This window comes from Staphylococcus sp. 8AQ, from assembly GCF_902506595.1.
Taxonomy (GTDB): Bacteria; Bacillota; Bacilli; order Staphylococcales; family Staphylococcaceae; genus Staphylococcus; species Staphylococcus pasteuri.
In genome coordinates, this window is sequence record NZ_LR733871.1 from 1,384,119 (window position 1) to 1,441,789 (window position 57,671).

Consider the following 57,671-nt stretch of genomic DNA (forward strand, 5'->3'; position numbering starts at 1 on the left):
ATTCAGCTTTTGTACCGAATTCTTCTTGACCATAAGGACGTAAAGAAATGTTAGCATCACAACGTAATGAACCTTCTTCCATTTTACAGTCAGATACGCCAGTATATTGAATGATAGAACGTAATTTTTCTAAATAAGCATATGCCTCTTGTGGAGAACGAATATCTGGTTCAGACACAATTTCAATTAATGGTGTACCTTGACGGTTTAAATCAACTAATGAGTAACCATCTTTATGTGTTGATTTACCAGCATCTTCTTCCATGTGTAAACGAGTAATACCAATACGTTTCGTTTTTCCGTCTACTTCGATATCAATGTACCCATTTTCACCAATTGGTTCATCAAATTGAGAAATTTGATATGCTTTTGGATTATCTGGGTAGAAATAGTTTTTACGGTCAAATTTAGAATTAGTTGCGATATCCATATTTAAAGCCATTGACGCACGCATTGCCCAATCTACTGCTCTTCTATTTACAACAGGTAATACACCAGGGTATGCAAGGTCAATTACATTAGTATTTGAGTTAGGTTCTGCTCCAAAATGCGCTGGTGATGGAGAGAACATTTTTGAGTCTGTTTTTAGCTCAACGTGAACTTCAAGTCCGATAACTGTTTCAAAATGCATTATTTCCACTCCTTATAATTTTTCATAAGCGTCATGTAAGTTGAATTGTGTTTCATATTGGTATGCAACACGATATAACGTCTTTTCATCGAACGGTTTACCTATAAATTGTAATCCAATTGGGCGTCCGTTTGATTGTCCACAAGGAACAGAAATACCTGGTAAACCTGCTAAGTTAACTGGTGTTGTTAATAAGTCATTAGCATACATTGTCAATGGATCGTCAATTTCGTCACCTAAATCAAATGCAGTTGTTGGTGCTGTTGGTCCTACTACAACATCATAATTTTCGAACACTTTATCAAAATCATTTTTAATTAAAGTTCTAACTTTTTGTGATTTTTTATAATAAGCGTCATAATAACCTGAACTTAATGCAAATGTACCTAAGAAGATACGGCGTTTCACTTCATCACCGAAACCTTCTGATCTAGACATTTTGTATAATTCTTCAAGTGATTGTGCTTCTTTTGAATGATAACCATAACGAATACCATCAAAGCGAGCTAAGTTAGCTGATGCTTCTGAAGATGCAATTACATAATATGATGGTATACCATATTTAGTATTTGGTAATGATACTTCTTCTACTTCAGCACCTAGTGATTTTAATGTTTCTACAGCATTTTTAACTGATTTTTTAACATCTTCACTAACACCTTCACCTAAATATTCTTTAGGTAAAGCTACTTTTAAGCCTTTAATATCTTTACCAATTTCAGAAGTGAAGTCTACATCATCAACTGGTGCACTAGTAGAGTCATTAGCATCTATTCCAGAAATTGCTTCTAAAACTAAAGCATTATCTTTAACATTACGTGTTAATGGTCCAATTTGGTCCAATGAAGATGCGAATGCAACTAGCCCAAAACGTGATACACGACCATAAGTTGGTTTCATACCTACGATTCCACAGTATGAAGCTGGTTGACGAATAGAACCACCAGTATCTGAACCTAAACTAAATGGCACTAATCCTGCTGCTACAGCTGCTGCTGAACCACCAGAAGATCCACCAGGTACAGCTGAGTGATCAAATGGATTTACAGTTTTCTTGAAATAAGATGTTTCTGTTGAACCACCCATCGCGAATTCATCCATATTTAATTTACCAATTAATACAGCATTTTCATTATGCAATTTGTTCATAACTGTAGATTCATAAATTGGTACAAAACCTTCTAACATTTTGCTTGCACAAGTAGTTTCTAAATCTTTTGTGATGATATTATCTTTAATTCCCATTGGGATACCAAATAACTTACCTTCCATTTGGTCTTTCTCTTGTAATTCATCTAATTCTTGTGCTTTTTTCATTGCGTTTTCTTTATCTAAAGCTAAGAAAGATTTAATTGTTGGATCTGTTTCTTCAATTGCATCATAAATATCACTAACTATTTGTGATGGCTTAATTTCTTTATTTTTAATTAAAGTTAATAAATTCTCAACAGACTCATAGCGAATACTCATCTTAAGCGTCCTCCTCATTCATGATGGCTGGAACTTTAAATTGTCCATTTTCAGTTTCTTTTGCATTTTTTAATGCTAATTCTTGAGGAATGCCCTCGATAGCTTTATCTTCACGTAATACATTTTGTAAATCTAATACATGATATGTTGGTTCTACACCTTCTGTATCAGCACTATCATTTTGTTTAGCAAAATCTAAAATACTTTCTAATGTATTGGCCATTTCATCCGTTTCTTCAGGAGAAATTTGAAGTCTGGCTAAATTAGCTATATGTTCAACTTCTTCACGTGTTACTTTAGTCATTAAATAAAAGCCTCCTTATTACTCATTCATCACTAAATTGTATCAAATATTCATTTAAAAATCTAAGTATTTATTGAGTGATGGCAATTTAAATAACTCATTTCATATCTTAGGTTGATATTTATTCAAATATTGGAGTGAAATAAACTCGAACCACATCGATTGTTAATTGTGTTTTTGTTACTTATTTATAAATAAAAGCATATTTATTGAAAAAATATCACTAAGTATATCTTTGGATACATTATTATGCATAATTAATAAACAATAAACAACACACATTTATTAAAGTATCCTCTTTACATAAAGCACTTAAAGTTGATTAAAAACAAAATTTTATTTTTTCACTTTTCTAAACTTTTAACTATAATGTATAATATTACATGTGACACAAATAAATACTTATATAAGGGAGTGTTTAAAATGCTATATTTGGGGACAGCACTTAATCAGCAAGTGAATGCAAATTGGCAAACCTATATTATGATTGCCATTTACTTCATTATTTTACTTATTATTGGGTTTTATGGTTACAAACAAGCTACTGGTAATTTAAGCGAGTTTATGTTGGGCGGTCGTAGTATAGGACCTTATATCACTGCATTATCTGCAGGAGCTTCTGATATGAGCGGTTGGATGATTATGGGGTTACCGGGGTCGGTATATAGCACTGGTTTATCTGCGATGTGGATAACAATTGGATTAACACTTGGCGCCTATATCAATTATTGGGTCGTTGCACCTAGGTTAAGAGTTTATACAGAAATAGCGGGAGATGCTATCACCCTTCCAGATTTCTTTAAAAACAGATTAAATGACCAACAAAATATCATTAAAATTATTTCAGGTTTAATTATTGTTATATTTTTTACGTTATATACGCACTCTGGATTTGTTTCAGGTGGAAAGTTATTTGAAAGTGCGTTCGGCTTAAATTATCATTATGGATTAATACTTGTAGCTATTATAGTAATTTTCTACACTTTCTTTGGAGGATACTTAGCCGTATCAATTACAGATTTTTTTCAGGGTGTTATTATGCTAATCGCCATGGTTATGGTACCAATTGTTGCGATGATGCAGTTAAATGGTTTAGATACTTTTAGTAGAGTTGCTGAAATGAAACCTACTAATATGGATATTTTTAAAGGGACAACAGTAATTGGAATTATTTCCTTATTTTCATGGGGCTTAGGCTATTTTGGACAACCTCATATTATCGTACGTTTTATGTCTATTAAATCACATAAATTATTACCTAAAGCAAGACGTCTAGGTATTAGTTGGATGGTTATCGGACTTTTAGGAGCAGTAGGCGTTGGATTAACAGGTATTGCATTTATATCAGAAAGAAATATAAAAATGGAAGATCCAGAAACGTTATTTATTATTATGAGTCAAATTTTATTCCACCCACTTGTTGGCGGATTTTTACTTGCTGCAATTTTAGCAGCCATTATGAGTACTATTTCTTCACAATTATTAGTTACTTCAAGTTCTTTAACCGAAGATTTTTATAAACTTATTCGCGGTGAAGAAAAAGCAGCTACTCATCAAAAAGAGTTTGTAATGGTTGGTAGATTATCAGTATTAATTGTTGCCATTATTGCAATTGTCATTGCGTGGTACCCAAATGACACTATTCTTAATTTAGTTGGTAATGCATGGGCTGGCTTTGGTGCATCATTTAGCCCGTTAGTATTATTTTCATTATATTGGAAAGATTTAACTAGAGCTGGTGCAATTAGTGGAATGATTAGCGGAGCATTGGTAGTTATTATTTGGATTGCTTGGATTAAACCTCTAGCTTCTATCAATGAATTATTAGGTATGTATGAAATCATTCCTGGATTTATAGTAAGTGTCATCGTTACTTATGTCGTAAGTAAATTAACAGCTAAACCAGGTGACTTTGTAAATAACGATTTAGCTAAAGTGAAACAAATTGTTAAAGAAAAATAGAAACTAATATATTAGGGTCCGAGAACTTTATATCTCGGACCCTAATTTTTAGTTAAATTTAATTATGGTAAATGTGTACTTCTGGTTCTTTATCGTCTTTATTTTTACTAATCAATGCGCGCGGATTATTACCATCTTTAATTCTAATTTCATATTCATCTATATTATCAAAATATTTCTTAGCCTGTTCTGTAACATATTGAGTAATACCAATTGTCTCAGCTTGACCGTAATAATCTATTGGTAAGTCAACTGTTAATTGTTTTGCTTTTTTATCAACAAATTTTACTTTACCTACTGCTTGAGTAAAGTTAGAAAAGTAAGATTGTAAATTATCATTAAATTGTTTGAAATTATTATTTAATGATTCATCATAGTCAGCCGCTGTTGAAGATGGTAATAGAGCAGTTTTTTCATTGATTGATTTCCAATCATTGATTTTAGTTTGACCATCATCTGCAGTCGCACCTGCTATAAATTCTCCAGGTGTGATAGATTCCTGACTACTTTGTTTATATATAGCGAAGTGAATTGGAATATCTTTTAAATCACTGTTTTCTCTTAATCTTGATAACATTTCACTTGCCATTGCCTTACCTTGCTTTTCTATTTCTTTGTCATCTAATTTTTTACTATAGGTTTCACCGTCTTTTTCCTTTTGGTAATAATATTTGCTATTCATTGCTAAACCAATCGTCATACCTTTAATGTTCTTACCTTTTGAATCGCTATTACCATAGAAATCTTGTTCTAAAATATTGGATAAATATGCTGGTGACTTTTCTGCTATTTTAGTTGGATCTGTTTCCCCTTGGTGAGAAGGATTAAGCCCTAAGTTTTCATTAGCTTTTTTCTTTTTCTTTTCCTTCTCACTCATGTTATCTATTTCTTTTTTAGTATATTTAGGATCCAAATATGCATTAATCGTTTTTTTATCTAAAAATTGTCCATCTTGATATAAGTATTTATCTGTTGGAAAGACTTCTTTACTTAGTTCTAATAGTCCAGATTCGAAACCTTCACTATTATAACTATTTGCCATATTATCTTGTAAAAGGCCACGTGACTGACTTTCTTTAAAAGGCAAAATAGTACGATAATCATCGCCTTGAACATTTTTATCCGTAGCTACTTGTTTCACTTGTGATGAATGACTATCTTTTGATTGATTTGTGTCTTGATCTGACTTTTTGTCTTTATCATTACTGCATGCGGTTAGAATAAAAATTGTCGAGATAAGTAAAATTATTGTTCTCTTCATCGACGTACCTCACTCATTATTGATTTCCTTTTGTTTTGTCGCAAATTCATCTTCAGTCCAAATTTCTGTTCCAAATTTTTCAGCTTTAGTTAGTTTAGAACCTGCATCAGCACCAGCAATAAGTAAATCTGTACTTTTGGTTACACTATTAGTTACTTTGGCACCTTGCATTTGTAACCATTGTGATGCTTCATTACGTGTCATTTGTTCTAATTTACCTGTTAATACAATCGTTTTACCACTAAATTCTGGATGCCCTTCAATTTCTGTTGTTTTGACACCTTTGTATGTCATATTAACATTTTTATCTTTTAGTTTTTGAATTAATGCACGAATATCTTCATTATCTAAATAGGTAACAACAGATTGAGCTAACTTATCGCCTATATCATGGATGCCTACCAGTTCTTCCTCTGTTACTTCAATTAGTCGATCCATTGTTTCATGTTTCTCGGCTAATACTCTGCTTGCTTTAACCCCAAGATGTCTAATACCTAAACCAAATAATAAATGTTCTAGAGATTGTGATTTTGCTTTATGAATTGCTTCAAGTAAATTTTCAACTTTTTTACTTCCCATGCGATCCAGTGGTAATAAATCGTCTTCAGTTAAATAGAATATATCAGCAACATCTTTAATTAAATTATTTTCATAAAGTTGTTGAATAATCTTAGTTCCTAATCCGTCTATATTCATTGCTTGGCGAGATACAAAATGAATTAGTCCTTCGATGAGTTGTGCCTGGCATTTAGGATTAATACATCTTAAAGCTACTTCCCCTTCTATCCTTACAAGTTCATGATTACAACTTGGACAATGTATTGGCATATGATAAGTTTTGGCATCATCAGGTCGACGATCTAAAATACTTTTTACAACCTCTGGAATAATATCGCCAGCCTTTTTGATGACTACGCTATCTCCAATTCTTATATCTCTTTCATGAATTAAATCTTCATTATGTAATGAAGCTCTTGAAACTGTAGTTCCCGCTACTCTTACTGGTTCAAGTATCGCGGTTGGTGTTACAACGCCCGTTCGACCTATACTTAACTCAATGTCCAATAGTTCAGTTACAACTTCTTCAGCAGGAAATTTATATGCAATAGCCCAACGTGGAGATTTTTGAGTGAATCCCATCTCGTCTTGTTGTTCTAAGTCATTCACTTTAATGACAATGCCATCTATATCATAAGATAATTTTTCTCGCTGAGCTGTCCATTTTTCAATATATTTCAGAACGCCATCTATATCAGATACTCTTTCACGTTCATGATTAGTTTTAAAACCTAATTGATCTAATTCATCTAAGGCGCCACTTTGAGTTGTCGCTTCAAAATCAGTAAAGTCATTAATGCTGTATAAGAAAACACTTAATTTTCTTTTAGCTGCTAATTTAGAATCTAATTGTCTTAATGAACCTGCTGCTGCATTTCGAGGATTAGCAAAAGGTTGTTCACCGTTGTTTTCCTTTTCTTCATTTAAATTCATAAATGATTGTCTTGGCATATATGCTTCTCCACGCACCTCAAAATTTAAGGGTTCTTTAATTTTTAATGGAATAGCATGTATCGTTCTTAAGTTTTCAGTAATATCTTCTCCAGTTGTACCATCTCCACGAGTTAAACCTTGTACAAAACGGCCATTTTGATATTTTAATGATACAGCTAAACCATCAATTTTAAGTTCACACATATATTCTACTTTACCTATATTATCACGTATACGTTGATCAAATTTTCTTAAATCTTCTTCATTAAAAGCATTCCCTAAACTTAGCATTGGTGTATCATGATTTACCTTTTCAAATGTAGATTGGGCTTCCCCTCCTACTCTTACTGTAGGTGAATCTGGCGTTTTATATTCAGGGTGTTCTTCTTCTATATGAATAAGTTCATGTAATAATTTATCGTATTCACTATCAGGAACTGATGGATTATCTTGAACGTAATATTCGTAACTATATTGATTTAATAAATCATGTAATTCATTCACACGATTTTGCATATCATTCATCCACTAGTCCTCCTTTTTTTCAATTGGTGCAAATTGAGCTAGTAATCGCTTAGGTCCTTCTGATTTAAATATAATATCTAATTCTACAGAACCATTTTTTTCATTAACGTTACTAACCATACCTTCTCCCCATGCTTTATGAGTAACTTTATCTCCTACTTTCCAGTCAGAAGAAGTTACTTGTTTTTTAGATGAAGTTGTTCTCTTACTAAAGCCGCGTTTTTGAGTTGGTTTCGCCATAGGTTGAATTGTTTGTCGTTTACTACCAGAATGACTTTCCATTAAATCTTCAGGAATTTCTTTTAAAAATCGAGATGGCATATTGGATTGAGAACGTCCAAACAACATACGTGTTGTTGCGTTAGTAATGTATAGTGTTTCCTCAGCTCGTGTTATCGCTACATAACAAATTCTTCGCTCTTCTTCCATTTCATGGTCGTCATCACTTTTAATTGCTCTAATATGTGGGAAAAGCGATTCTTCCATTCCCATAATAAATACAATCGGAAACTCTAACCCTTTAGCAGAGTGCATTGTCATCAATGTAACTCCTGACTCTGTATCCGCTTCATCAATGTCAGCAACAAGTGATAAATCTGTTAAAAAGTTGATTAATGATTGTTCTTCAAGTGGTGTATTTTCTTCATAATCTTTAGGCACTGACATAAATTCATCTAGGTTTTCTAAACGACTACGTGATTCTAGAGTTTGTTCTCTATCAAGCATATCTCTATAACCTGACTTAACTAAAACTTCTTCCACTATTTCACTTATTTCAAGAAATTCTTGCTCTTTAATTAAATTTTGAATCATTTCATAAAAAGAAATACATTCTTGAGTAACTTTTTTAGATAGTCCTATAAAATCAACTTCACCTAAAGCATCGAACATACTTATATTGTTTTGAACTGCATAGGTTTGTATTTTTTCAACTGATGATGGACCTACACCACGTTTTGGGACATTAATAATACGTTGTAAACTAATATCATCATTACTATTGGCAATAACTCTTAAGTAACTTAATAAATCTTTAATTTCTTTACGATCATAGAATTTTTGGCCGCCAACCATTGTATAAGGTATATTAGATTTCATAAATGTTTCTTCTAATACACGTGATTGCGCGTTCGTTCTATATAATATAGCCATATCACTATATTTCTTTCCATTACGCTGATGTTTCATAATTTCTTTTACTACGTATTCAGCTTCATCACGTTCTGTTGTTGCTTCGTAATAATTTATTTTGTCTCCGCCTGTATTAGCAGTCCACAATCCTTTTGGTTTTCTTTCTGTATTGTTTTTAATGACTTCATTGGCAGCATTTAAAATTGTTTTAGTTGAACGATAATTTTGTTCTAAGAAAATCGTTTTGGCATTAGGATAATCTTCTTCGAATGATAAAATGTTTTGAATATCTGCACCACGCCAACCATATATAGATTGGTCTGAATCACCAACGACACATAAATTTTTAAATTTATTGGCTAATAATTTGATTAATGTGTATTGTGCTTTATTGGTATCTTGGTACTCATCAACATGAATATATTGGAATTTATTTTGATAATACTCTAAAGCTTCAGGTACTCTTTCAAACAAATTAATAGTAGTCATAATTAAATCATCAAAATCTAATGCTTCATTTCTTGATAATTGTCGTTGATATCCTTTATAAACTGTAGCTACCATTTGTGAATGATAGTCATTTGCTTCATTTTGGGCATCTTCTGGTGTTTTTAATTCGTTTTTCAAATTACTAATAGCGCCTATAAACATACGTGGTTCAAAACGTTTGCTATCAATATTTTCATTTTTCAATACATCTTTGATAACAGATTTTTGGTCTGTTGGGTCAATAATAGTGAAATTACGTTCTATTCCTATACGATCAGCATCACGACGTAAGATTCGAACGCACATTGAGTGGAATGTAGACATCCAAATGACTTGAGCTTCTTCACCAACCAATTGTTCAACTCTTGCTTTCATTTCTTTAGCTGCTTTATTAGTAAATGTAATTGCCAAAATATTATAAGGTGATACATCTTTCTCGTCTAATAAATATGCGATTCTATGTGTTAGTACTCGTGTTTTACCAGATCCTGCACCTGCCATAATTAATAGTGGGCCTTCTGTAGTTCTGACAGCTTCACTTTGCTCTGTATTCATATTTTTTACTAATGAATTCATTTACTAGACTCCTTTACCTTAACTGTTTTTAATGCTTTTTTTATATCTTTATAAATAATATCTCCAACAACTATAGTATCGGCATACTCAGCCATCTCTTTGGCTTGAGATAAAGTAGTGATACCACCACCATAAAATAGCTGTGTTGTCGTTAGCGTATCTTTAACTGATTTCACTGTGTCTACTTCCCCATATTTTCCACTATTTTCTAAGTACATAATGGGAAAACGATATAATTCATTAGCCATTAACGCATATGCATCTATATCATTTATATCTAATTGTGTATTAGCATTTGTTCGTTGTGCAACTTTGCTATCTTCATTCATTACAAGATAACCCTCAAATATTACCTCATCAAAATCAATGACATGTCCATATTCTTTCAAAGCTTCGAGGAGCATTCCATTATGGTATTTGACATTATTACTATTCAATACTGTTGGAATAAAATAAAAATCAAAACCTGGCATAACACTCTCTATATTTGAAACTTCTAAAACAAGTGGTAATGGGTAACGTCTAACTCTACTCATTAATTGAATGACATTATCTTCTGTCACATTATCTGTGCCCCCTAAGATAATAGCATCAGTGTTAGACATACATATTGCATCTAAATCATTGTCAGAAATAGTCTTTGCGGGGTCTAATTTAAATACATGGCGCCATTGTTTAATGTTATACATTACATGAAACTCCTTTTTTTAACATACCTTAAATTATATCATTTTTAACTTTTTAGTTCTAAACAGATATCGTGAAAATGTACAACTTATTTCTAAAATTTTTAAGAATTGATAAAAAAGGAAACGATCGTCAACATATTATCGTCGTTAAACTTTAATGTTGCGATCGTTTCATCTTATATTATTCTTTTGTATCGATATTTAATCGATTTAAAATCATCGTGTAAGCATCATTACCCCATTGTAAAGAACGTTTTACACGAGATATTGTTGCCGTCGATGCGCCAGATTCTTGTTCTATAGTTGCATATGTGTATCCTTGTTTAATCATTTTAGCTACTTGAAGTCGTTGAGAAAGTGATTGAATTTCATTCACTGTACATAAATCATCGAAAAACTGATAGCATTCTTCTCTATTTTCTAATGTAAGAATTGCATCAAACAATTCATTTAATGCATCCCCGCGTAATTTTTCAATTTGCATCGTAACAGCTCCTATATGCATATTCTTTTATCATTTTAACTTACTAATAAGTTAAAGTGTAGTAGTTTTATGATAAAAAGTATAGGATTTTAAGTTAATCACTTATTATTCTAAGCCAGCTCTTTTGAAAATAGTATCTACTTGATTTAAATGATGTTTAGGGTTAAAGCATTCATCTAGGTCTTCTTTAGATAATATATCTGTGATTTTGCTATCTTGTTCAATAAGTTCTCTAAATGGTGTTTTAGTTTCCCAAGATTTCATCGCTTTAGGTTGAACTGTATCATAAGCTTCTTCACGTACCATACCTTTATTTATAAGTGAAAGTAGTACACGTTGAGAATAAATTAAACCAAATGTTTTATCAATATTCGCTTGCATATTTTCTTCGTACACAGTCAAACGATCAACAATGTTAGTAAATCTATTTAATGCATAGTCTAAAGCAATTGTTACATCAGGTAACATGATTCGTTCAGCTGATGAATGTGAAATATCACGTTCATGCCATAATGGAACGTTCTCATATGCAGTAGTGATATAACCACGTATAACACGAGAAATACCAGTAATATTTTCAGAACCGATAGGATTACGTTTATGTGGCATTGCTGATGACCCTTTTTGTCCTTTAGCAAATGCTTCTTCTACTTCACGAGTTTCAGTTTTTTGTAAGTTTCTGATTTCAACTGCAAATTTTTCTAAAGAAGTAGCTATCAGTGCCAATGTTGCAATATAGTAAGCATGGCGATCACGTTGTAATGTTTGTGTTGAAACTGGTGCTGCACCTAAACCTAAATGTTTACATACATAGCTTTCAATTTCAGGTGGAATATTAGCAAATGTACCAACAGCACCACTCATTTTTCCTACTTCAATTTCTTCTCTAACTTCTTTAAAACGTTTTAAATTACGTTGCATTTCTGTATACCATAATGCCATTTTTACACCAAATGTAGTAGGCTCAGCATGTACCCCATGTGTTCTTCCCATCATTAAAGTGTATTTATAATTTTTTGCTTTGTCTTCTAAAACTTTAATAAATCTTTCTAAATCTTTTTCAATAATATCGTTTGCTTGTTTAATGACATAGCTTAATGCTGTATCAACTACATCTGTAGAAGTTAATCCATAATGAACCCATTTTCTTTCGTCGCCTAATGTTTCTGAAACTTGTCTAGTAAATGCTACAACATCATGTCTTGTTTCTTGTTCAATTTCTTTTGCACGTTCAACATCTACTTTGGCATTTTGACGTATTTTTTTAACATCTTCTTTAGGAATATATCCTAACTCGCTCCATGCTTCTGATGCTAAAATTTCAACTTCAAGCCATGCTTCATAGCGGTTTTGGTCTGTCCAAATAGACGACATTTCTTCTCTAGAATAACGTTCAATCATTGTTTAAGCTCCTATCATATGTGTATTTATAATTTTATTTCTAAAAACTGTACATTAAAAACGAATTTCCGTTTATAGTTCGTCTTTTATCTTTCGCTTTTTATTTTAACAGAATCAACCTTATTTGTGTAATTCTAATATACTTATAATCATATTTTATTTCATCTTCAAAGTGAACACAATTATCAATATTAAAAACCACTCAAATCATTAGATTAGAGTGGTTTTCTTAAATATTATTCTGTTATTTTTTTACCGATAAAAATAATATCTTGTTTTAGTACTTCAAGACTACCGTCTTTATTTTCTTTATAAATGGGTTTCTCAATTCGTCTTGTTGGCATATACCCTTCATCTTTCATTCGTTTCAGACAATCTGCAATGGTTTCGTTGTCATTAACTTTGAACTTCATGTTCAACAACACTTTCTAATTCTTCTGGTTCGTATGCTTTAAGTTTACGCTTACGCACTCCTTTAACCCAGAATCCACCATGAATATTTCTTGGTTCATAAGCAATAATAAATGCTTTAGGATCTAAGTTTTTAATAGTATCCATTAATTTTAATTCATATTTTCTTGGCGTTAATACTTGCATCACCAAACGACTTCCATCCCGGCCAAATGCTTCATAGTGGGTAACACCATAACCTAAATTACGAAGTTCATTTGGTAAGTCTAACTCGTATTCAGAAGATGTTGCATTGACAACTGTATATCCAAGCGCAAGTTTTTCTTCAATTTTCATACCAACAATGATACCTATTGAAAAACCAAATGCATAAGCTACAATATTTTGAATTTGATCTAAACTAGACATTACTAATCCTAGACCTACGACGTAAATTAAAACTTCAACGAAACTTACAATCGCAGCTACATAACGGTACCCTTTTAAAGTTAATATTGTTCTCATTGTTAAACATGTAACGTAGCATACATTAATAACAAAGATTGCAAACACCATTAACCAGGGATTTTGAGCAATCGCTGACATAATATTCCCCTTTTCTTACTTGAAATCCAAATTATTTTAACAGTCATTTTAATCTTTGTCACGTCAAAGTTAAAATTCATTCTATTAAATTAATATCAATGTTTTATTTTCATTTTATGTGAATTAACAAAATTGAACCGTAAACATATACCAACATGCTCATGTATATTTACGATTCAATGTATCGATTTTCAATTTAGTTTTTAGGCCAAGTATAACGAGTGTATGCGAGTTCTCGTTTATGAGCGTTTTTAATATAATGATTTTCAATTTTCTCTTTTGCTTGGCTTGAAACTTCTTTACCTTCTAAATAATCATCAATCTCATTATATGTTACTCCCAATGCTTCCTCGTCAGGTAATTGAGGTTTATCTTCTTCTAAATCTGCAGTTGGAATTTTTTCATATAAATGTGCAGGTGCATCTAAATATTTTAGTAACGCTCGTCCTTGTCGTTTATCTAGACCGAATAATGGAGCTATATCAGCTGCCCCATCACCATATTTCGTATAAAAACCTGTAATATTTTCAGCTGAATGATCAGTGCCAACAACTATTCCAGATTGATTTGAGGCAATAGAAAATTGTACTTTCATTCGTTCGCGTGCTTTTTCATTTCCTTTTTGGAAATCTGTTAAAGTGATCCCCGCTTCTTGTAATGATTTAACGCTCATATCTACAGCGGGTTTAATATTAACTGTGATCGTTTGATCAGGATTAATAAATTTTAATGCATCTTCAACTTCGTCTGCATCTGATTGAACACCATATGGAAGTTTAACTGCTATAAATTGACACGCTCTACCTTCTTCACGTAATTCATTTACAGCTAATTGTACTAGTTTACCTGCTAATGTTGAATCTTGTCCTCCAGAAATACCCAATACTAATGATTTGATAAAATCATGTGATTGTACATATTTTTTTATAAAATGTTTAATTTCTTGCACTTCTGTTTCAACATCAATTTGAGGTTTTACTTTCATTTCTTTTACTACAATGTCTTGTAAATTACTCATGATCTTCCTCCATTTCTTTTACGTGTTCTGCTACTTCAAAGATGCGTTTATGTTTATTTTCCCAACAAGCTGTACTTAAATCAACCGGATATTCTTGTGGATTTAAGTAACGTTTATTTTCATCCCAAAATGTTTTAAGTCCTTCATTTAAGTAACTTTGAGCTTCTTGTACGCTTGGCAATTCGTATACGAGTTGTCCATTTTCAAAAATAGAATGATGTAAATCAATGGCTTCAAAATCTTTGATAAATTTCATTTTAAATGTGTGAACAGGATGGAATAATTTTAATGGTTTTTCTTTTCTAGGGTCTTCACCATGTAACGTTATATAATCTCCTTCTGCTTTACCTGTCTTTTTATTTATAATTCTATAAACATTTTTCTTACCTGGTGTAGTTACTTTTTCAGGATTGTTAGATAATTTAATACGATCACTATATGTGCCGTCACTATTTTCTATAGCAACTAATTTATACACTGCACCTAAAGCAGGTTGATCAAATCCGGTAATTAATTTAGTTCCAACGCCCCATGAGTCTACTTTTGCGCCTTGAGCTTTTAAACTTGTAATTGTTTCTTCGTCTAAATCATTAGAAGCAATAATTTTAGCATCTTTAAATCCAGCTTCATCTAACATTCGACGCGCTTCTTTTGAAAGGTATGCAATATCACCTGAATCTAATCGAATACCTATGAAATTAATTTTGTCTCCTAATTCTTTAGCTACTTTGATTGCTGTAGGTACACCAGATTTTAGTGTATGGAATGTATCTACTAAAAAGACACAATCTTTATGTCGTTCAGCATATTTTTTAAAAGCAATGTATTCATCGCCATAAGTTTGTACTAAAGCATGCGCATGTGTTCCTGAAACAGGAATACCGAATAGTTTTCCTGCTCTTACGTTACTTGTTGAATCAAAACCACCTATGTATGCTGCTCTAGCCCCCCATAAAGCTGCATCTAGTTCTTGGCCACGTCTAGTACCAAATTCCATTAATATATCGTCACTTGCAATTTGACGAATACGACTTGCTTTAGTAGCAATCAATGTATGGAAATTAATAATATTTAATAATACTGTTTCTAAAAGTTGTGCTTGAATTAATGGTGCTTCAACTCTTAGCAAAGGTTCATTACCAAAACATATTTCACCCTCTTGCATTGAATGAATATGTCCTGTGAATTTTAAATTTTTAAGATAGTTTAAAAAATCATCTTGATAACCGATAGTTTTTAAATATTCAATATCAGTATCTGAAAATCCAAAATTATCCATAAAATCAATTACACGTTTAAGACCATTGAATACAGCGTATCCACCATTGAAAGGCATACTTCTGAAATATAAATCAAAAACAGCCATTCTCTCGTGAATGCCATCATTCCAATAACTTTCTGCCATATTTAATTGATATAAATCATTTTGTAGCATTAAACTGTCGTCTTCAAATTGGTACACTCGTATCTCTCCATTCGACCATTCTTTTATAATTATTTTATCATAATTCAATTTATCTAGGTAATAACTGAGATTATAACCCAATCATATTTTCAATTTAATAATTCATTACATAACTTTTATCTATCACGGTATTTTTATGCTGAACGTTACGACAAATTCATGACAATTGAATTTATTGAATGTGCATTTTCTATCTGTAGATTATAATACTTATGAGGTGTTTCAAATGTTAATAGACAAAGCAACGACATTTATTAAAACAATGTATTCAGAACTCAATTATTCTCAAGAAGATATCGACAAACGAATCAATGAAGTGACAGAAAGCATTCAACAAACTGGAACATATAGACATACTACAGATGAGTTAATTTATGGTGCTAAGATGGCTTGGAGAAATTCGAACAGATGTATTGGCAGATTATTTTGGGAATCACTTAATGTTAACGACGCAAGAGATATTACCGAAGAAAGTAATTTTATTGATTCTATATGTAATCATATTGAAAAAAGTACTAATGGCGGAAAAATTAAACCTTACATCACTATTTTCCATCCAGACCATCCGCCCAAAATTTATAACAATCAGTTAATTCGCTATGCAGGTTATGAAGAAAAAGGAGATCCATCAGAACGTGAAATCACTCAACTTTCACAACATTTAGGATGGCAAGGTGATGGTGGAGATTTCGACGTTTTACCACTAATTTATCAAATTGGTGAAGGTCCAATTAAATACTTTGAATATCCAAAATCTTTGATTAAAGAAGTACCTATTGAACATGAAAATTATCCAAAATTAAAAGAATTGAATTTAAAATGGTATGCTGTCCCTATCATTTCAAATATGGACTTACAAATTGGTGGAATAACTTACCCTACAGCACCATTTAATGGTTGGTATATGGTTACTGAAATTGGGGTTAGGAATTTTACTGATAGTTATAGATACAATTTGTTAGAAAAGGTTGCAGAAGCGTTCGAGTTTGATACACTTAAAAATAATTCTTTTAATAAGGACAGAGCACTACTGGAACTCAATTACGCGGTCTACCATTCTTTTAAAGCACATGGCGTGTCAATCGTGGATCATTTAACTGCTTCTAAACAATTTGAAATGTTTGAAAAAAATGAAGAAAAACATCAACGACAAGTTACAGGAAAATGGTCTTGGCTTGCACCACCGATTTCACCTACGCTTACAAAAAATTATCATCATGGCTTTGATAATACGATGCGAGACCCTAACTTTTTCTATAAAAAATCGAATGAGACGAAGTGCCCTTTCCATTAAATCATTCGAGGTGAAGGTATGAAGATATATTATTTAGGTCCGAAAGGTACATTTTCGTATTTGGCTTCTCAAAAATATGTTGAACAATTGAAATTGCAAAATATCGATTTTGTACCAAAAGCTAATTTATATGAGGTTATTAAATGTGCATCACAGGATGACGATACTATTGGTTTAGTACCTATTGAAAATTCTATAGAAGGAACCATTAATATCGTAGCTGATTCACTAGCTAAACAAGACGTTTATGCACACGGTGAACTCCTTTTAGATATTGATTTTGCGTTATATGGACAATCAGGTAGCCAAATTGAAGATATTAAAAAAGTCTATTCTATAGCACCCGCTATAAGTCAGACATCAAATTATATTATGAATCATCACTTTGATTACGATTATGTAGATAGTACTGTAAAAGGATTTGAAATGATTAGTAAACATGTAGGTGCCATAGCACCTGTCAATAGTGGTGAAGATTATGGTTTTCAACAATTAGATACACATATACAAGACTTTCCACATAATGCGACACGTTTCTTAATTATTACAAACCATGCCCAATTTGATGTAAATGCAAATACTACTATGTTTTTAATTACTCCGAAGTTTGATAAACCTGGATTACTAGCTAGTATATTAAATACCTTTGCTTTATTTAATATTAATTTATCTTGGATTGAATCACGCCCGCTTAAAACCAAGCTAGGTCAATATCATTTTTTTGTACAAGCAGAGGCCCAATTATCTAATGATATTGAAAAAGTAATAACTATCTTAAATACATTAGATTTTGAAACAAAACTAATCGGTGCATTTAGGAAATAATTATATGTAAATAGTGCTATTTTCATTTTAGTATTCTAATGAAAATAGCACTATTATTTTTATTTAATATTTTCAACATTCTCTTTTTCGATAGTAACTAAATGATCATCTTGATTTAAAGTGAGATGATTAATGTCTTCAAGATGTATCTTCTGTGTTTTATCATGAAATGTGTTACCAGCAATAAATACATTATTATGTTTTATATTGTTATAGCTTCTAATATGAATAGCATCTTTTTTCATTTTCCCTATAAATTCATTACCTATTACATTAAAGTTTGTACCCGCTTGTGCACCCATATCTTGACCTGTGAATGCATCAGCAGCATTCTTGCCATCCTTTACTCCTAAAAAGCGTATACCCCCATTACAATTTTTAAACTGATTTTTAGAAATAAATGTATTTTGTGATTTTAATGGAGTTAACGCGTATTCTTGAATACTATCAAAAATATTATTTCGAATGTGAATGTTTTCGTAAAAGCAATCATATCTAGATGCATGTGAACCAATAGCTCTATTCCAAGATTTCATTTTAACATCATCTGAAGGTCCAAAATAACAATTTTCTATGACTGCATTTTTAGTAATTGTCCCATCAGTTGTACCAAATTTGGGAAAAGCACCTGGTACTTGAATATCTAATTGGACTGCTTCTGAGAAGAAACGGTCACCATCAACATCTAAGAATCCTTCAAATGAACAATTCGCTATTCGTAGTCCATTTATACCACACGCATCAATTGCATGACCTCCAACAACATTTTTAAATGTAACACCAATAAATTGTATATCTTCTGCATGACCAACACACACCGCAGTATTATTATAAGGATACTTACTTCCATTCATATCAAATGTTCCACCTTTAATATGTATGTGACTATTACCAGTGTATCCACGATAGAAAATATACGGTTTCCCATTTTTCAAAAGCGCGTCTTTACTACATCTCAATAATTTTGTTTCATCATCTAATAGTAATGTTGTTGAATCATATATCACTAATGCTTTACCTATATGGTAAGTCCCTTGTGGGATATAAACTGTATGTTCACCATTTTTAGCTTTATTAAGTGCACGCTGTATTGCTTTTGTATCTTTCGCTTTATTATGACCTTCTGCGCCAAAGTCTTTCACATTTATGAACATGCAATATCTCCTTCGATTAATAATTAATTGTAGTGTTCTTAATAAATATATATACTATGATTAATCTTATAAAACATTTTTAGACCAATTAGATGAATATTTTAATTAACTTAACCAAATTAAATGACTTTTATATCGAAATAGCTTGATATGCTTGATTTAGAGAGGATGTTATAAAATGACTAAAACAGCATTAATTATAGTAGATTATTCAGTAGACTTTATAGCTGACGATGGAAAATTAACTTGTGGCGTACCTGGACAAAAATTAGAAAACTTTCTCGTAAACCGTATAAATCAATTTAATGAAAACCGTGACGATATCTTTTTTATGATGGATTTACATTATGAGAATGATGATTTTCACCCTGAATCAAAATTATTTCCACCCCATAATATTGAAGGATCGGTAGGACGACAACTTTATGGTGAGGTCGGTAAACTTTATGAATCTATTAAGACTCAAAACAATGTTCATTTTTTAGACAAAACACGATATGATTCATTTTATGGTACACCTTTAGATAGTTTACTCCGCGAAAGAAATGTTAATAAAGTTGAAATCGTTGGTGTTTGTACTGATATATGTGTATTACATACGGCTATATCAGCTTATAATTTAGGGTATGCTATTCGCGTACCTAGTAAAGGCGTAGCATCATTCAACCAGTCAGGTCATCAATGGGCTTTATCACATTTTGAAAACTCATTGGGCGCAGAGGTAGAAGAATGAGCTAAAGTCATGCTAAAATAACTATATATAATATTAATAAATTAACAATGAATAAGGGAGATATTTATCAATGGCAAATACTTACATTTTTGGACACAAAAACCCAGATACAGATGCAATTTCTTCAGCAATTATTATGGCTGATTTCGAACAACAAACTGGTAATACTAATGCTAAAGCTTACCGTTTAGGTGAAGTTGGTGCTGAAACACAATTTGCTTTAGATCATTTTAACGTTAAAGCACCAGAATTATTAGAAGACAATTTAGATGGCCAAGAAGTAATTTTAGTTGACCATAACGAATTCCAACAAAGTGCTGACTCTATTGCTGATTCAACAATTAAGCATGTTGTTGACCATCATAGAATCGCTAACTTTGAAACAGCTAGTCCTTTATATTACAGAGCTGAGCCTGTTGGTTGTACAGCAACAATCCTTTACAAAATGTATAAAGAACGTGGATTTGAAATCAAACCTGAAATCGCTGGTCTAATGATCTCAGCAATTATTTCAGACAGCTTATTATTCAAATCTCCTACTTGTACTGAGGAAGACGTAAATGCTGCTCAAGCTTTAAAAGACATCGCAAACGTTGATTTAGATGCATATGGTTTAGAAATGCTAAAAGCTGGTGCTTCTACTACAGATAAATCAGCAGATGAATTATTAGATATGGATGCTAAATCATTCACTATGGGAGATTATGTAACTCGTATTGCTCAAGTTAATACAGTTGATATCGACGAAGTTTTAAACCGTAAAGAAGAATTAGAAAAATCTATGCTTGAAACAAGTGCTGAAGAAAAATATGACTTATTCGTTTTAGTTGTAACTGATATCATTAACAGTGATTCTAAAATCTTAGTTGTAGGTGCTGAAAAAAACAAAGTTGGAGAAGCATTTAATGTTCAATTAGAAGATGATATGGCGTTCTTAACTGGTGTCGTTTCTCGTAAGAAACAAGTTGTACCACAAATTACTGAAGCATTAACAAAATAATTAGATGATAAATTCAAAAAATAGTTAATCATTTTTACTGAGGCATTTAACAATGCTTCAGTTTTTTTATTTTTCACTCATTAAATGCAAAATTATTTTTGTTAAATTAGGGTATAGATATGTTATGAATCTATTTGGGAGATGTAAAAAATCTTGATTATTCTAAATATTAAGGAGGTTTATCTGTTTGAATTCAATTGAGCAATTATTTAACAATAGTAAACAGTATTTCAGTACACATCAAACTAAAGATATTAAATTTAGAAAGCACCAATTAAAAATGCTAAGTAAAAGTATTAAGCATTATGAAAATGATTTACTTGAAGCCTTACATACCGATTTAGGTAAAAGTAACGTCGAAGCTTATGCTACTGAAATTGGGATTTTATTAAAAAGTATTAAATTAGCACGTAAAGAACTTAAAAATTGGTCTAAAACTAAACAAGTAGATACACCGTTATATCTTTTCCCTACTAAAAGTTATATTAAAAAAGATCCATATGGGACTGTACTAATTATTGGTCCGTTTAACTACCCTGTTCAATTAACTTTTGAACCTTTAATAGGCGCCATTGCTGCAGGTAATACTGCAATTATTAAACCATCTGAGCTTACACCAAATGTATCTTCAGTTATTCGTAAAATTATCGAAAACACTTTTAAACCTGAATATATTGCAGTTGTTGAAGGTGGAATTGAAGAAACAAACGATTTAATCCATTTACCTTTTGACTACATGTTTTTCACTGGTAGTGAAAAAGTAGGTAAAATTGTTTATCAAGCTGCTAGCGAAAATCTTGTACCGGTTACACTTGAACTCGGTGGTAAATCCCCTGTCATTATAGATGAAACAGCTAACTTAAAAGTAGCTAGCGAAAGAATTGCTTTTGGTAAGTTTACGAATGCAGGTCAAACTTGTGTTGCTCCTGATTACATTTTGGTAGATAAAAAAGTAAAAGATGATTTTATTAAATCATTGAAACAAACAATTACAGAATTTTATGGTTCGCAAATACAAAACAGTCCAGATTTTGGAAGAATCGTAAATAATAAACACTTTAATCGTTTAAATGATTTACTTACACAGCATCAAAATAATGTCGCGTTTGGTGGTCATAGTGATGAATCTGACTTATATATTGAACCAACTATTATAGATGATGTTGAGACTTCTGATTTAATTATGCAAGAAGAAATATTTGGTCCATTGCTACCTATCATTAGTTATGAACAATTTGATGATGCATTTTCTATAATTCAAGCACGATCTAAACCATTAAGTCTTTATTTATTTAGCGAAGATGAAAACTCCACACATCGTGTACTTAATGAGCTTTCATTTGGTGGTGGTGCAATTAACGATACATTAATGCATTTAGCTAATCCAAATTTACCATTTGGTGGTGTTGGTCTATCTGGTATGGGTCAATATCATGGAAAATATTCATTTGATACATTTTCTCATGATAAATCTTATACTTTTAAATCAACACGCTTAGAATCTAGTCTATACTTCCCACCTTATAAAGGAAAACTCAAGTATATTAAAGCCTTTTTCAAAAATTAATATTTATGTATAAAGAATCCCTCAAGTTATGGTAACTTGAGGGATTCAATCTTATAGTTAAAAGATAACGCAAACACCTTCTGGCGCATTTGTTGCCTCATCTATTAAAGTTAATGTTCCTTTATTTTTATCTCTTTCAAATACAGTTACTTTAGATTGACCTTCTTGATGAGCGCAAATTAAATATTGATCTGATTCAGTAATATTGAAATCACGTGGAAACTCATCGCCACTTAATACAATATCGACAAGTTCAAGTTTAGCCCCATTTTCTAATACTTTATAAATAGCAATACTATCATGGCCACGATTACTTACATATAAAAATTGTTGATCATGTGATAAATGAACCGCTGCTAATTTTGTGGCACCTTTATAATCCTCAGGAATCGTTAAATGACGTTCCAATTCTTCAAAATGGCCATCATTATATTTTGTCACACTTACGATATTTGATAATTCATGTACGACATATGCATAATTTCCGTTTTCATGAAAAGCAATATGTCGAGTTCCATCAGCTGGGGTAAACTGAGAAACAGCATGTTCGTTTAGACCATTATCTCCATAAGTATATGCCACAATGCGATCTGTACCCAGGTCTGTTCCAACTACATATTTACCATCTGGTGTTTCATTTAAAAAATGAACATGTGCATGATCTTGTCTTTCATGTGGTCCAAGCGGAAAATCATGTTCTAATTCTTGAATCAATTTTTCTATTTCTCCTGTAGTAGGGTTTAATTTATATATTCTTGCTAATCCTGCACCATAAACCGCTTCAAATAGAAATGCACCATTTGTCGATACTTGTATATAACAACCTGTTCCATTTTGCGAAGCTAAGCATTTATTTATTAATGTTAATTGACCATCATTTCCAATTTTAAAACTTGCGACACCACAATTATCGCCTTCTTTTGTTATCGCATATAAAAATTGATCGTTTCTTGTTAAATAAGTAGATGCCTCTATTTGATTTGCTGTTTCTACTTGTGTCATTTGGCCTTGTTGTTCATCGAAATCAAATTGATAAATACCTTGTCCATTGTTTTTAGTATATGAACCGATATAACCTTTTGTCATTTTAAAACGCCTCCATTTCACTTATCTCTATTCTATTAAATTTAGACGTCTAAAGACAAACTTTTAAGTACAAATTACGACATAAAAATATGTGAGGCTTAATTTAAATTGATTCGAATGTGTTGAGAGACTATTTTTGATGGAATAGGAAATTAAATCTTGCAAAATAGAACGTATGTTCGTATAATGTAATTATAAATATCGAGGTGATTGAAAGATGATTAATGATTTAAATAATAGTCAATTGGATTATCGAAATATACCACGTAACAAATTAGATAGAGATATTCCTAAGGGACGTGGCATGGTTAAATGGGCACCATTTGCTACACTACCAGAGCAATTTGAAACAATATATCAATATATTATTGACCAAAATAAAATTGAACGCCCCATACTTTCAGAAGACCAATTATCTGAATTGAATTTTCGTTTATATCAATCCCTTCAATTAAACCAACCTGTTATCGTTAAATATTATGACGCTGGTTACTTTAAATCAATCGAACTTAATATTGAGCGTATTGATGCCATTACTTTTGAAGTTGAAGGCTATCAATCACATTCTTCTGAGAAATATAAACTCTCTATATTAGATATTATAGCTATTTCCCCTTCTTAAAAACTATTTTAAGGTAAATAAAAAAGCCACTGATGACTATCTCATCAGTGACTCTTAATTAATTTGAAGTCAAATTAATTGTTATTTTCGATATCTGAAACGATTTCTTTAGTTTTTCTTTCGATATCTTCAAAGTCTTTTTTGAAAATATAAGCAAATGCAACTACACCTACACCTGCAACAACTGTAGTAATAGCTACTAAACTAAATACAAATTTAAATAAACCTTTAATAAAGTTCCACATTAAAATTCACCTCTATATTTGATATGCATATCTACAATACCATATGATAGCATATTTATCGTAATCAATAAATACATACCCTTTGTACTGATAATATAAGCTTCATTTCATCAAATTTATGATAGTATAGACATATAAAAAAACGACTGATTTAAAAATCAGTCGCTATTTCATAATTAATGAAACTATCTGTTCCACCAAGTACTAATTGCAGCTTTTGCACGTTGATACGCTTTATACATAGTATCACCCCTAAATAGATAATTTAAATATTATCAATAACTAGTTACAATATTATTATATATAAATTTACTTAAAATAACAATTAAAGTAATATTAATATTTTATTACAATATGTAAATTTTTATTAAGGAGCATATTTATAATGCAAAAAGTTCAAACCGATATAATGACACATAGAGGATCCCACTATGATTTAGGTGTTCAAACCGGTAATTGGTTAAAACAAACCGAATTATTAAAGAATCGTGAACAAGAATGGAAAAAAAGAATACCTCGATTTGATATAGACATTAATGAAACCCACTCAATCTTTCAAACATACGCTCCAAAAATTTGGGAAGAAATTATGGGAATGCAAGATGTATTAAAATTACCTACACGACAAATGATTTTAAATTTTGCTCATTATCGTTTCACAGATTTAAAAGATAGTGGTTGTACTGTATTTAGAGGACAAGATTATATTGTTCGAAATTATGATTATCACCCCGCAACATATGATGGTAGATACTTATTATTTCAACCTAATGATGGAGGATTAGCGCAAATTGGTCCCACTTCAAGAGTCACTGGTAGAATGGATGGAATGAATGAAGCCTGTTTAGTTATGGCATATAATTTCATGCACCGTAAAAAGCCTGATAATGGTTTCGTTTGCTATATGATTGGAAGATTAATATTAGAACTTTGTAAAGATGTAGATGAAGCCATTCAACTATTAAAAGACCTTCCACACCGTAGTTCTTTCAGTTACATTTTAATGGATAAAGAATTAAATAATGCAATAGTTGAAGTTACACCAAGAGATATCCAAGTACGATACGATAATATCTGTACTAATCATTATGAAATATTAACCCATGAAAACAGAAACTATACTCAAGAATCCAAAGAACGATTGGCACGTACAGTTAATCAAACTCATACTCAATTAGATAAACACGAGGCATTTAAACTCTTTAATGATCCACAATATAAAATATATAGCAAACTTTTTAGAAGTTGGTCAGGTACTATTCATACTACTATGTATGAACCAAAATCCCTAACTGCATGGATGACTTTAGGTGAAAATAAGGCCCCATCTTCTATTAATTTTAATGACTGGTTAAATGGTATGGAATTACAACAAACATCATTTGAAGGTTTAATTGATAGCGACTTAACGTTTGCAACATATTAAAAAAAGTACAAAAGGAAAGTTTAAATTATTTTCCTTTTGTACTTATCTCATTTTTATTTAATCGTGATATCTCCATCAACAGTATAAAATTCTAAAACATTGTTACTTTTCCCTACTTTACTTTCATGGAAGTTTTTATTTTTAATTAAAGATTGTCCTTTACTTGGTTTCAACTTCAATAAGGTATCTTGAGGTTTATCTTTATATTTAAAACTAATATTTCCATCTTTCGTGGAAGCTTTTATATCAGATTCAGATGGCATATTTTTAAAATTAATATCTCCTTGATTTAATAGGAATATGGAATTATTAATTTTGTTATGTCGAGTATTAATTTCACCTTTGTCTATGTTAATATGCGTATCTTTAATTTTAGAGTTATTCATTGAAAAATCTAAATTTTTAGCTTTAATATCAGAATCATTAAATTCACTTTTGTTTATAAATATTTGCCCATAATTATTATTTATTAAAGATTTTTTCACTTTAATATCTTCTATAAAGTAATTTCCATTTATAGAATCTACAGATAATGTGTTTAACTTTTTATTGGGTACTTCAATAACTATTAAGTTATCTCTTTTTCTAAACGGATTTAAATTAATAGCATATCCTCTATTTACATTCTTTTTCTCTGTCACTTTTAAATTCTCTTTGTTTTTATTAACTTTAACGTTGCTGTCTCCATTATATTTAACTTTAAATTTTGGACCTTTTACCAATTTAACATTAGCATATTCTGATTTTATAGATATATTTTTAAAGTTATAATTCGGATAGGTTTCATTAAATTTCTTTTCTTCATAATTTTGTTTCTCAAAGGCAAACCATGTGATAGTTGCACCTATAAAGAAAACAATAAAAATGATAAGACCTGAAAACATTAGCTTTCTCATCTTTGAACGCGTCCTTTAATTGTTTTAATATACCATTTCAAATATTTTAAAATAAGTCTATAAATTCCTTCTAACACTTTAAAAGTTAAGACTATCAACATTAATCCTAAACCAGAATATGCAATAGAAAATAAAATATTACTGGTAGAATCATGTATACCTTTATAAATGGAAGATATAACTAAAATTAGAGGCATAAAAATTAAAAATACTGAAACAATCAATAACATCACAAATATCAAACTAATTAAAAATACTGGGATTAGAACTAAAAATATAGATAATAAACCTAAACTTAGTGAGGCTGTAACAGCTCTAATGATGTTATGAAAAGTCGGTTTAACTTCCGCATATTCAATCGCACTACTAGCTTTAACTTGTTTAGCTATATCCTCAGGTTCTTTAAGTTCTTTTACTATTTCTGCTTCAGACTTTCCTTTCAATTCTTCTTCATAAAAATAATGTTCATAGTCAAACATTTTTTTATCTTTTTCTTTCTTGGGAAGTTCATCTAGGGATACTTCTAATTCATTTAAAAATGTGATTTTATCCATAGTATTGTCACTCTTTCTGCCAATTTTTCTATATTAGTTGCAATACTAATGTCCAACTATTCTCTACTTACTAAAAAACTCGATACGTTTTACTATATCATCTTTATATAAAATATTTAATTTCATGTGGTTATCGCGGTCTCTGTATGTAATAGATTGATAATTTTTACCTATTTTATTTTTTTGATAATTACTACCTAAGGAATTAATAGCTTGATCAATATGGCTACCAATTTTAACATCAAAGTTAGTAGGAACATCTTTATCTTTAACTAGTACAATTCCTTTTACGATATTTTTCTTTTTATGAACTTTTAACGTTAAATCATTATGTTCTCTATGATTATAGAACGTATAACGATCTACTTTAATATTTTTATTTACCTTATAATTTTTCTTATGAAATTGATCATTTAAATGTATACCATTTATTGAAGTATTTGATAAATCGACAATTTTTATATTGTTATAAATTGAAATACCAATAAGAAGTAAGATACTTAAAATTAAAAATAGTATCGTAATTACCCAACGATTCTGTATACGCAATGATGGTCACCACTTTCGACTTATTATATTAAATATAGCATAAGGTTTATTTACTTTCATCTTACGTCATACTTTTCATTAAATGAGAGAATTTTTAAAATATTTTAATTTATTTACACTTTAGAAATTGGTATAATGTATAAAATAATTAAAGGAGGTTTTTACGATGACTCGTTTAGAAACATATTTCAAAAAAAGCCAAGACATCGGACCTTATATTGAACAAATGCAAGAAAATAAAGATAATCTAGTTTCTATTTATAATTCTTTTAAGTTACCTGAAGATGATGAGAGATTAGAAAAATTAAAATCCTCTAATTATTCTAATGTATTAGTAATTACAGAAGATTGGTGTGGCGATGCAATGATGAATCTACCAATACTTAAGCATATCGCCGAAGCTCTAAATTTACATGTAAAAGTATTCCACCGCGATGATGATACTCAACTTATCGATCAATATTTAACAAATGGAAAATCTCGTTCTATACCTATTTTTGTATTTTTAAATGATCAATACGAACAAGAAACAGTTTGGGGTCCACGCGCTAAAGAAGTTCAAGCGTTTGTGACAAACTTACGCGAAGACACATTACCAAGTAAAGAACATCCAGATTATGATGATAAAGTAAAAGAAACACATTTAATTATTTCTAATCGATATAAAACAGACTCATCTTTTTGGAGTGCTGTGTATAATTCAATCATCGATCAAATGCTATATAAATAAATCATATTTAAGATGAAGCTATTTAATTTTAAGTAGCTTCATCTTTTTTAAATTAGTCTCCAATTTAATTTTTAACATGTTTCTTCTACATAAAAACCGGGACCATATAGCCCCGGATGATAACAATTTATATATCTCGTTTTGCGGCATATAATACATTTGCAATAAATAATACTACAATTGACGCTATAGATATAAACCATTGCCAATGTGAAAATGATATATCTGATGAAGTCATTTTCTCAGTCAAATAAGTGAATGGAATATATTTAAATGACTTATGAATGTCATCACCAATATTTGGAATTAATCCAACAAGTGGTTGGATAAATGGAACAATTAATAATAGGAATATACCTAAAGTAAATATAACAGCTGGTTTCTCAACTGCTAATGTAATTAAGAATAAAAATAAACCAAAGAATAGGAAGAAGATAAGGTAAAACCAAATATTTGTTAAAAAGTTATCTCCATCTATACTTTTACCTTTAGTAGTTGCTTCTATAATAATAATTACTAAATATTGAATTAATGTAAATAAAAATGAAATTAAGATCATAGAAATTGTTTTAGCAATAATATAACCAATTCTACTGCTCATTTTGTTCATGTATAATTGAATTGTACCTTGTGAATAATCTCTAGTGATTGTTTTAATGATAAATAATAAACCAGCGAATAAGAATAACCAATTGGCCATAATAAATACCATCGTATAATTCACTTTATGACCAGGATTATAATTTGCCATCATCGTAGCTTGAAAAACAGTTAAACCTACCACAAGTATAAACGCAATATACGTAAGTGGACTTTTAATAATACTTATTAAATCGTGTTTTACTAATTGTAACGCTCTCATTATTTATCACCTCTTTGATTGATATTAAAGTAAGTATCACGTAATGAGCTTTTACGTGTTTCAATATATTTAGGATAAATATTGAGTTTAGCAAGTGATTGTATTACATCTTTATAGTTACTTTGTGCTTTAATAATAATCTCACCATTATCTTTACTAGATTGTTGAACATGGAATTTTTCTGTCAATATTTCTAATGATTTTCCAAAGTCTTCTTTATCAATCGTAATAATTGTACTATCTTTAGGTCCACCATCTTTCATATTCACATCTTGCACAAATGTGCCATCTCTTAAAAATACTGCTCTATCACAAATCAATTCAATATCTTCTAACTTATGACTAGAAATTAAAATTTTCATCTCTAATTGTTTAACAAGTGATTGAATCGTTTTAAGTACGTCTATAGAACCATCAGGATCCATACCATTTGTTGGCTCATCTAAAATTAAGTATTTAGGTTTATTCATTAGAGACACCGCAATTGCTAATTTTTGTTTCATTCCCATTGAATATTTTTTAACTTTTTTCTTGATATAAGGTCTCATACCAAAAGCATCTATAATGTGATCAGCATACTTTTTATCGAAACCTTTACCTAATACTTGTGCAAATAATTTTAAATTATATAAACCAGTTTTATTATCATACAATTTAGGATGTTCTATTAAATAACCTACATTTTCATCATTTGGCAAATTAACTTTACCTTCAAAATTAATAATATTTCCATTCATTACTTTCATTAAGGTTGTTTTACCAACACCATTTTTACCAATTAGCCCTACTATCTGACTATTGCCGAAATCAAAATCGATATGATCAATTACCGTATTGTGTCCATACTTTTTTGTAATTTGTTCTAACTTCATTGTAGACCTCCTTTAATGAGTACGTTTTTTTATTTTATTTATTTGAATGATGTAATTAATAATTAAACCTATGAGACTTAAAACTAAAAATCCATAATTTAAAAAATATGAATAAAAGTATGGAATTTGACTATGGTTTAAAAATATATAATTAATTAAAATGAGTATAACGGATAAAAGAAAAGGTAATACAAACATAATTAAAATAATATATGCTATATAAGATACACGTTCTGTTTTAAATTCAGTACTCTTCCTAAATGCGATTGGAATAGACAAAAAGTTCGCTACAATATAAGCATATGTAGTAGAAAAGTAAATTGAATTTGTCTGTATTGAGTCTGATTCGTAACCATATAAAGTTATGACTACTGCACCAAATAAAGTAAATAATATACATGTAATATAATTTGCATTTAACATATTTTTTCTAGAGACTGGTAAACTAGCAAAAAATAAAAATGCTTTGTCGCCACCTAATCGTCTATGAAATCTAAATAGATGACCTGCATCAAGTAAAGATACAATCATTAAAACTAATCCTATTGGTATTGCAAACATTGACTTTAATAACGGATTAGGTTTCATTAAAAATATATAAATTGGATAAAATAAAATGAGTGCTGTGTATAAAGATAATGTTAAATATCTTAATTTTACATTTCTAATCAAAAGTTGTTTCATTTGATAGCCTCACTTTCTTTAGTAAAGGCATGAGTGGAATTACTTTTATATTTTTCTAAGTAAATCATCAATTCTTCAATGCTAGGATTTTGAATTTCAATTTGACTACCAAACAGTTCTTTAAATATACTAGCATACTGCGTTAATGCTTTATAACCAGTTCTTCTACTTTCTTTATAAATCAATAGGTCTTCTAACTCATTATCAAGGTCCTCATTAAAACCTTTGACTATTTTAAACTGATTAATTAAATCTTCTAAAGAATCATTTAATATGATTTCTCCATCTCGTATATATACTAAATAATCTGCAATTTTTTCTAAATCCGAAATAATATGTGTTGAAATAAAAACTGTTTTTTCTTCATCAATCAGTTCTTGTTGAATAATTTCTAAAACTTCATTTCTAACTATGGGATCTAATCCTGATGTTGGTTCATCTAATACAAATATCTCTGAATGATGACTAAAAGCAATTGCAAGAGACAATTTCATTTTCATACCTGTAGAAAATTGATTGATTTTTTGTTTATATGGTAATTCAAATTTATGTAGATAATGTTGAAATAAATCTTTATCCCATTTTTTATAAAATGGAGATATGATACTTTCTAATTTCTTTATAGACCACTTTTCATTGAAATAAGTCTCAGAATAAACAAAACCTATTTTATTCTTTAAATCAATAGGATTATTTATCATACTATCCCCTAAAATCGAAATACTACCGCTATCACATTGCATTAAATCCATAATTAATCGTATGACTGTTGTTTTCCCTGCACCATTAGCACCAATGAATCCTGTCACAAATCCACGAGGTACTTCAAAAGATACGTTTTTAAGTTGAAAATTATGATCCGAGTAATTAACTTTATTCAATTCTATAGCGTTCATAATTATTCCTCCTCATATATTAAAGAAAGAATTTCTTGAAGTTCTTCCAAAGACATTCCAATTGTCTTCGCTTCTTTAGTCATTGATTTAGCTAAATTCTCAATAACGAAGAACTGTTTTTCTTTAAGAATTGAATTATCTTGCTCTTTTACAAATGTGCCTTTACCTCTTATCGTAGTTACAAATCCATCTTTCTCTAAATCTTCATAAGCTCGTTTAGTTGTAATTAAACTCACTTGCAAATCTTTTGCTAACTCACGCATTGAAGGTAAATGTTCACCTGAAGATACGTATCCTTTTAAAATATTCTCTTTAATTTGTTGTTTAATTTGTTCATATATGGGATGTTCACTGGTGTTTTTCAAAATAATTTTCATTGATGTCCCCCTTTTCTTCTGTATATATACAATATACACACTATATACACTTTTGTAAAGGGTAACTATTAAAATGACTGTATAGAGAATTTAACTAGAACATTTAAATGCATAGACAATATATATACACAGTAAAAAAACAGTATGAACATTTTCATACTGTCTAAAATAAATTATTCAATTCACTTAAATTATTATTTCCTTTTACGGCGATCATTATTTCTGCTAATAAATGCACAAATCATAAACATAATGGCTGCAAGTAAAAGTTTTATTCCTGAAGATTCGTTACCTGTAGCTTGTAAGTAATAACCAATAATGAATAATAAGACTGCTAATACTACAAATATTTTAGTCATATGCTTCACTGTACTCACCTCAATAGTATAAATTATATCAAATTTTGTTTTATAGATGTACTCTATTCATTTATTATATTGATTGCGATATGTTTAACGTAATGTTACTATAAATTTGTATCCACAAATTATACTACACAACCCCAAACCTGGTACCAGCAGGCTTGGGGTTATTTTTGTGTACGGTCATCTATTTGTCTTTCCAATTGATTTCTAACCAAATTCTAAAGACAACTAGTAGTCCACCTGTTAATAAAGTGATAATTCCATCTTGCCACCACGTCATTATACTACACCTCCCAAATGCAAAGTGTCATATATGTCGATGACCTAAGATTATCTTAACACAAAAACAGAACGTATGTTCGTATTTATATTAGAAAATCTTTTCAATAACTAAATCTTAACTAAGAATACTTTATCTTTAGTTAAATTCAAGCTAATATAAAGATAATGACTTTATTTTATAAAAGCGAGGTTATTCAATATGAACCCATTAGCCCAAAATTTAAATGAGCAACTTAATAATTCAAATCCAGAAATTTTACATATGCTTTCTGATTTGGGTCAAAAAATGTTTTATCCAAAAGGTATACTTTCTCAATCTGCTGAAGCTAAAAGTACTCAATATAATGCAACTATTGGGATGGCAACTAATGATAAAGGTAAAATGTATGCAGATTCATTAAATCAAATGTTTAATGATTTAACACCAGATGAAATTTTTCCTTATGCACCACCTCAAGGTGTCGAAGAATTACGTGACTTATGGCAAGCAAAAATGTTAAAAGACAATCCAGATTTAACTAAACAAGTAATGACACGTCCAATTGTCACTAACGCACTTACACATGGTCTTTCACTTGTAGCAGATTTATTTATAAATTCTGGAGATACTGTTTTATTACCTGAACATAATTGGGGAAATTATAAACTTGTTTTTGATACTCGTAATAATGCAAATATTTCAACTTACCCAATTTTTGATGAAAATGGACATTATACTACTGATGAGTTAGTTAAAACATTAGAATCTTATAATCAAGATAAAGTAGTAATGATTCTTAATTATCCTAACAATCCAACTGGCTATACACCTAATAAAGATGAAGTACAAACAATTGTTAAAGCTATTGAACAATTGGCTAGTAAAGGAACTCAAGTTGTAGCTGTTATCGACGACGCTTATTATGGTTTGTTTTACGAAGACGTATATACACAATCCTTATTCACTGCATTAACTAATATCAATTCTAAAAATGTGTTACCTGTACGATTAGATGGTGCTACAAAAGAATTCTTTGCTTGGGGATTCCGTGTTGGATTTATCACATTTGGTGTTGAAGATGAAATTGCAAAAGATGTATTGGAAACAAAAACTAAAGGTCTAATTCGTAGTAATATTTCAAGTGGACCACTTCCATCACAAAGTGCAGTTAAACATGTATTGAAGAATAACGATCAATTTAATAAAGAAATCGAGCAAAATATTACGACCTTACGTGAACGATATGAAGTTACAAAATCAGTAGTTTACGACGAAAAATATGCTTCACACTGGCAAGCTTATGACTTTAATTCTGGTTATTTTATGGCGATAAAAGTTAAAGATGTTGACCCTGAAACATTACGTAAACATCTGATTGAACAATATTCAATTGGTGTTATTGCATTAAATCAAACAGATATACGTATTGCGTTTAGTTGTGTTGAAAAATCTGATATTCCTCATGTATTTGATTCGATTGCAAAAGCTATTGATGATTTACGTTAAAGTTAAGATAAAAAGGTTAGACCAAATAATGGTCTAACCTTTTTAATATTGGTAATTAAGTTGTAGTTATATAAAAATCAATAAAATAAAACCTATAATTGCAAATGAAAATGGTCCAAATGTTTTTAATTTATCTTTTATAGTTATTCCCATAATACCATCAATTAATTGAACTAATACTAGTGAAAATTGCAATGAAGTAATACATAATGTACCTCTAATTTTTAGTAATTTTAAAAATTTTTATTACTATTCAATTCTATATTAAGTCAATTTAAAAGTCTTTCTTTTTGGGTCTGAATTTCAAAATTGTTAAACCTAAAATTAATATTAACTGATTAGTAGTACGAGTTGTCCCAGTATTTATACTACCTGTTTCAGGTAATTGTGACTTTTTATCTTTTATCGTTTTAAAACTATTTTCTTCTACCTTCACTGACTTAGATTCTGATAGAGTAACTTTATTAGTCTGTTTAGAAGAGGGTTTAAATGTAATAATTGCCTTTTGTTTATTAGAAATAGTTATTTGGACAGTATTACTCTTTTCACTATTTCTAATTGAACTATTAGCAAGGATTTTACTACCGTTGAGTTTGTTAATATCTTTAATGGTAATTACACCAGTTTTCTCATTAATATTGATACCATGGATTTTTTTATTAAACTTCCACGTTTTTCCAATTTTATTTGAAGTAATATCTATAATTTTTCCATTCGGTTTTACAATATTTATACTTACTTTATCTGTATTATCTTGTGGTGTGATTGTTATATGCTTCTTTTGTTTATCTAATTGGATTATCGGTGGTTTTGGTGCAGTTTCTTTATAAGAAACTTTAGCAGTAACTTCGCTTGGATCACTATTTCCTTGTGTGGCTTGGATTGTGACATGGCTACCGTTTTGAACACCGTCATGAGTTATTGTGATTACACCTTTAATAATATCAATGTTAATGCCTTTTACTTTATCATTTAATGACCATTTGTCTTCTGCTTTTGTTGCGATTATTTCTTTCTGTTGACCATTTGGATCTATATACTTCACTACCATTTTGTCTGTATTATCTTTTGGTGTAATTGTTACACTAGCTTCTTGGTCATTTGTTGTTATTACTGGTGCGGCTGGTGTTGTTTCTTTATTTGGTACTTTAATAGTTACTTCACTTGGATTGCTATTTCCTTGCATGGCTTTGACGGTTACTTCGCTGTCGTTTTGAACGCCGTCATGAGTTACTGTAACTACACCGCTAGTATTATCAATGTTAATGCCTTTTACCTTATCGTTTAGTGACCATTTGTTTTCTATTTTTGTTGCGCTTATCTCTTTCTGTTGACCATTTGAGTCAATATACTTCACTACCATTTTATCTGTATTGTCTTGTGGTGTGATTGTTATACTTGCTTCTTGGTTATTTGATGTGATCACTGGTGCGGCTGGTGTTGTTTCTTTATTTGGTACTAGTGTAGTTACTTCGCTTGGATTGCTATTTCCTTGTGTAGCTTGAACTGTGACATTACTTCTATTTTGAACACCATCATGAGTTATAGTGATTACTCCATTTGTTCCATCAATGTTTATACCATCTACATTATCGTTTAGTGACCATTTGTCTCCATCTTTTGTTGCTACTACTTATTTCGAATCACCATTTGGATCTATATACTTCACTACCATTTTGTCTGTATTGTCTTGTGGTGTGATTGTTATACTTGCTTCTTGGTCATTTGTTGTTATCACTGGTGCGGCTGGTGTTGTTTCTTTATTTGGTACTTGTGTAGTTACTTCGCTTGGATTGCTATTTCCTTGCGTGGCTTGAACTCTAACTTCGCTACCATTTTGAACACCATCATGAGTAATAGTCAATAAACCTGTTGTTGGGTTAATTGCAAAGCCTTGTGGATTATTTTCTATTGTCCACTGTTCCCCAACTTTCGTAGCTACTACTTCTTTCGAATCTCCATTTGGATCTATATATTTCACTACTATTTTATCTGTATTGTCTTGTGGTGTGATTGTTACACTAGCTTCTTGATCATCTGATGATATAACTGGTGCGATAGGTGTTGCTTGTTTTAAAGGTATTCTATCTCTAGCTATTAAGCTAGAATCACTATTTCCATAATTTGATTCTGCGGTTACTTCACTGCCAACTTGAACTCCTTCATAATTAACAACCACTTCTCCGTTAATATCATTTATGCTTATGCCTTTAGGATTGTCGTTTAATTCCCAATGATCACCAATTTTTGTGGCAACTACTTCTTTTGATTCTCCATTTACACCAATATAATTTATCGTCATTTTATCAGTATCGCCTTGTGGTTGAATTATCAAACTAGCTTCTTCTTCATTTTTAATAATTGCTGGCTCAGGTGGTGCAATCTCTTTAACTGGCATGATTGCCCTAACTAAATTACTAGGATCACTATTTCCTTGTGTAGCGCTAGCAGTTATCTCACTATGTGGTGCGACACCTATATAATTAATAGCGATTCCGCCTGTTTTAGGATTAATAGTAAACCCTGCAGGTGGCTCATTTAATATCCAATTATTTCCTTCTTTTTTGGCAATTAATTTAGACATCATTCCATCAGGATTAACATAATTTATTTCTACTTTATCCGCATTATTTGGCGGTGTAACAACTGTATACACATATTCATTGTTAGTAGTTATTTTCGGTTCTTGATGAGAAAGTAGTTTAAGATTTATTTTTTCTTGTTCTAATTCAGTTGTTAGTTGGTTTATAATTTCCTGACTCTTTCTTTCTGCTATTGGCGTATTATTTAATGCTTCATTTAAAATGGATTTAGCTTCTTCTAATTTAGCTTTTAAATTATTTACAGAATTAGCCGTAAATTCAGATTCATTAATAGTACTTAAGTATTGTTTAATATTATTATATTTATCGTTCAATTCTTCTTTATACATCAAAATATCAACTTGTTGTTGATTAACAATATTAGCACCTATTTTTTGAATATCATTACCTCTATATGGGGCATCTGTTTTGTACGTTACATTTCCATTTAAATCAATTGTATTCGGTTGTGTAGCAGGAAAATCAATTGTGTAAGTTATATTTTTGGTAGCACCTGCATCAATTTTGCCAGCATCGAGAGTTAAAGTGTTAGTAGCTTCATCAAAATTTGTACTTACGTCAGTTGCAGAAATAAACTTGGAACCTGCTGGAAATGACACTACGTATTTTGTTTCTTTAGATCGAAAATGTCCTTTATTTTCAAGTGATACTGAAATCGTACCTCTAGCATAATTTGAGTTTGCAGAATCACTTCTAAAATCATATTTGATTTCATCAACATTTGAAGTTATATATGCACCACTATTAGCCCTTACTCTACTAACTATTCCACCATATAAATAACTCTTATTAGTTCCAAATCCTTGTTGAGCACCTGTTTGAGTAGAAGTTAATATTTTCACATCAGCAACAGGTAGAAATGCAAGTCTTAATCTATTAACATCTTCAGGTACATTAATCATGAACGATAATCTTCCTGTAGGATATTTCCCCATACCATTAAGTGTCTTATCATAGTATACCTTTGAACCATCTACACTAGTTACTTTGGCTTTAACTCCTGGCCAAGAGTTAATGACATTTAAAGCTGAGGAAACATACTCTACTACTAATTCTGAACCTGGATTAACGTCGATATCTTGATAAATACCAGCTACTCTTGGATCTAGTACTTTTCTATTATAACCATCAGTAGTTCTAGCTAATATTACGCCATATGGTGCGTTAGAATCACTCATGAAGGAACTATATTTTTTCCCTGCAGTTGTCAAAGTCATTGGATATTCAGGATCTGAAACAGTTGATAAACTATGCCATCCATCAACTCCTGTAACTACTGTAAGCTTATCTGTATTACTTGGTAAGTTTCCTCCAGTTACTTGCTCAAAATTACCATTTCGCAGTTCAGTGTTTATTTCATTTTTGTTTAATGGATCATTACTTTTATCATTATTAATAGGTTGGTTAGCCGATCTAAAAGATGTATCTCTATTTTGGTTTTTTATTGTACTATGTCTGTTATTCTTATTAGGCTCAGTATTATTCGCTGGTATTCCGTTAGTCACTAATTGATCGTCATTATTTATTAAACGATTCTTTTTAGTTTCATTTAAATCTACGTTATTTTCTCTTTTTAATAGTGAAGCCGAATTAATAAATTCTTGATAATAATCATCTATTTCTTTTTGAGTAGCTTGATTTTCAATAAATTGATCAGCATTTACTAACTTAGTTTTAAATTGTTGAACAGAATCATTCGTTTTATTTGATAAATCAATGTTCTTATATTGATTTATTAATTTCTTTAATTTTTCATTGTTTCCAACCGATGACTCTTCTGACTTTATATTATTGCTTCTAAATTGATTTGTTTGATTAGAATCTATTTGATTGTTTTCATCATATTCTTTTTGGACTTGGTTTGCATCAATTTGATTATTAGTTTCTCCACTTGCCTTTGAATTTGTGCTAGCGGAGTTACTATTTTTTTGTGCTTCAAAATTATTGGTCGTTAGTGTATTTGTTTGATTAGTTTCCTCTGCAGCACTTGCGCTATTCATATGACCAAATGATAAATATATAGATGCTACAGCAATACTTGTAGCACCATATCCTCTTAACTTTCTAATTGAAAAAATTTTTTGTTAACTTCTTCTTGGTTGTAATTTCTAGGTTGATTCACTTTTAATTTTTTCTCCTTTTTGTCAATGTGATTATATTCAAGTAGCGTGACGTTCGTTTATACCATTCAATAGCAAATTAAAATATTTTGAAATAAAAATTACAATAAATAATATAACATCTAGTAAGTGGTAAGACAACTATTTTATTTTACTAAAAACTTCACTATTTATAATAAATTATTAATAAAATTTTAATTTTTATATTATGAAACCTTCATTTTATATAAAAAGAAAAACTTTCTAGCAGTTTTACCACTAGAAAGTTTTTTTTGATAGATTTCTATTTGATGACACTTTAAAAATTTATTATTATCTTTTATTTAATTTACATCATACCTGGCATTCCGCCACCCATTCCAGCTGAATCATTTTGATCTTTGTCAGGAATAGATGCAACAACCGCTTCAGTTGTTAAGAACATTGCGGCTACACTTGCTGCATGTTGTAAAGCTGAACGAGTTACTTTAGTAGGATCTACTATACCTTCTTCAAGCATATTAACCCATTCATTTGTTGCTGCATTAAAACCAACGCCTGTTTCTGCATTTTTTAATCGTTCAACAATGATTGAACCTTCTAAACCAGCGTTTTCAGCAATTTGTCTTACAGGCGCTTGTAATGCTTTTAAGACAATATTCACACCTGTTTCAACGTCTCCTTCTGCTTCAATTTCACTTACTTTTTTGTAAATATTAACTAAGGCAGTTCCACCACCAGCAACAATTCCTTCTTCTACTGCAGCTCTAGTTGAGTTCAATGCATCTTCAATACGCAATTTACGCTCTTTAAGTTCTGTTTCACTAGCAGCACCTACTTTAATTACTGCAACACCGCCAGCTAATTTAGCAAGGCGTTCTTGTAATTTTTCTTTATCAAAGTCAGAATCCGTTTCTTCAATTTGAGCTTTAATTTGACTAACACGAGCGTCGATGTTATTTTCATCGCCGTCACCGTCAACTACAGTTGTATTATCTTTAGTGACTTCAACTTTGTTTGCAGTACCTAACATATCAATTGAAGCATCTTTTAAATCTAATCCTAAATCATCAGTAATCACTTGAGCACCTGTTAAAATAGCTAAATCTTCTAACATTGCCTTACGACGATCACCAAAACCAGGTGCTTTAACTGCAACTGCCGTAAATGTTCCACGCATACGGTTTAATACGATATTAGTTAACGCATCACCTTCTACTTCATCAGCAACAATTAAAATTGGACGATTTGATTGAACAACTTGTTCTAATAACAGTAAAATATCTTGGAATGATGATATTTTCTTGTCAGTTACTAAAATATATGGTCTTTCTAATTCAGCAATCATTTTATCTGAATCTGTTACCATGTATGGTGATTGATATCCTCTATCAAATTGCATACCTTCAACGACTTCTAATTCAGTATTAAATCCACTAGATTCTTCAATTGTAATAACACCGTCATTACCAACTTTTTCCATTGCTTCTGAAATGTATTTACCAATTTCTTCGTCAGCTGCAGAAATAGCACCTACTTGAGCAATTTCATTTTTATTTTCAACTTTTTGAGAAATATCATGTAATGCTTCAACTGCTACTTGTACTGCTTTATCGATACCTTGTCTTAAACCAACAGGATTAGCGCCACTTGTTACGTTTTTAAGACCTTCTTGAATCATCGCTTGTGCTAAAACTGTTGCTGTTGTTGTACCATCACCGGCAATTTCATTAGTTTTATTAGCGACTTCTTGTACTAATTTAGCACCCATATTTTCATAAGGATCTTCTAATTCTATTTCTTTTGCAATTGTTACACCATCATTTGTAATTAATGGTGCTGTGTATTCTTTGTCTAATACAACGTTACGCCCTTTTGGACCAATAGTTACTTTTACAGCATTCGCTAATTTATCTACACCGCGTAACATTGATTGACGTGCATCTTCTGAAAATTTTAAGTCTTTAGCCATTATGTCTGACCTCCAGTATAATAAGTAATTTCATGTTTTAATTTGTATGTTTTATTTATTCTTCAATAATTGCTAATATGTCATCTTCATTTAATACGATGTATGTTTCATCGCCTCGTTTAACTTCTGTTCCTGCATATTGTTGAAATACAATTGTATCTCCTTCATTAACTTCAGGAGCAACTCTAGAACCATCGTCTAATAAGCGGCCTTTACCCACTACTTTAACGATACCTTCATTTGATTTTTCTTTAGCACTATCAGTTAATACGATACCGCTTTTTGTTGTTTGTTCTTGTTCTTTTCTTTCAATAATCACACGATTTCCTAATGGTTTAAGCATGATTGTTCCTCCTCGTGATCACAAATTTTAGCACTTTGACTTTTAGAGTGCTAAACTACTTTTAATAATAATCAAATTTGGTCAATATTTCAAGTCAAAGCACTCTTAAATAATTTTGTACATTAAGTTTATTTACGATAAAATAAACTATAAACAGAAAATCGGAGGTTCATTATGAATAGATTTTGGGTATCTTTATTAACGATATTCATCTATGCCTTAGCTCAATTCTTACCTGGTATCATTTTAGGAAGTGGATTAGTTCATCTTGAAAAAGGCATGAAAACAACTCAATTTATGATATATACGCAAGTTTCATTATTTATTATTGCAGCTATCATAATTATTTTAATCAATTTAAAAATTAAAAATCCTACTAAACTTGAAGCTGGTTTTAAAGAACCTAAACGTTATATTTTAAGTTGGGCATTACTTGGTTTTTGTATCGTTATGCTTTATCAGGTCGTTGTTAGTTTAATTTATGTTGCGATTACAGGGCAACAACAACCGAGTCCAAATACAGAAAGACTTATGGCAATCGCAAGACAAATGCCAATATTTATTTTATTAGTTTCAATAGTAGGTCCAATTTTAGAGGAATTTGTATTCAGAAAAGTACTCTTTGGTGAATTATATAACGCGATTAAAGGAAATCGAATTGTTGCCTTTTTAATAGCTTCAATTGTTAGTTCCCTTTTATTTGCATTAGCACATAACGACTTTAAATTTATACCAATGTATTTTGGTATGGGCATGATTTTCTCCTTAGCCTACACTTATACTAATAGAATAGCTGTTCCAATAATCATTCATATGCTACAAAATGGAACGGTAGTAGTTATGCAAGTCTTTGGTGGAGAATCACTTAAAAAAGTCCAAGAACAAGCCAGTTTTATAATCCAATTGATTTTTAATTAGATATTTATATAACAATAGAGCCAGTCACTATTTTCAGTGATTGGCTCTATCTATGTTTAATATACTTATTTTAATTATACTTCTTCATCTTCTTTTCTACGCTTAAATATAAATGCAATGATAACGCCTATAAAAATAGCTATGATACTACTACTTAGTGCAATTATAGTTCTATTCATTTTTGTATCTTTTTGATAGCTCTCTTTATGTTGATTTGATGTGTTTACTTTATCGTCGCTATGATTTTTAAAAGCGCTTGTATTTTTATCTTCTTTATCTTCTGGCTTTTTAAGTTCTGGCATTGAGCCAATATCTCCTGTAATTAAAGCTAAAACTTGTTCATCTAAGTTTTGATAATATGCTTTTGAATCTAAAGGATTAAAATACTGAAATCTGAAGTAATTTGATTTTTGCTGTAAAGAATTGAGGTATTGATTTCCACTAAACGTTTCTTTTCTAAAGATATTATAAATATCCCTATCAGATATAGCTCCATCCGAATCATTTAATTGATGAATTTGATTAATAACAAAAGGATTATATTTATAAGAACCATTTGCTAAAGAATTAAATCTTCTAATTAATGACTGTTGGTTTGACGTATGTTCAAATCCTTTTTGACTATTAAATATTGATTCAGGATTGTTCCACATAAATCTATTACTATCATATGTCGATGTATTACCTTGTGAATTAGATTTTTTTAATGGACCACTTGATTGGTTTGAATCATCAAATTTCGGCATTAATTGTATTAAATTATTATTTTGATAACGTCCATTATATTGGTTATTTGATGAGTTTTGTGAATTACTTGGTCTTTGGTACTTAGGCAGGTTTGGGACTCTATTATCAGAATTAGACTGATTTTGATTTACGTTACCGGATGAATGGTTAGATCCATTTGAGTTGTTTTGTTGATGATTGTCGTTTGTAGGTTTCTGATTTGAATTAGGTTTGTTAGGTTGATTACCATTTTGACCTTGTCCATTATGATTTGGATTATTATTATCTTGATCTTTACTAGGTTGATGACTATTTGTGCCTCCATTGTGATCATTAGACGGTTTGTCATGTTGATTTGACCCATTATTTTGATTATTGTCGTGGTTGTCATCCTTACCACTGTTTGAATCATTTGAGCTATTATTATCGTCTTGATTGTCGCCTTTACCACTATTTGAATCGTTTGAGCCATTATTATCGTCTTGATCATCTTTGCCAGTATTTGAACCATTATTATCTGATGAATTATTATCATTTTTATCATTTGATTGATTATTGTTTGAATCTGAATTGTCGTTTTGATTAGATCCATTATCATTTCCATTGTCGGAATTACTTTGACCGCTATCGTTGTTGTCATTACCATTTTGTGAGTCATTTTTTCCATTTGAGTTTGATGAATCATCATTATTATCAGCGTTACTATTTTGGTTATTGTCTTTACCAGAATCGCTATTATTTCCTGAATTATTATTTTGTTGGGCTGAGTCTGAAGGTTGTGATGAATTATCATTTGTATTTGAACCTTCATTAGATGCATTCGAATCATTTGTTCCTTCATTAGTGTTATTATCAGAATTTGTGTCTTGATTTTCATTTGAAGATGATTCATTAGTCTCTGAATTAGTTTTATTATCCTGAGAACTAGAAGTATTATCATCTTTATTAGAGTTATTTTGTTGGGCTGTATCATTTTGATGTGTTGTATTAGGGTTTTCAGCTGCATGGACTGAATTACTAATTAATGAAGTACTTAAAATCAATGCAAAACTTGACAACATTATCTTGCTTTTGGGTTTATTATGCATTAATAGTCACCTCCTCCTACTAATTGTTTACTATTCAAGTATATATAAATTATCCTAAGAATGCATTGATATATGTTTATTGAAAAATAATATTAATACTTTTGAAATTTTCTAGTAATTATTTGTTTACTTTGATGAGTATAATATTTATACTTAAATTATAAATAGTTATTAACTATAACAAAGGAGAATGATTATGGGTTTATTTAGTAAAAAAAATGATGAAGTATCATTTAATGATGCTATGGAACAACGTCGTACCATTTATAATTTAGAAAGTACAATTTCAATAGACGATTCAGAATTAGAAGAATTAATTGCACATGCTGTTAAACATGTACCTTCAGCTTTTAATTCACAATCAACACGTATCGTTTTATTATTAAATGATAAAAATGAAAAATTCTGGGAAAACACTAAAGAAATTTTAAAAGAAACAATGGGTCCTGATCGTGACTTTGAACCAACACGTCAAAAAATTGATAATTTCAAACATTCATATGGCACAATTCTTTATTATGAAGATAAAGATGTTATTACTGGTTTACAAGAAAAAATGCCAAACTTCTATGATAATTTTGAAATTTGGTCTAACCAAACTAATGCAATGCACCAATATGCAATTTGGACAGCATTAGCAACTAAAGGTATCGGTGCTTCATTACAACACTATAATCCAATTGTTGATGAAGCTACTGCGAACGAATTCAATATTCCTAAAACTTGGAAATTAGTTGCTCAAATGCCATTTGGTAATGTGCGTGAAGAAGCTGGCGAAAAAGATATTAAACCAGTTGAACCTCGTTTCCTTATCAAAAGATAATTTTGTATAATATATGTAAGTGAGATAAATTCTGCTATGGATTTATCTCACTTTTTTGATATATAGCAATTTATTTAGTATCTTATAGTTAATCTTAATTGAGGAGTGATATATATGAAAGTTCAGTTATTTCAAATATATATCGAGTATGGTCAAGCAGAGCAAAATAAAACCAAAATCAAACAATGGTTTGAAAATGAATTAGAAAATGATACTGATGTTGTCGTCCTTCCAGAAATGTGGAACAACGGATATGCATTAGAAAAATTAAATGAACTTGCAGACAAAGATTTAAATGACAGTTTACCGTTTATCTCTAATCTCGCTCAAACTTATCAAGTTGATATTATTGCTGGTTCTGTATCAAATCAAATTGGTCAAAATATTTATAATACCGCCTTTTCGGTCCTATCAAATGGCAAGTGTATTAATCGATATAACAAAGTTCATTTAGTGCCTATGCTTAGTGAACCTGACTTTATGTCTCCAGGTAAACAAGTGCCTGAACCTTTTGAACTTTCAGATGGAATTTTAGCTACTCAAATCATTTGCTATGATTTAAGATTTCCTGAATTACTAAGATATCCTGCACGAAGTGGCGCTCAAATTGCATTTTATGTAGCGCAATGGCCAACTGTAAGATTAAATCACTGGCTAGCATTATTAAAAGCACGTGCAATTGAAAATGATATGTTTGTAGTAGGTACAAACAGTTGTGGTAATGATGGTCAAACTGATTATGCTGGTTATTCTATTGTCATAAACCCAAATGGTGAAGTTATTGCAGATTTAGGAAGTGATGAAAGTACTTTATCTATAGATATCGACGTTAATGAAGTATCAGAACAACGTCAAGCTATTCCAGTTTTTGATAATTTAAAACTCAATTTATATAAATAATAGCTAAACACGCTTAACAATACCTCGTTGGGCGTGTTTTTATGTATAAAAATAAGCCGTGAGCTTGGGAGGAACTCACGGCTTTAGATAACTTATTATTAAGGGAATGTTTTTACAGTTATTTTTCAATCTATTTTTTGGGGATGTTATTAATTATGAAAAATTTTAGTGAATTTATCTATTTTATAATGATAAATTGAATGTTGTTTACGATAGCTTACATGCTAGAAAATACCTAATTAAAGGTAGCTAAGAATAATACGTAACACTGAGTCCAAGGAAAACTACAGTTTTATTAGTAAATGTTTCGTCACCTACTAATGTTATAAGTTACTAAGTTGGGAGGCTTAATAACTTACCTTTTATACGAAGAAAACAAAGTTATAATGAATTTCTATTATTTAGCGAATTTTTTTACTGTATCTAAAATCCATTTTACAAAATCACCAATTGTTGAAATGATATCTGCAGTCATTGAAATCACTCCTTCCTATTGAATATTGTAAATCCTAAATACTCATCTTAACTAAGTTAAAAAATTATTTTTGGAATTTTTTAACAGTGTTAATGATTAATTTTACTAAATCACCGATTGTTGAAATGATATCTGCTGCCACTGAAATCACTCCTTCCTTTTAGTAATGGAACTAGAATTACTTTAGTAAATAATTCTAATAAGTAGATTAAGCAATTTTTTCAACTCTATTTCCATCACATCTCTGTGATATGAGTCTATTAAAACATGGTTATGATTAATTGAATTAAAAATTTCCTAACTCGTAATATTTTATACTAAACTGTAAACCTTTTTATGATAAAATACTTTTTAGAAAGTTCATTATACAGTTAAGTATATATTTTTGACAGTTAGGCATAAACTCCAAAAAGAGTTGCACAAAATTGTATAATGATACTCAAGGAGAGTAGTGAACAAGTGAAAATAATAGATACAAAAATTGATCAATTTGCCAACTACTTGCAACAAAGAAATAACTTGGATCGTATACAATTTCTAAAAGTTCGTTTAGGTATGCAAGTTGTTGTAAGTAATATTGCTAAGTTTATCGTAACCTATGGATTAGCTTTAATATTCCATGTATTTTGGTACACGCTTGTAACTCATATTGCGTATGTGATTTTAAGATTTTACGCTCATGGAGCACACGCTAAATCTTCTATATTATGTCATATACAAAACATATTAATATTTCTTATTATGCCATGGTTAATTGTGAAGTTATCGATAGGTCACTTTACAATGTTATTATTCGCGTTAATCGGATATTTCATTGTAATTACTTATGCACCTGCTGCAACAAAAAAACAACCTATACCTAAACGCTTAGTGAAAAGAAAACGAATACTCTCCATTGTTTTATATATGTTATTAGTTATTATTTCGTTTATAGTTAAAGAACCATATTCACAATTAATTTTATTTGGATTAATTGTAGAATCAACTACATTACTACCTATCTTTTTCCCTAAGGAGGATTAATACTATGGAAACTTTAGTTAATTTATTTTTAAAATTTTTCACATCAATAATGGAATTTGTTGGATTAGTTGCTGGAGCAAATCCTTGTGCAGCTTATTTTGATGAGCCAGAAGTACCCGAAGAATTAAGCAAATTATTCGAATAATATTGATAGAAAGTGTGCTTTAAATGGAGCATTTAAATCTAATATCCACTGCTGGATTACAAGTAATGTTATTGTTTTGGGTTGCAAAAATTATTTTAAATATTAAGTTCAAATTTTGGGATTATATAATCATTATTGGTATTATAATCCCTTCAATTATTATGTACTACTTTTTTAACAAAACTGGTTTAATATTTATATTCATTGCTATGTTTATATTTTATTATTATAAGGTTAAATTGTATTCCTTTATTATTACCTTAATTAGTAACTTAGTAATGTATTTAAGTAATTTTTTATCTGTAAGTTTATATCTTACTTTAGCTAGTATATTTAATGATAGTTATTTACTATTCACTATTCATTTAATCACTTTTTATTCTATTGCTTTACTATTAGCTTATTTTATTAGAACTTTATTCAAAAAACTAAAAGAATCTTATCTTTCGTTAAATAAAACATATATTACTATTATTTCTGTTGTATTATCATTTTCTTTTGTGTTCTTTTACATAATTTCACAAACTGACATGAGTGCACCTAATAGTTTAAGATTATATGCAATTGTATTCGTTGGATTAATCATCTTTTTAAGTATTATTATTTTCATTCTATCCATGTTCACTCTACGAGAAATGCGTTACAAACGTAACCTTCAAGAAATTGAAACGTATTATGAGTATACTTTAAAGATAGAATCTATTAATAATGAAATGCGTAAGTTCAGACATGATTATGTCAATATCCTTTCTACGATGTCTGAATTTATTCGTGAGGATGATATGCCGGGCTTACGTCAATACTTTAATGAACAAATTGTACCGATGAAAGATAACCTACAAACACGTTCTTTAAAACTTAATGGTATAGAAAAATTAAAAGTTCGTGAAATTAAAGGTCTTATTACAACAAAAATTCTACAGGCTCAAGAAAAAGAAATAGCGATCAGTATCGAGGTTCCAGATAATATAGAACGTATTGATATGAACACGATAGAATTAAGTCGAATTATTGGCATCACTTTAGACAATGCCATTGAGGCATCTGAGCCGCTTGATGATTCATTAATACGTATCGCTTTTTTCAAAGAAGAAGAATCTGTCACACTTATTATTATGAATAAATGTGATGATGATATTCCACGCGTACATGAGTTATTTGAAGAAGGTTTCTCAACAAAAGGAAAAAACCGTGGACTAGGTTTATCAACCTTAAAAGAAATTACTGATAATAATGAAAATGTACTGCTAGATACAGTCATAGAAAATGGCTTTTTTGTTCAAAAAATTGAAATTATAGAGAAAGAATCATAAGGATGTGAAACTATGAAAATTTTCATTTGCGAAGATGATCCAAAACAAAGAGAGAATATGACTTCAATTATTAAAAATTATATCATGATTGAGGAAAAACCTATGGAGCTTGCTCTCGCAACTGATGATCCTTATGAAGTGCTTGAGCAATCAAAAGAAATGAATGATATCGGTTGTTATTTCTTAGATATCCAACTCGAAGCAGATATTAATGGTATTAAATTAGGTAGTGAAATTCGCAAACATGATCCTGTCGGCAATATTATCTTTGTTACAAGTCATAGCGAACTAACATACCTCACCTTTGTATATAAAGTGGCAGCGATGGATTTCATATTTAAAGATGACCCAGCAGAACTGAAAACACGAATTATTGATTGTTTAGAAACCGCTCACACAAGACTTAAGTTATTATCAAAAGAAAGTAATGTTGAAACAATCGAATTAAAACGTGGAAGTAATTCAGTGTATGTACAATATGACGATATTATGTTTTTCGAATCATCTAGCAAATCACATCGTTTAATCGCCCATTTAGATAATAGACAAATCGAATTTTATGGTAATCTTAAAGAATTAAGTCAATTAGATGACCGCTTCTTTAGGTGCCACAATAGTTTTGTAGTTAATCGAAGAAACATAGAATCAATTGATTCAAAAGAACGTATTGTCTATTTCAAAAACAAAGAACATTGTTATGCATCTGTTCGAAATGTTAAAAAAATCTAGTACACCTTTTCTATTTTATTAAATGATAAAACCATCCGTAATTACTATACGGATGGTTTTTTGTATATATTCTATAATTGATTTTCTAAATCAGCTAATGTTGGAATACTTTCAATAGCACCATATTTTGTTGTTACTTGTGCAGCGACATTATTACTAAATTTTAAAATTTCGTCACCGTAATTTTTAAACAATTGTGGAATATCAATTGCTTGTTGTTCTAAAATTTTACTAATGACAGCCCCAATAAATGCATCACCTGCACCAGTCGTATCAATTGCTTTAACTTTCACGCCATTTTGATGTTTTTCAGTTCCATCTTTTAAATAAATAGATGCACCATTAGGCCCTTTCGTATAGATAACTGCTTTAACATTTCCTTTAAATAACGAGTTAATTGCTTGTGACTCATTTTGTTCGCCAGTTATAAATTCAATTTCTTCATCTGAAACTTTAATAATATGTGCTTTCGGTATAAACTCTAAGATTGCATTTCGGCAATCATCTTCATTATCCCACAATGGCAGCCTTACATTAGGATCAAAAATAATTGTTCCTTCTTCCTGTTCAAATTTTTCAACTAATGCCAAATGCGCTTTTTTCATTGGGCTTTCTACTAAATCTACTGAACAAAAATGTAGTACATCTTCTTTAGTAACTTGTATTTTATTGATATTATCTGCATCATATAACATATCTGCGGATGGCTTACGGTAAAATGAGAAATCTCTTTGACCATCTTCTTTTAAACTTACAAATGCAAGTGCTGTATTAGCCTCATTTGTTCTCTCAATATATTGAGTACCTACACCAATGTCATCAATTGTTTCAAGGATAATATCACCGAACGCATCATTGCCTAATTGAGTTATCATTTCTGCATGTCCACCAAGCTTTTGTACAGTACATGCAACATTACATGGTGCCCCTCCAACTTGACGTGAAAATTGTTCAACATCCTTTAATGCTTTATTTGTCACAGTTGGCATAAAATCAATTAATGCTTCTCCTATTGCGAATAAACGTCTCATTGATTGTCACCTTTCAAATCATATTTAGTAAATTGTAAATATACTTGTCCTGATTCTGTAGATGTTTTAATGCCTGTTGCGTTATTATCTGGGAATATTCTTGAAGTTAATACACGTTCACCATCATTACAGAAAATCTCAATACTTGAGGTATCAACGTAAATACGTAATTGTGATAGTGATGAATCTAGCTTCGTACTACGAGTCGTACCCTCAACATTACCAGGTAACAAACCACTTTCGGTACGATCAAGCGTTAAAGTATTCATTTGCTTATTATATGAAATCACAGTTGATTGATTTTTAGATGTTCTTAATTCGAAATAAATTTCTGAAGCATCATTTTCTAAAATATCTATAATCAATTCATACTGCTTACCTTCATATGGATGTAATTTAGTTGTGAATTTATTAGCATATCCTAAAGCTGTTTCTTTGTTGTAGCGTAACTTTTCTAAGCTTTTAATAGGACGTTGTTTTAATTTACCATTTTCAATATTTAATACTCTAGGAAGTGTTAGACAGTGTGCCCAACCTTCATCGTCTGTTGGGTATGTAGTATCTGGTAATCCCATCCAACCAATTAAAATACGCTGTCCTTTTTCATCTAAAAATGTTTGTGGTGCATAAAAATCAAAGCCTTTATCTAACTCTAAAAATGCTTCGTGATCAAAGTTAAGTGTTTCAAAGTTTAAATCTCCAATTAAATAACCTGATTGATAAATATTTTGATATTTATCTTCTTCACTTTCAATGCCTTGTGGACAAAACATTATGACATCATGTCCATCTAACTCGAAATAATCTGGGCATTCCCACATATATCCAAATTGATTTAATTTTGTTTTGATTTCGCCGAGATAGTGCCAATTCACTATGTCTGTAGTTTGATATAGTAATAATTTACCAAATTCGTCATTTGTCTGTGCGCCTATAATTGCGTAATATTTATCATTATGACTAAATACTTTAGGATCTCTAAAATGGCTTGTATATCCTTCAGGTTGATGGCTAATGACTGGTTTAGGAAACTTTTCTACAGTACCGTCATCTTTAAGTCTAGCTATCATTTGCGTTGCTTGTCTTTGCCAATCATGATCACGATGATTACCTGTATACATATAATAAAGATGTCCTTGGTATTCAAAGGCACTACCACTATATACACCATGGCTATCATATTTTGTATCTGGGCTTAATATAACACCTTCAGGCTGAAAGTGTACTAAGTCTTTACTCGTATAATTATACCAATACTTCAATCCGTGAACTGCACCTAGCGGAAACCATTGGTGAGAAATATAATATTTTCCATTAAAATATATTAAACCATTTGGATCATTTAATAATCCCATCTCTGGTTGAATATGATAAGTTTGTCTATATGGAGATAATTGTGTTTGTTGTTTTAATTCCAATAACTTGTCGCTATCAATATCTTCCATACGTTGATAACGCTCTTCTCTAGTCCATTCCTTCATTCATATCCCCCTAAATATATTAATATTAATTGTTAGTTTTATTCGATATCGTTTACTTTAAATGACATTAATATTTTATCATTTTTACTGGTATCGGTTCCATATGAATTAAATAAAATTTATAATTTCACTGGAATAACCACTGATTCTTCAGTTTTTTCATTTTTTATTAATTGTCTTACTTCAGTCATTGCACGTTTACCAGCTTCAAAATAATTAAATTGAATCGTACGAATTGAAGGTGAAACAATTTGAGTCATCGGATCCCCACCAAATCCATGAATGATAGTAGGTTTACAATTTCTTTCAGAATTAAAGCTATATTTATGAATTGCTAATGCAATCGCATCTGTAGCACCAACGAGTACGTCAACTTTATCTATTTGAGACAAATATTGTTGTACATCTTCTAAAGCATTTTCATATTTGAATGACGTTTCAAAAATACTTGGTTTGATTTGATGACTTGCCAATCCATCTAATAACCCATTTTTACGGTGAATACCTACAGCGATATCATTTTCAGTGACACTAAAGAAGTGCACATAATGAGGTTGTCTTTGGCCAATCCAATTTCCTACAGATAAACCAGCTTGATAATCGTCATGTGTAATACTATGTAAGCCTGGATAATTTTGTCCCACTATAATGATAGGTACGTCAGCTTTATCAATAACTTCTAAATGACTCTCCGTAATATCAGTTGCCATTAATATGATGGCATCTACTTTACTGCGTGATAATGTTTCTATAGCATCTATTTCCGCTTCAATCTGTAACCCAGTATAGTTCAATAATAATTGATAATGGTGTTGATGACATTGCGAAACGATACCTTTAATGGTTTCATCTACAGCATATGAATTCATTCTTGGAATAATAGCTCCAATTAAATGTGTCTGTGTTGCTCTCAAACTTTGTGCAAATTGATTGGGTTGATAATCGTGCTCATTAATGATTTTACTTAGTTTTAGTCGTGTTTTCTTACTAACAGAACCATCATTTAAATATCTTGAAACGGTACTTTTAGATACGCCTGCTAACTTCGCTATATCTGATATATTTTTCATAAAAATTACTCACCTATCATATTTTGGAAAACTTAGTACTATTTTATCACATATGTAATCGCTTTAAATACCTATTTATTCTATTAATTTAAATATGATAAGTGAGTTCCAATCAATATTTTACTAACCAAATAGAAATGTGTTTCATACTTCTACTTAATATCAAGTTAATCTTATTCTAATTTTTAATATGTCTATTAAATTTATTTAATTCTCCGTAAAAATAAGCATTTTCTCCATGTACTAATTGATCTAAACCTGTTCGATCTTCAGTAGGAGTCGTCGCTAATGGTGTGAATATTCTGATTATTTTAGCTATTAAAAACGTCATGATGCCACTGAAGGCAATCACTGTTATTACTGATAATATTTGTATACCTAAAATTTTAAAGTCTCCACTATAAATAAATCCATTTTGTATTGAATCATTCACTTGATGTGATTGAAATATGCTTGTACAAATAGCACCCAAAATACCCCCTATACCATGAATTCCAAAGGCATCTAATGCATCATTATATTTGAGTTTGACTTTAATATAATTAATTACAATATAGCAAATAATGCCACCTATTATCGCAATAAACATACTACTTAAATAGCTAACATAGCCTGCTGCTGGTGTTATTGTAACTAAACCAGATAGACTTCCAGATAATAATCCTAATAAACTTGTTGTTTTTTTCAATTTATATTCAATTAGTAACCAGCCAAATGCACCTGCGCTTGCTGCTATAACTGTATTAACAAATGCAACAGCAGCAATTTTATCATATGTAAAAGCACTACCCACATTAAATCCATACCAACCAATCCAGACTAAAATCCCGCCTATTAATGTAATGAGTAAATTATGAGGTGTTGGCTTTTCTTGTTTCTTTCCAATGCCAATCATTATTCCTAATACTAAACCTGATACGCCTGAGGTAATATGTACAACAGTCCCTCCTGCAAAATCTAAAGCACCTAATTGACTAATCCAGCCTTTTCCCCAAACCCAATGAGCTACAGGACTATATACTAAAATCACCCATATAAATACAAATATAAGATATGGAATAAATTTCATTTTTTCAGCTACTGAACCCGATAATATAGATACAGAAATGGTACAAAACATCATTTGGAATAACATAAACAACGATAACGGTATATGTGCATCAATTGAAGTTGAAATATCGAATCCAACATGGTTTAATCCGAAGTATTCTAAACCACCAATCCAATTATTTCCTTTACTAAAACTTAAACTAAACCCTATTATTGCCCATGCGAAAGTAACAATAATAATAGCTGACATACTTTGCATTACTGTATTTAATACATTTTTAGATTGTACTAAACCACCGTAAAATAAACTTAATCCCGGTGTCATTAACCAAACTAATAAAGTACATAAAAATAAAAACATTGTATCATTTAAATTCATATGATCACTCCTTTGAAAATATATTACTAATACTTTCAAAGAAATAGCAAAAATCGGTCATATTTCCTTTCATAGCATGTTAGAAAATATGACCTATAAAATTAAATTCCAATATAAAATAGAAAAAAGGAACAAGCATCTTTCATTGGATACTCGTTCCTTTTGAAATCTATTTAATTAAGCTTTTTGAACTGTAATCGTCCATGAAGCATCGCCTAGCTGTTCGTAATTAGTTACAGGGTAACCATTTTCAGCAGCCCAATTTGGAATTGCTTCTGTTGCTTGAGTACAATCAAAATCAATTTTCAATTCATCACCTGAATCTAATTCAGTCATTTTCTTTTGTGCTTCTATTAATGGGAAAGGACACACCATTCCTACTGTACCTAATTCATATACCATGTTATTTCCTCCTTAAGTTGTTTGTGTATGCTGTTGTAGTGTCGTTTTAGGCTGTTTAGTTGTAGATTTTTGTAATTGTTTCATAGGTTTAACAAAAATAAAATAACTCATAAACCATACACCTATAATCATAGAGCCAAGTGCAATCCAACCTTGCCAACTCATTGTTGCTGTTTCAACTAGACCATTACCAATTGAACATCCACCAGCGACAGACGCACCAAAGCCCATAAACGCACCACCTATGGCACTATTTCTAATTGTTTTTTTATCTGGTAAACGCCATTTAAATTCTTTAGAACCTTTTGCGGCAATATAAGATCCTAAGAATATACCAATAACCAGCAATACTCCCCAATCTACGAATTTTGTATTACCACTTATTAGAAAGTTTACGATATTTGAAGATGGTGTAGTAATACCTAAGCCATGATTTCTACCTGTTGAACTACTCATTGGCCATGCTAATAATGCGATTAATCCTACTGCGATTGCAGCTGCAAATGGGTGATATCTTTTTTCAAATAGATAATGTCTTAAGCCTGTATATTTTTGTTTTAATTTTGGTACTGCAACTTTAGGTTTTCTAAGCGTTTTAGTAACAAAATAAATTGTAATGATAGCCAATATTACAATTAAAATCCAATGTGGAATGTGTAATGTTTCGGACATACTCGCATTTACATTTGTAGGCTTATTAATGAAATTTAATACTGGTGAAAGAATACCTGTTTTAGTAATTGCACTTGTTAATGCATATAAAATAAGTGCTATCCAGCTACCAATTAAACCTTCTCCTGCACGATAATATGTTCCTGTAGCACATCCTCCGGCTAATACAATTCCAATTCCAAATACAAAGGAACCTATTACTGTACCAATTACTGGAAAAGTATGGGATGGCACAGTAAGTAATCCTAAGCTAGTTAATATGAGTAAACCAATACTTTGTACTGAGATTGCTATGAGTAAAGCGTAAAACATTTTATTACTCTTTTGTACATACATATCTCTAAATCCACCGGCTAAACAAAATCGGGTTCTTTGCATAACGAAACCTAACAAAAGTCCAACAATTAAACCACTAATTATCATCCAAATCATTTTATCACTCTTTTCCGATAAGTTTACTAGGTATTATATCCAATTAAGTGTTTTTTTTCAAGATTATAATTTCATATTTCATTATTAAATTCATTCTTTGTGTTCAAAGCTCATAAAAAAACACACCCTATCTATTGATAAGATGTGAGCTAACTAAATTACTTGTATGTCATCTATTTGTTGAACAAGCTCTTTTAATTCATTAGCTTTCAAATGACTAAATTTATACCATTCATTTCTATAATATATGAGTAATTTATGACCCAACAAGCCTTTTCTAACCTCATAACGAATCATTTGCTTTACATTAATTTCTAAATTGAGTGGATTATGATTTGTATAATATGATTTAAATACTATCGTTTGCTCTGACAAAACTAACTTACCAGGTATGTATATTAATGAAGGTAGATGTGCTTTATAAGTACATCCCACTTCTAATATTGGTTTATTAGTCATTTCACAGCCTCCTAAATCATATTTTTATTAATCATAATTTCTCATAAAGAATAACAATGATTGTAATTCAATACCTAAATCAATATGATGCACTTGTACATCTTTAGGGGTGTTAACTCTTGCTGGCGTGAAATTCATGATTCCTTTAACACCAGATTCAACAAGTTCATCTACTACAGTTTGTGCTACATGTTCAGGTGTAGTTAAAATAACTACATCAATATCCAAGCTTTTTAGTGTTTCCTTAATAGTTCTGCTATCTTTAATTACTACTTTTCCTACTTGTTCGCCTATAACATTTTTATCTACATCAAATGCTTCAGTAATAGACATTTCATCATGTATAGAAAAGTTATACGTTAATAGCGCTCGACCTAAATTACCTACGCCGACTATAGCAATTTTAATATCATTACTTCCGTTAATTTCCTTTTTGAAGAATTCAATTAAACTATCAATATTATAACCGTATCCTTTTTTACCTAATTCTCCAAAATATGAAAAATCCCTACGAATCGTAGCTGAATCTATTTGTAATGCTTCACTAATCGTTTTAGAATTAACACGATCGATTCCTTTACTTTTTAAATTACTTACAAATCTATAATATAATGGTAAACGTTTTAAAGTTGCTCGAGGAATTTTAACGTTACTTGCCATTTTATAAGTCTCCCTTCGACGCTATAACTGGTACAATTATTATTAAATCAACGCAAATATGTTTGCGATAATAAAATTTCAAATAATTGTTTACAATGAATACTTGCTAATTATACATTAATAAAATTTAAAAATAAATATCCTAGTTTCAAGACATGACTTAATACTGTAAAATAAAGAATAATATGATTAACAAATTTTTAAACATATCAAACTATATTAATAGTTTATAATGATATCGCTAATATAGAAAGGTGAAGTCGGATGATACTTTTACAACTTAATGACATATCTAAATCGTTCGATGGTGAAGATATCTTTACTAACGTTGATTTTGAAGTTAAAACTGGTGAACGCATAGGTGTAGTTGGCCGAAATGGTGCTGGTAAGTCAACGCTTATGAAAATTATAGCAGGTACTGAAGATTATGATAGTGGTCATATTTCAAAAATTAAAAATCTTAAAATCGGCTATTTAACT

At 30.4% G+C, this 57,671-nt stretch carries 60 protein-coding genes (2 of these 60 cut by a window edge); 18 read left to right on the forward strand and 42 right to left on the reverse strand.

From position 1 onward, the window contains the following. The 3 genes in view from gatB to gatC are tightly spaced (at most 12 nt apart) and all read right to left on the reverse strand, a layout consistent with a single transcriptional unit that may run on beyond the window. Positions 1-631 carry the beginning of an Asp-tRNA(Asn)/Glu-tRNA(Gln) amidotransferase subunit GatB gene (gene gatB / locus GVY01_RS06860; protein ID WP_017637868.1) on the reverse strand. It extends 797 nt beyond the left edge of the window, so the window shows 631 of its 1,428 coding nt (coding positions 1-631); its start codon is at positions 629-631; its stop codon lies beyond the left edge, outside the window. A gap of 12 nt (positions 632-643) precedes the next feature. Then, positions 644-2,101 carry an Asp-tRNA(Asn)/Glu-tRNA(Gln) amidotransferase subunit GatA gene (gene gatA, locus GVY01_RS06865; protein ID WP_017637869.1) on the reverse strand — a complete coding sequence of 486 codons (1,458 nt, stop codon included), beginning with the start codon at positions 2,099-2,101 and terminating at the stop codon, positions 644-646. A 1-nt stretch (position 2,102) separates the two neighbouring features. Then, positions 2,103-2,405 (reverse strand): Asp-tRNA(Asn)/Glu-tRNA(Gln) amidotransferase subunit GatC, encoded by a 303-nt coding sequence (gatC, locus tag GVY01_RS06870; RefSeq protein ID WP_002452273.1) that lies wholly within the window; start codon positions 2,403-2,405, stop codon positions 2,103-2,105. 423 nt (positions 2,406-2,828) lie between these two features. On the opposite strand from gatC, the gene putP reads away from it, so the two are divergent. Further along, complete coding sequence (gene putP, locus GVY01_RS06875; RefSeq protein ID WP_159333688.1) at positions 2,829-4,367, forward strand: sodium/proline symporter PutP; 1,539 nt, start codon at positions 2,829-2,831, stop codon at positions 4,365-4,367. Positions 4,368-4,425: 58 nt separating this feature from the next. Here the strand turns inward: putP and GVY01_RS06880 are convergent, their stop codons facing one another. From GVY01_RS06880 to GVY01_RS06925, 10 genes are all read right to left on the reverse strand, one after another. Continuing rightward, entirely contained in the window at positions 4,426-5,628 is a 1,203-nt protein-coding gene (locus GVY01_RS06880; protein ID WP_017637871.1) for a CamS family sex pheromone protein, read from the reverse strand. A 9-nt stretch (positions 5,629-5,637) separates the two neighbouring features. Beyond that, a complete protein-coding gene (gene ligA, locus GVY01_RS06885) occupies positions 5,638-7,644 on the reverse strand; it encodes an NAD-dependent DNA ligase LigA (protein ID WP_159333689.1) in 2,007 nt (668 codons plus the stop codon). Positions 7,645-7,647: 3 nt separating this feature from the next. Then, a complete protein-coding gene (pcrA, locus tag GVY01_RS06890; RefSeq protein ID WP_108016957.1) occupies positions 7,648-9,840 on the reverse strand; it encodes a DNA helicase PcrA in 2,193 nt (730 codons plus the stop codon). Beyond that, a complete protein-coding gene (locus GVY01_RS06895; protein WP_017637874.1) occupies positions 9,837-10,529 on the reverse strand; it encodes a heptaprenylglyceryl phosphate synthase in 693 nt (230 codons plus the stop codon). The genes pcrA and GVY01_RS06895 overlap by 4 nt, the downstream gene beginning before the upstream one ends. 181 nt (positions 10,530-10,710) lie before the next feature. Then, positions 10,711-11,013, reverse strand: coding sequence for a YerC/YecD family TrpR-related protein (locus tag GVY01_RS06900; protein WP_017637875.1), 303 nt, complete (start codon positions 11,011-11,013; stop codon positions 10,711-10,713). 105 nt (positions 11,014-11,118) lie between these two features. Then, positions 11,119-12,414, reverse strand: coding sequence for an adenylosuccinate lyase (gene purB, locus GVY01_RS06905; protein ID WP_017637876.1), 1,296 nt, complete (start codon positions 12,412-12,414; stop codon positions 11,119-11,121). Between the two features lie 236 nt (positions 12,415-12,650). Beyond that, a complete protein-coding gene (locus tag GVY01_RS06910) occupies positions 12,651-12,833 on the reverse strand; it encodes an NETI motif-containing protein (protein WP_029056018.1) in 183 nt (60 codons plus the stop codon). Then, positions 12,811-13,410 (reverse strand): DUF2179 domain-containing protein, encoded by a 600-nt coding sequence (locus tag GVY01_RS06915; protein WP_046467424.1) that lies wholly within the window; start codon positions 13,408-13,410, stop codon positions 12,811-12,813. The genes GVY01_RS06910 and GVY01_RS06915 overlap by 23 nt, the downstream gene beginning before the upstream one ends. 196 nt (positions 13,411-13,606) lie before the next feature. Beyond that, positions 13,607-14,428 (reverse strand): ammonia-dependent NAD(+) synthetase, encoded by an 822-nt coding sequence (gene nadE / locus GVY01_RS06920; protein ID WP_017637879.1) that lies wholly within the window; start codon positions 14,426-14,428, stop codon positions 13,607-13,609. Next, the gene (locus tag GVY01_RS06925; RefSeq protein ID WP_017637880.1) at positions 14,421-15,890 is read right to left on the reverse strand and encodes a nicotinate phosphoribosyltransferase; all 1,470 of its coding nucleotides are present in this window, start codon (positions 15,888-15,890) and stop codon (positions 14,421-14,423) included. The genes nadE and GVY01_RS06925 overlap by 8 nt, the downstream gene beginning before the upstream one ends. Before the next feature lie 229 nt (positions 15,891-16,119). Here GVY01_RS06925 and GVY01_RS06930 point away from each other — a divergent pair, with 229 nt between their 5' ends. Next, positions 16,120-17,187, forward strand: coding sequence for a nitric oxide synthase oxygenase (locus GVY01_RS06930; RefSeq protein ID WP_108016958.1), 1,068 nt, complete (start codon positions 16,120-16,122; stop codon positions 17,185-17,187). An 18-nt stretch (positions 17,188-17,205) separates the two neighbouring features. Next, a complete protein-coding gene (locus tag GVY01_RS06935; RefSeq protein ID WP_108016959.1) occupies positions 17,206-18,012 on the forward strand; it encodes a prephenate dehydratase in 807 nt (268 codons plus the stop codon). 59 nt (positions 18,013-18,071) lie between these two features. On the opposite strand, the gene GVY01_RS06940 is transcribed toward GVY01_RS06935, so the two are convergent. Next, positions 18,072-19,166 carry a glycosyl hydrolase family 28-related protein gene (locus tag GVY01_RS06940; protein ID WP_017637883.1) on the reverse strand — a complete coding sequence of 365 codons (1,095 nt, stop codon included), beginning with the start codon at positions 19,164-19,166 and terminating at the stop codon, positions 18,072-18,074. Positions 19,167-19,344: 178 nt separating this feature from the next. Between GVY01_RS06940 and GVY01_RS06945 the strand changes: the two genes are divergently transcribed. The 3 genes from GVY01_RS06945 (at position 19,345) to GVY01_RS06955 (ending at position 22,466) form a co-directional block, all read left to right on the forward strand. Further along, a complete protein-coding gene (locus tag GVY01_RS06945; protein ID WP_017637884.1) occupies positions 19,345-19,899 on the forward strand; it encodes a cysteine hydrolase family protein in 555 nt (184 codons plus the stop codon). A 70-nt stretch (positions 19,900-19,969) separates the two neighbouring features. Next, entirely contained in the window at positions 19,970-20,899 is a 930-nt protein-coding gene (locus tag GVY01_RS06950) for a manganese-dependent inorganic pyrophosphatase (RefSeq protein WP_017637885.1), read from the forward strand. A gap of 187 nt (positions 20,900-21,086) precedes the next feature. Further along, complete coding sequence (locus GVY01_RS06955) at positions 21,087-22,466, forward strand: aldehyde dehydrogenase (RefSeq protein ID WP_017637886.1); 1,380 nt, start codon at positions 21,087-21,089, stop codon at positions 22,464-22,466. Positions 22,467-22,523: 57 nt separating this feature from the next. Here the strand turns inward: GVY01_RS06955 and pglS are convergent, their stop codons facing one another. Continuing rightward, positions 22,524-23,552, reverse strand: coding sequence for a 6-phosphogluconolactonase (gene pglS / locus GVY01_RS06960; RefSeq protein ID WP_017637887.1), 1,029 nt, complete (start codon positions 23,550-23,552; stop codon positions 22,524-22,526). Between the two features lie 217 nt (positions 23,553-23,769). On the opposite strand from pglS, the gene GVY01_RS06965 reads away from it, so the two are divergent. Next, a complete protein-coding gene (locus GVY01_RS06965; RefSeq protein WP_017637888.1) occupies positions 23,770-24,174 on the forward strand; it encodes a YolD-like family protein in 405 nt (134 codons plus the stop codon). Between the two features lie 74 nt (positions 24,175-24,248). Here the strand turns inward: GVY01_RS06965 and GVY01_RS06970 are convergent, their stop codons facing one another. Further along, a complete protein-coding gene (locus GVY01_RS06970; protein WP_017637889.1) occupies positions 24,249-24,419 on the reverse strand; it encodes a hypothetical protein in 171 nt (56 codons plus the stop codon). Between the two features lie 385 nt (positions 24,420-24,804). Here GVY01_RS06970 and GVY01_RS06975 point away from each other — a divergent pair, with 385 nt between their 5' ends. Beyond that, positions 24,805-25,845, forward strand: coding sequence for a C45 family autoproteolytic acyltransferase/hydolase (locus GVY01_RS06975; protein WP_017637890.1), 1,041 nt, complete (start codon positions 24,805-24,807; stop codon positions 25,843-25,845). A gap of 53 nt (positions 25,846-25,898) precedes the next feature. Here the strand turns inward: GVY01_RS06975 and GVY01_RS06980 are convergent, their stop codons facing one another. From GVY01_RS06980 to GVY01_RS06990, 3 genes are all read right to left on the reverse strand, one after another. Beyond that, positions 25,899-26,741 (reverse strand): DUF4097 family beta strand repeat-containing protein, encoded by an 843-nt coding sequence (locus tag GVY01_RS06980; RefSeq protein ID WP_108168266.1) that lies wholly within the window; start codon positions 26,739-26,741, stop codon positions 25,899-25,901. Further along, positions 26,738-27,295 (reverse strand): HAAS signaling domain-containing protein, encoded by a 558-nt coding sequence (locus GVY01_RS06985; protein ID WP_017637750.1) that lies wholly within the window; start codon positions 27,293-27,295, stop codon positions 26,738-26,740. Before GVY01_RS06985 ends, GVY01_RS06980 begins: the two co-directional genes overlap by 4 nt. A gap of 63 nt (positions 27,296-27,358) precedes the next feature. Continuing rightward, complete coding sequence (locus GVY01_RS06990) at positions 27,359-27,844, reverse strand: hypothetical protein (RefSeq protein ID WP_201294206.1); 486 nt, start codon at positions 27,842-27,844, stop codon at positions 27,359-27,361. 166 nt (positions 27,845-28,010) lie between these two features. On the opposite strand from GVY01_RS06990, the gene GVY01_RS06995 reads away from it, so the two are divergent. Next, on the forward strand, positions 28,011-28,574 hold the full coding sequence (locus tag GVY01_RS06995; RefSeq protein WP_029056031.1) for a thioredoxin family protein: 564 nt from the start codon (positions 28,011-28,013) through the stop codon (positions 28,572-28,574). Positions 28,575-28,701: 127 nt separating this feature from the next. On the opposite strand, the gene pmtD is transcribed toward GVY01_RS06995, so the two are convergent. The 7 genes from pmtD to GVY01_RS12620 form a co-directional block, all read right to left on the reverse strand. Beyond that, a complete protein-coding gene (pmtD, locus tag GVY01_RS07000) occupies positions 28,702-29,436 on the reverse strand; it encodes a phenol-soluble modulin export ABC transporter permease subunit PmtD (RefSeq protein ID WP_046467413.1) in 735 nt (244 codons plus the stop codon). Then, entirely contained in the window at positions 29,436-30,308 is an 873-nt protein-coding gene (gene pmtC / locus GVY01_RS07005; protein WP_029056033.1) for a phenol-soluble modulin export ABC transporter ATP-binding protein PmtC, read from the reverse strand. Before pmtC ends, pmtD begins: the two co-directional genes overlap by 1 nt. A 12-nt stretch (positions 30,309-30,320) precedes the next feature. Beyond that, complete coding sequence (gene pmtB, locus GVY01_RS07010) at positions 30,321-30,992, reverse strand: phenol-soluble modulin export ABC transporter permease subunit PmtB (RefSeq protein WP_029056034.1); 672 nt, start codon at positions 30,990-30,992, stop codon at positions 30,321-30,323. Next, positions 30,989-31,888, reverse strand: a complete 900-nt coding sequence (gene pmtA / locus GVY01_RS07015) for a phenol-soluble modulin export ABC transporter ATP-binding protein PmtA (protein ID WP_108168265.1) — start codon at positions 31,886-31,888, stop codon at positions 30,989-30,991. The genes pmtB and pmtA overlap by 4 nt, the downstream gene beginning before the upstream one ends. Positions 31,889-31,890: 2 nt before the next feature. Then, positions 31,891-32,265, reverse strand: coding sequence for a PSM export ABC transporter transcriptional regulator PmtR (gene pmtR, locus GVY01_RS07020; RefSeq protein ID WP_017638084.1), 375 nt, complete (start codon positions 32,263-32,265; stop codon positions 31,891-31,893). A 194-nt stretch (positions 32,266-32,459) separates the two neighbouring features. Then, a complete protein-coding gene (locus GVY01_RS07025) occupies positions 32,460-32,633 on the reverse strand; it encodes an SE1626 family protein (RefSeq protein ID WP_017638085.1) in 174 nt (57 codons plus the stop codon). Between the two features lie 181 nt (positions 32,634-32,814). After that, positions 32,815-32,910: a Trp-rich small protein gene (locus tag GVY01_RS12620; RefSeq protein WP_017638086.1), complete on the reverse strand. Its 96-nt coding sequence runs from the start codon at positions 32,908-32,910 to the stop codon at positions 32,815-32,817. A 201-nt stretch (positions 32,911-33,111) separates the two neighbouring features. On the opposite strand from GVY01_RS12620, the gene GVY01_RS07030 reads away from it, so the two are divergent. Next, a complete protein-coding gene (locus tag GVY01_RS07030) occupies positions 33,112-34,398 on the forward strand; it encodes an aminotransferase class I/II-fold pyridoxal phosphate-dependent enzyme (RefSeq protein ID WP_154828721.1) in 1,287 nt (428 codons plus the stop codon). A gap of 66 nt (positions 34,399-34,464) precedes the next feature. Here GVY01_RS07030 and GVY01_RS12730 read toward each other — a convergent pair whose 3' ends face one another. From GVY01_RS12730 to groES, 5 genes are all read right to left on the reverse strand, one after another. After that, complete coding sequence (locus GVY01_RS12730) at positions 34,465-34,593, reverse strand: hypothetical protein (RefSeq protein WP_017638088.1); 129 nt, start codon at positions 34,591-34,593, stop codon at positions 34,465-34,467. Positions 34,594-34,672: 79 nt separating this feature from the next. Beyond that, positions 34,673-35,824 (reverse strand): cell wall anchor protein, encoded by a 1,152-nt coding sequence (locus GVY01_RS07035; protein ID WP_159333690.1) that lies wholly within the window; start codon positions 35,822-35,824, stop codon positions 34,673-34,675. A gap of 207 nt (positions 35,825-36,031) precedes the next feature. After that, positions 36,032-39,001, reverse strand: coding sequence for a SasC/FmtB family protein (locus GVY01_RS07040; protein WP_159333691.1), 2,970 nt, complete (start codon positions 38,999-39,001; stop codon positions 36,032-36,034). A gap of 448 nt (positions 39,002-39,449) precedes the next feature. Beyond that, positions 39,450-41,072, reverse strand: a complete 1,623-nt coding sequence (gene groL, locus GVY01_RS07045) for a chaperonin GroEL (RefSeq protein ID WP_159333692.1) — start codon at positions 41,070-41,072, stop codon at positions 39,450-39,452. Positions 41,073-41,127: 55 nt separating this feature from the next. Then, a complete protein-coding gene (gene groES, locus GVY01_RS07050; protein ID WP_017638091.1) occupies positions 41,128-41,415 on the reverse strand; it encodes a co-chaperone GroES in 288 nt (95 codons plus the stop codon). A 174-nt stretch (positions 41,416-41,589) separates the two neighbouring features. On the opposite strand from groES, the gene mroQ reads away from it, so the two are divergent. Then, positions 41,590-42,333, forward strand: coding sequence for an intramembrane glutamic endopeptidase MroQ (gene mroQ / locus GVY01_RS07055; RefSeq protein WP_017638092.1), 744 nt, complete (start codon positions 41,590-41,592; stop codon positions 42,331-42,333). 74 nt (positions 42,334-42,407) lie between these two features. On the opposite strand, the gene GVY01_RS07060 is transcribed toward mroQ, so the two are convergent. Further along, a complete protein-coding gene (locus tag GVY01_RS07060; RefSeq protein WP_108017251.1) occupies positions 42,408-44,147 on the reverse strand; it encodes an SdrH family protein in 1,740 nt (579 codons plus the stop codon). Between the two features lie 196 nt (positions 44,148-44,343). Here GVY01_RS07060 and GVY01_RS07065 point away from each other — a divergent pair, with 196 nt between their 5' ends. Next, positions 44,344-44,970 (forward strand): nitroreductase family protein, encoded by a 627-nt coding sequence (locus GVY01_RS07065; RefSeq protein ID WP_017638094.1) that lies wholly within the window; start codon positions 44,344-44,346, stop codon positions 44,968-44,970. A 114-nt stretch (positions 44,971-45,084) separates the two neighbouring features. Then, a complete protein-coding gene (locus tag GVY01_RS07070; protein WP_159333693.1) occupies positions 45,085-45,870 on the forward strand; it encodes a carbon-nitrogen family hydrolase in 786 nt (261 codons plus the stop codon). Between the two features lie 397 nt (positions 45,871-46,267). Here the strand turns inward: GVY01_RS07070 and GVY01_RS07075 are convergent, their stop codons facing one another. Together GVY01_RS07075 and GVY01_RS07080 are read right to left on the reverse strand one after the other, a co-directional pair. After that, positions 46,268-46,345, reverse strand: a complete 78-nt coding sequence (locus GVY01_RS07075) for a delta-lysin family phenol-soluble modulin (RefSeq protein ID WP_072291871.1) — start codon at positions 46,343-46,345, stop codon at positions 46,268-46,270. 64 nt (positions 46,346-46,409) lie between these two features. Then, entirely contained in the window at positions 46,410-46,487 is a 78-nt protein-coding gene (locus GVY01_RS07080; protein WP_015364840.1) for a delta-lysin family phenol-soluble modulin, read from the reverse strand. 317 nt (positions 46,488-46,804) lie between these two features. Between GVY01_RS07080 and GVY01_RS07085 the strand changes: the two genes are divergently transcribed. Genes GVY01_RS07085 through agrA form a run of 4 tightly spaced genes read left to right on the forward strand, consistent with a single transcriptional unit; the run spans position 46,805 to position 49,555 of the window. Then, positions 46,805-47,368, forward strand: coding sequence for an accessory gene regulator AgrB (locus GVY01_RS07085; protein ID WP_017638096.1), 564 nt, complete (start codon positions 46,805-46,807; stop codon positions 47,366-47,368). A gap of 4 nt (positions 47,369-47,372) precedes the next feature. Further along, complete coding sequence (gene agrD, locus GVY01_RS07090) at positions 47,373-47,513, forward strand: cyclic lactone autoinducer peptide AgrD (protein WP_017638097.1); 141 nt, start codon at positions 47,373-47,375, stop codon at positions 47,511-47,513. A 23-nt stretch (positions 47,514-47,536) separates the two neighbouring features. Beyond that, on the forward strand, positions 47,537-48,826 hold the full coding sequence (gene agrC / locus GVY01_RS07095) for a quorum-sensing sensor histidine kinase AgrC (protein WP_017638098.1): 1,290 nt from the start codon (positions 47,537-47,539) through the stop codon (positions 48,824-48,826). A gap of 12 nt (positions 48,827-48,838) precedes the next feature. Continuing rightward, positions 48,839-49,555: a quorum-sensing response regulator AgrA gene (gene agrA, locus GVY01_RS07100; protein WP_017638099.1), complete on the forward strand. Its 717-nt coding sequence runs from the start codon at positions 48,839-48,841 to the stop codon at positions 49,553-49,555. A 71-nt stretch (positions 49,556-49,626) separates the two neighbouring features. Here agrA and GVY01_RS07105 read toward each other — a convergent pair whose 3' ends face one another. From GVY01_RS07105 to GVY01_RS07140, 8 genes are all read right to left on the reverse strand, one after another. Then, positions 49,627-50,586 (reverse strand): carbohydrate kinase family protein, encoded by a 960-nt coding sequence (locus GVY01_RS07105; RefSeq protein ID WP_017638100.1) that lies wholly within the window; start codon positions 50,584-50,586, stop codon positions 49,627-49,629. Beyond that, positions 50,583-52,067, reverse strand: a complete 1,485-nt coding sequence (locus GVY01_RS07110) for a sucrose-6-phosphate hydrolase (RefSeq protein WP_108017237.1) — start codon at positions 52,065-52,067, stop codon at positions 50,583-50,585. Before GVY01_RS07110 ends, GVY01_RS07105 begins: the two co-directional genes overlap by 4 nt. A 119-nt stretch (positions 52,068-52,186) precedes the next feature. Further along, the gene (locus GVY01_RS07115; RefSeq protein ID WP_017638102.1) at positions 52,187-53,137 is read right to left on the reverse strand and encodes a LacI family DNA-binding transcriptional regulator; all 951 of its coding nucleotides are present in this window, start codon (positions 53,135-53,137) and stop codon (positions 52,187-52,189) included. Positions 53,138-53,315: 178 nt separating this feature from the next. Further along, positions 53,316-54,566: an ammonium transporter gene (locus GVY01_RS07120; RefSeq protein WP_017638103.1), complete on the reverse strand. Its 1,251-nt coding sequence runs from the start codon at positions 54,564-54,566 to the stop codon at positions 53,316-53,318. Positions 54,567-54,743: 177 nt separating this feature from the next. Further along, positions 54,744-54,968 carry a sulfurtransferase TusA family protein gene (locus tag GVY01_RS07125; protein ID WP_002452012.1) on the reverse strand — a complete coding sequence of 75 codons (225 nt, stop codon included), beginning with the start codon at positions 54,966-54,968 and terminating at the stop codon, positions 54,744-54,746. A gap of 12 nt (positions 54,969-54,980) precedes the next feature. Then, positions 54,981-56,072, reverse strand: a complete 1,092-nt coding sequence (locus GVY01_RS07130) for a YeeE/YedE family protein (protein ID WP_017638104.1) — start codon at positions 56,070-56,072, stop codon at positions 54,981-54,983. 153 nt (positions 56,073-56,225) lie between these two features. Next, complete coding sequence (locus GVY01_RS07135; protein WP_017638105.1) at positions 56,226-56,531, reverse strand: hypothetical protein; 306 nt, start codon at positions 56,529-56,531, stop codon at positions 56,226-56,228. 27 nt (positions 56,532-56,558) lie between these two features. Next, the gene (locus GVY01_RS07140; RefSeq protein ID WP_017638106.1) at positions 56,559-57,191 is read right to left on the reverse strand and encodes a redox-sensing transcriptional repressor Rex; all 633 of its coding nucleotides are present in this window, start codon (positions 57,189-57,191) and stop codon (positions 56,559-56,561) included. Between the two features lie 264 nt (positions 57,192-57,455). Between GVY01_RS07140 and GVY01_RS07145 the strand changes: the two genes are divergently transcribed. Next, positions 57,456-57,671, forward strand: the beginning of a protein-coding gene (locus GVY01_RS07145; protein WP_017638107.1) for an ABC-F family ATP-binding cassette domain-containing protein. Its footprint extends 1,719 nt past the window's final position; 216 of the gene's 1,935 nt are visible here — the first part of the coding sequence; it begins with the start codon at positions 57,456-57,458; its stop codon lies off the right edge, out of view.

Bases quoted from the DNA above. Each gene is read 5' to 3' on its own strand.
- gatA (WP_017637869.1), bottom strand. From the start codon at position 2,101: ATGAGTATTCGCTATGAGTCTGTTGAGAATTTATTAACTTTAATTAAA.
- gatC (WP_002452273.1), bottom strand. From the start codon at position 2,405: ATGACTAAAGTAACACGTGAAGAAGTTGAACATATAGCTAATTTAGCC.
- putP (WP_159333688.1), top strand. From the start codon at position 2,829: ATGCTATATTTGGGGACAGCACTTAATCAGCAAGTGAATGCAAATTGG.
- GVY01_RS06880 (WP_017637871.1), bottom strand. From the start codon at position 5,628: ATGAAGAGAACAATAATTTTACTTATCTCGACAATTTTTATTCTAACC.
- ligA (WP_159333689.1), bottom strand. From the start codon at position 7,644: ATGAATGATATGCAAAATCGTGTGAATGAATTACATGATTTATTAAAT.
- pcrA (WP_108016957.1), bottom strand. From the start codon at position 9,840: ATGAATTCATTAGTAAAAAATATGAATACAGAGCAAAGTGAAGCTGTC.
- GVY01_RS06895 (WP_017637874.1), bottom strand. From the start codon at position 10,529: ATGTATAACATTAAACAATGGCGCCATGTATTTAAATTAGACCCCGCA.
- GVY01_RS06900 (WP_017637875.1), bottom strand. From the start codon at position 11,013: ATGCAAATTGAAAAATTACGCGGGGATGCATTAAATGAATTGTTTGAT.
- purB (WP_017637876.1), bottom strand. From the start codon at position 12,414: ATGATTGAACGTTATTCTAGAGAAGAAATGTCGTCTATTTGGACAGAC.
- GVY01_RS06915 (WP_046467424.1), bottom strand. From the start codon at position 13,410: ATGTCAGCGATTGCTCAAAATCCCTGGTTAATGGTGTTTGCAATCTTT.
- nadE (WP_017637879.1), bottom strand. From the start codon at position 14,428: ATGAGTAATTTACAAGACATTGTAGTAAAAGAAATGAAAGTAAAACCT.
- GVY01_RS06930 (WP_108016958.1), top strand. From the start codon at position 16,120: ATGTTAATAGACAAAGCAACGACATTTATTAAAACAATGTATTCAGAA.
- GVY01_RS06935 (WP_108016959.1), top strand. From the start codon at position 17,206: ATGAAGATATATTATTTAGGTCCGAAAGGTACATTTTCGTATTTGGCT.
- GVY01_RS06940 (WP_017637883.1), bottom strand. From the start codon at position 19,166: ATGTTCATAAATGTGAAAGACTTTGGCGCAGAAGGTCATAATAAAGCG.
- GVY01_RS06945 (WP_017637884.1), top strand. From the start codon at position 19,345: ATGACTAAAACAGCATTAATTATAGTAGATTATTCAGTAGACTTTATA.
- GVY01_RS06950 (WP_017637885.1), top strand. From the start codon at position 19,970: ATGGCAAATACTTACATTTTTGGACACAAAAACCCAGATACAGATGCA.
- pglS (WP_017637887.1), bottom strand. From the start codon at position 23,552: ATGACAAAAGGTTATATCGGTTCATATACTAAAAACAATGGACAAGGT.
- GVY01_RS06965 (WP_017637888.1), top strand. From the start codon at position 23,770: ATGATTAATGATTTAAATAATAGTCAATTGGATTATCGAAATATACCA.
- GVY01_RS06970 (WP_017637889.1), bottom strand. From the start codon at position 24,419: ATGTGGAACTTTATTAAAGGTTTATTTAAATTTGTATTTAGTTTAGTA.
- GVY01_RS06975 (WP_017637890.1), top strand. From the start codon at position 24,805: ATGCAAAAAGTTCAAACCGATATAATGACACATAGAGGATCCCACTAT.
- GVY01_RS06980 (WP_108168266.1), bottom strand. From the start codon at position 26,741: ATGAGAAAGCTAATGTTTTCAGGTCTTATCATTTTTATTGTTTTCTTT.
- GVY01_RS06985 (WP_017637750.1), bottom strand. From the start codon at position 27,295: ATGGATAAAATCACATTTTTAAATGAATTAGAAGTATCCCTAGATGAA.
- GVY01_RS06995 (WP_029056031.1), top strand. From the start codon at position 28,011: ATGACTCGTTTAGAAACATATTTCAAAAAAAGCCAAGACATCGGACCT.
- pmtD (WP_046467413.1), bottom strand. From the start codon at position 29,436: ATGAGAGCGTTACAATTAGTAAAACACGATTTAATAAGTATTATTAAA.
- pmtC (WP_029056033.1), bottom strand. From the start codon at position 30,308: ATGAAGTTAGAACAAATTACAAAAAAGTATGGACACAATACGGTAATT.
- pmtB (WP_029056034.1), bottom strand. From the start codon at position 30,992: ATGAAACAACTTTTGATTAGAAATGTAAAATTAAGATATTTAACATTA.
- pmtA (WP_108168265.1), bottom strand. From the start codon at position 31,888: ATGAACGCTATAGAATTGAATAAAGTTAATTACTCGGATCATAATTTT.
- pmtR (WP_017638084.1), bottom strand. From the start codon at position 32,265: ATGAAAATTATTTTGAAAAACACCAGTGAACATCCCATATATGAACAA.
- GVY01_RS12620 (WP_017638086.1), bottom strand. From the start codon at position 32,910: ATGACGTGGTGGCAAGATGGAATTATCACTTTATTAACAGGTGGACTA.
- GVY01_RS07030 (WP_154828721.1), top strand. From the start codon at position 33,112: ATGAACCCATTAGCCCAAAATTTAAATGAGCAACTTAATAATTCAAAT.
- GVY01_RS07040 (WP_159333691.1), bottom strand. From the start codon at position 39,001: ATGAATAGCGCAAGTGCTGCAGAGGAAACTAATCAAACAAATACACTA.
- groL (WP_159333692.1), bottom strand. From the start codon at position 41,072: ATGGCTAAAGACTTAAAATTTTCAGAAGATGCACGTCAATCAATGTTA.
- groES (WP_017638091.1), bottom strand. From the start codon at position 41,415: ATGCTTAAACCATTAGGAAATCGTGTGATTATTGAAAGAAAAGAACAA.
- mroQ (WP_017638092.1), top strand. From the start codon at position 41,590: ATGAATAGATTTTGGGTATCTTTATTAACGATATTCATCTATGCCTTA.
- GVY01_RS07060 (WP_108017251.1), bottom strand. From the start codon at position 44,147: ATGCATAATAAACCCAAAAGCAAGATAATGTTGTCAAGTTTTGCATTG.
- GVY01_RS07065 (WP_017638094.1), top strand. From the start codon at position 44,344: ATGGGTTTATTTAGTAAAAAAAATGATGAAGTATCATTTAATGATGCT.
- GVY01_RS07070 (WP_159333693.1), top strand. From the start codon at position 45,085: ATGAAAGTTCAGTTATTTCAAATATATATCGAGTATGGTCAAGCAGAG.
- GVY01_RS07075 (WP_072291871.1), bottom strand. From the start codon at position 46,345: ATGACTGCAGATATCATTTCAACAATTGGTGATTTTGTAAAATGGATT.
- agrD (WP_017638097.1), top strand. From the start codon at position 47,373: ATGGAAACTTTAGTTAATTTATTTTTAAAATTTTTCACATCAATAATG.
- agrC (WP_017638098.1), top strand. From the start codon at position 47,537: ATGGAGCATTTAAATCTAATATCCACTGCTGGATTACAAGTAATGTTA.
- agrA (WP_017638099.1), top strand. From the start codon at position 48,839: ATGAAAATTTTCATTTGCGAAGATGATCCAAAACAAAGAGAGAATATG.
- GVY01_RS07105 (WP_017638100.1), bottom strand. From the start codon at position 50,586: ATGAGACGTTTATTCGCAATAGGAGAAGCATTAATTGATTTTATGCCA.
- GVY01_RS07110 (WP_108017237.1), bottom strand. From the start codon at position 52,067: ATGAAGGAATGGACTAGAGAAGAGCGTTATCAACGTATGGAAGATATT.
- GVY01_RS07115 (WP_017638102.1), bottom strand. From the start codon at position 53,137: ATGAAAAATATATCAGATATAGCGAAGTTAGCAGGCGTATCTAAAAGT.
- GVY01_RS07120 (WP_017638103.1), bottom strand. From the start codon at position 54,566: ATGAATTTAAATGATACAATGTTTTTATTTTTATGTACTTTATTAGTT.
- GVY01_RS07125 (WP_002452012.1), bottom strand. From the start codon at position 54,968: ATGGTATATGAATTAGGTACAGTAGGAATGGTGTGTCCTTTCCCATTA.
- GVY01_RS07130 (WP_017638104.1), bottom strand. From the start codon at position 56,072: ATGATTTGGATGATAATTAGTGGTTTAATTGTTGGACTTTTGTTAGGT.
- GVY01_RS07135 (WP_017638105.1), bottom strand. From the start codon at position 56,531: ATGACTAATAAACCAATATTAGAAGTGGGATGTACTTATAAAGCACAT.
- GVY01_RS07140 (WP_017638106.1), bottom strand. From the start codon at position 57,191: ATGGCAAGTAACGTTAAAATTCCTCGAGCAACTTTAAAACGTTTACCA.